The organism is Ciceribacter ferrooxidans (assembly GCF_004137355.1).
Lineage (GTDB): Bacteria > Pseudomonadota > Alphaproteobacteria > Rhizobiales > Rhizobiaceae > Allorhizobium > Allorhizobium ferrooxidans.
Map to the genome: position 1 here is coordinate 111,856 of NZ_SDVB01000253.1, position 53,266 is coordinate 165,121.

The following is a 53,266-nucleotide window of genomic DNA, read 5'->3' on the forward strand; positions in this document are numbered from 1 at the left end:
GGGCCGCAAGAACACCGTTACTACAGAGGTTGCGCTTGCTCCCGAGTTTTACTACGCCGAAGACTACCATCAGCAGTATCTTGCCAAGAACCCCGGGGGCTATTGCGGTCTGAAGGGGACGGGTGTGACCTGTCCCGCTGCGTAGCCGGTGGCGCCACCGCTTTGATCTGGTTTGATTTTCGGCATCGGTGGCGCACGCCGCACGAGCCGCCGACGAATCTTTACCAACTGAAAAAAACCGGATGAATTTTTCCAAAAGCCATGCAAGGATGCTGGCCAGCCGGGACCCATTGGGCGGGTCGGTGGTTCCGCAGTCGTGGGTGTCGAAGCGCTTGCGGGAGGACCCAATACGTTAATTAGAAAGAAAGAATAGGGCTGAACAAATGAAGAAAACCCTTTTGAGTCTGATTGCCTTGGCGGGCATGTCGGCAACAGCGCTCGCAGCAGACGTGAAGCCGGCGCTGGTCTACGGCACGGGCGGCAAGTTCGACAAGTCTTTCAACGAGGCAGCTTATGCCGGCGCGGAAAAGTTCAAGGCCGAAACCGGCATTGACTATCGCGATTTCGAGCCGACCGGTGACACCCAAGGCGAACAGGCGATCCGCAACTTCGCTTCCAAGGGCTACAACCCGGTCGTTGCCGTTTCCTTCGCCTGGACTTCGGCGATCGAAAAGGTCGCTGCCGAGTTTCCCGATACGAAGTTCGTGATCGTCGATTCCGTCGTCGATCTGCCGAACGTCCGCTCGGTGGTCTACAAGGAAGAGGAAGGGTCGTATCTCGTCGGTATTCTGGCGGGTATGGCGTCCAAGACCGGCAAGGTCGGTTTCGTCGGCGGCATGGATATCCCGCTGATCCGCAAGTTCGAGTGCGGCTATGAACAGGGCGCCCGTGCGGCCAACCCGTCCATCGAGGTCCTGCAGAACATGACCGGCACGACCGGTGCTGCATGGAACGATCCGGTGCGTGGCGGCGAACTCACCAAGAACCAGATCGACCAGGGCGCGGACGTCATCTACGCGGCTGCGGGCGCCACGGGTCTCGGCGTGCTGCAAACGGCGGCGGACAACGGTAAGCTGTCGATCGGCGTCGATTCGAACCAGAACTACCTGCATCCGGGTTCGGTCCTCACCTCGATGGTTAAGCGCGTCGACCTCGCCGTCTACAACGCCTACTCCGACGCCAAGGGCGACAAGTTCTCGGCCGGTGTGCAGGCACTCGGTGTGAAGGAAGATGGGGTCGCTTATGCACTTGACGAGCACAACGCCAAGCTTGTTACCGACGAAATGAAGGCTGCAGTCGAGAAGGCGAAGGCCGATATCATCGCCGGAACCATCAAGGTTCACGACTACATGTCGGACAATTCCTGCCCGAAGTGATCTGAACTGCGGGCGCAGGGCGGTCTTTTCGGCCGTGCTGCGCCCTTACTATGTCTAGGGGACCCGGAATGAACGCAACGAGTCAGGTACCTGCGATCGAGCTGATCGGGATCGACAAGAAGTTCGGCGCGGTGCATGCCAACAAGAATATCAACCTGACGGTTGCCAAGGGGGCGATCCACGGCATCATTGGCGAAAATGGCGCTGGCAAATCGACGCTGATGTCGATTCTCTATGGCTTCTATCAGGCCGACAGCGGCGCGATCCACGTCAATGGAAGGCCTGTCGCCATTCATGATAGTCAGTCCGCGATCGCTGCCGGCATCGGCATGGTGCATCAGCACTTCATGCTGGTCGAGAACTTTACCGTCCTCGAGAACGTGATGCTCGGCGCGGAAGGGGGGGCGCTTCTCGGAAAGGGAACGGAGACCGCGCGGGCTGCCTTGAAGAAGCTGGAGGAGGATTACGAGCTCGAGGTAGATCCGGATGCGGTCATCGAGGAGTTGCCGGTCGGGTTGCAGCAGCGCGTGGAAATCCTGAAGGCCATGTACCGCGGTGCCGAGATTCTGATCCTCGATGAGCCGACCGGTGTGCTGACGCCTTCCGAAGCCGACCACCTTTTCAAAATTCTCGGCGTGCTGCGCGATCAGGGCAAGACGGTTGTGCTCATCACGCACAAACTGCGCGAGATCATGGCGATCACCGATACGGTTTCGGTCATGCGACGCGGAGAAATGGTTGCGACCCGCAAGACGTCGGAGACAACGGTGGAAGAGCTTGCCGAACTGATGGTCGGTCGCCGTGTGCTCCTTCATGTCGAAAAAGGTGCCGCCAAGCCTGGCGAGGTCTTCCTCTCGGTACGGAACCTCACCGTCAAGGATAGCCGCGGCGTCACCATGGTTGATGACGTTTCCTTCGACGTCCGCGCCGGCGAGATCGTGGGCATTGCGGGTGTCGCAGGCAACGGACAGAGCGAGCTTCTCGAAGCGATAACCGGAATTCGCAAACCGGCCTCAGGCGAAATACTGATCAACGGCGAGCCGGTCGCCGGCTTCGATCCGGCACGACTGCGCAGTCTCGGGCTAGCCCATATTCCCGAGGATCGCCACCACATGGGCCTCGTGCTTCCGTTCGAGGAGAGCCTGAACGCCATCCTCGGCTACCATCACGACGAGCGCTATGGCAAAGGCCTGTTCCTGGATCCCGACGCTGTGCGCCGTGCCGCTCTCGACGAGATCGAGAAATACGACATCCGTCCGCCGAACCCGCGACTGAAGACCGCCAATTTTTCCGGCGGCAACCAGCAGAAGATTGTCGTTGCTCGTGAGATCGAGCGCGACCCCAAACTGCTGATCGTCGGACAGCCGACGCGCGGCGTCGACATCGGCGCCATCGAGTTCATTCATCGTCGCATCGTCGAAACGCGCGATGCTGGCAAGGCCGTGCTGCTGGTCTCGGTCGAACTCGACGAAATCCGTTCGCTCTCCGACCGTGTCCTGGTGATGTTTGCCGGCAAGATCGTCGGCGAGAAGACGCCGGACACCGGTGAACAGACGCTCGGCCTGATGATGGCCGGTATTGCCGCTTGAGGTTGAAATGAGCACCGCTTCCGTACCCCTTCCGAACTGGATCAACTACGCGCTGCTGCCGCTGATCAATCTCATTCTCGCCTTTCTGGTCTCCGGTCTCGTCGTCTGGATAATCGGCGAAAATCCCTACGACGCACTGGTTCTCATGCTGCAGGGCGCACTCGGACGTGGCGAAGGCATCGGTTTTACCCTGTTTTACGCCACCAACTTCATCTTCACGGGCCTTTCCGTCGCGGTCGCCTATCATGCCGGCCTCTTCAACATCGGGTCGGAAGGTCAGGCCTATGTCGGTGGACTTGGTGCGGCCTTGGTGGCGCTTTCCCTCGACCACTATGTGCCGTGGTATGTGACTATGCCTTTCGCCATCTGCGCCGCGGCGCTGTTCGGGGCTGCCGGGGCGGCGATCCCCGCCTGGCTGCAGGCTAAGCGAAACAGCCACATCGTCATCACCACGATCATGTTCAACTACATCATTTCGTCGCTGATGAACTATGTGCTGGTGCACGTGCTGATCGTTCCGGGCAAAATGGCGCCGGAAACCCGGACGTTCATTGAGGGAGGCAAGCTACCCAAGCTCGACTGGCTGATGTCGATGTTCGGGCTGGACCTCGGCCCCGCGCCGCTCAATGTCTCTTTCCTTGTAGCACTGGTCATGTGCGCGTTGGTCTGGGTTCTGATCTGGCGCACCAAGCTCGGCTACGAGATGCGCACGCTCGGCATCAGTCGTTCAGTCGCCGCCTATGCCGGCATTCCCTACGTGAAGATCGTCATCATCACCATGCTGATTTCCGGCGGCCTTGCCGGCATGATGGCGCTCAATCCGGTCATGGGGGCCTCGGCCCGCCTGCAGGTGGAATTTGTCGGCGGCGCCGGCTTTGTCGGCATCGCCGTTTCGTTGATGGGCCGCAACCATCCCGTCGGCATCGTGCTTGCCGCCATTCTGTTCGGCGTGCTCTATCAGGGCGGCGCCGATCTGTCCTTCGAGATGCCGACGATCACTCGCGACATGATCATGGTGATCCAGGGCTTGGTGATCCTGTTCGCCGGCGCGCTGGAATACATGTTCCGGCCGGCGATCGTGCGCATCTACCAGAAAATGACGAGAGACTGAGGACCGCCCCGCCATGGACTATTTCGATATCCTCGTCAGCATCCTCGGTTCCACGGTTCGCCTGTCGATACCGCTGATCTTCACCGCACTTGCCGGCCTGTTTTCCGAGCGTGCCGGCATCTTCGACATCGGGCTCGAGGGCAAGATGCTCGCTGCCGCCTTCGCCTCCGCGACCGCCGCGTATTTGACCGGCTCGCCATGGGTGGGGTTGGCTTCGGGCATCGGTGTGTCGCTCGCCTTCTCGCTGGTGCACGGCTTCGCGTCGATCACCAATCGAGGTAACCAGATCGTCTCGGGTGTAGCGATCAACTTCGCGGCGGCCGGTTTGACAGCTGTTCTTGGCCATGCCTGGTTCCGCCAGGGTGGTCGAACGCCGGGCTTGGCGGGCGATGCTCGCTTCGGACCGATCATACTGCCGGGTGCGGATGCGCTCCGCGATGTGCCGTTCGTAGGGCCGCTCTATGCGAATGTGATTTCTGGGAACAATCTGCTCACCTATCTCGCTTTCTTGGCGGTTCCGCTCTCGTGGTGGGTGCTCTATCGCACGCGCTTCGGTCTGCGTCTGCGCGCCGTCGGCGAGAATCCCGGCGCCGTGGACACGGCTGGTATCTCGGTGACGTGGCTGCGTTATCGTGCCGTGCTCGTCGCCGGCTTTCTCTGTGGCTTTTCCGGCACCTATCTGGCGATCGCGCAATCGGCGGCCTTCATCAACAACATGTCGGCGGGCAAGGGCTATATCGCCCTTGCTGCGTTGATCTTCGCCAAGTGGCGACCGGTGCCCGTCATGCTCGCCTGCCTCCTGTTCGGTTTCCTCGATGCGTTCGCTAACTTCATGCAGGGCAAGTCGGTCCCGGGAATCGGGGAGGTGCCGGTTCAGATATTCCAGGCATTGCCCTATATCCTGACCTGCGTCCTGCTCGCTGGCCTTATCGGCTCCGCGAACCCGCCAAAGGCCGGTGGCGTGCCCTATGTGAAGGAGCGTTGAGATGCCCAGAGACCTTTTCGAGGCAGCCCGCGATGCGATGAAATATGCCCATGCGCCCTATTCGAAGTTTCCGGTCGGTGCGGCGATCCGCGCCGACGACGGAAAGGTCTACACCGGCGCCAATATCGAGAACCTCTCTTTTCCGCAGGGCTGGTGTGCCGAACCGACGGCGATCGGTTGCATGGTCATGGGGGGCGGCAAGAAGATCGTCGAGATGGCAGTCGTCGCGGAAAAATTGGCGCTCTGCCCTCCGTGCGGCGGTTGCCGCCAGAAGATCGCCGAGTTTGCCGGCCCCGAAACCCGCATCTATCTGTGCGACGACGGCGGTGTACAGAAGACGCTGACCATGGATGAGCTCCTGCCTTTTGCCTTCAAGACGGAGAGCCTCGGATGAGGGATGCCATCGATCTCCTTGTCGAAAAACTGAACGGTCTGGTGCCGCGGTACGGCATCGTTCTCGGTTCCGGCCTTGGCTCGCTGGTGGACGAGGTGGCTGATCCGGTGCGCATTTCGTACCGTGATCTACCGGGTTTTCCCGTCGGTGGCGTCTCAGGCCATGCCGGCGAGCTGGTGGCGGGGTGGCTGGATCGCGTTCCCGTAATTATGCTCGCCGGACGCGTCCATTACTACGAGAAGGGTGACGCCGGCGCGATGCGTTTGCCGATCCAGGTGCTGAAGGGGTTGGGCGTGCAGTCGCTGATTTTGACCAATGCCGCCGGATCACTGCGCGAAGACCTGGCACCGGGTTCGGTGATGCAGATCACCGACCACATCAATTTCTCCGGCCGCAACCCATTGATCGGCGAGGCGAGCGATGAACGGTTCGTCGGAATGACGTCCGCCTATGATGCGGAACTTGCCGCGGCGATGCGCAAAGCGGCGGCCACGGTCGACGTCCCGCTCGCGAGTGGCGTTTACATGTGGTTTTCGGGCCCGAGCTTCGAAACGCCCGCGGAAATCCGCATGGCGCGGATACTCGGCGCCGATGCGGTCGGTATGTCCACCGTGCCCGAAGTGATCCTTGCTCGCTTTTTCGGCTTGCGTGTCGCTGCAGCGTCGGTGATCACCAACTACGGCGCCGGCATGACGGGCGCCGAACTCAGCCATGAAGAAACCAAGGACATGGCGCCGATCGGTGGCAGACGACTGGCGGCGGTTCTCAAGGCAATGATCAGCGGCGAAGGAGCAGATCTTGGAAATCCATGAACTGAGAGCGAATGCGGCCGTCGCGTTGTCCTTGCTGGACCTGACGAACCTCAAGGATGATTGCACGCCGCAGGCGATCGTGGAGCTCTGCGCGAAGGCGCAGACGATATACGGTCATACCGCGGCGATCTGCATCTGGCCGCGCTTCGTCGCGCAGGCGCGCGAGATTCTCGGTGCGGACAGTTCGGTCAGGATCGCGACGGTCGTCAATTTCCCGTCGGGCGAACTTGCGATTGCCGAGGTGGTGGCCGAAACGCTGGGCGCCATCGCCGATGGTGCGAACGAGATCGACCTCGTCATCCCCTATAAGAAACTGATGGCCGGCGACGAGTCGGCGGTGACGGAAATGGTCGAGGCGGTCCGTACTGCCTGTGGCGAGCGCGCGCTTCTCAAGGTGATCCTGGAGACGGGAGAACTGAGGGATGCGGGCCTCATCCGTCGTGCGTCGGAGCTTGCGATTGCCGCAGGCGCCGATTTCATCAAGACCTCGACGGGGAAGGTTGCCACAAACGCCACGCTGGAGGCCGCCGACATCATGTTGCTCGCCATCCGCGACAGCCGCCGCAAGGTCGGGTTCAAGCCGGCCGGTGGCGTATCAAGCGTTGCCGATGCGGCACTCTATCTGCGGCATGCCCGTACCATAATGGGTGACGACTGGGTCATGCCGTCGACTTTCCGCTTCGGCGCTTCGGGGCTCTTGGACGACATCCTCTCCATCCTCGGCGAAGGCAAGTCCCTTGCCGAAAAAGCGGGGTACTGAGTGATGCTCCCTCAGGAGATTATCCGGCGCAAACGCGACGGCGCAGTGCTGACGAGCGGGGAGATATCGGAATTCATCGCCGCTCTCAGCAATGACACCTTGTCCGAGGGACAGATCGCGGCCTTTGCCATGGCGGTCTTTTTCCGCGGCATGACGGCAGAAGAGGTCGTCGCCCTGACGATTGCGATGCGTGACTCGGGCGAGGTCCTCGCGTGGCCCGGGGTGGGGCGACCGATCGCCGACAAGCACTCAACCGGCGGTGTCGGTGACAACGTATCGCTGATGCTTGCGCCGATCGCCGCCGCTTGCGGACTCGCCGTTCCGATGATTTCCGGACGCGGCCTCGGCCATACCGGCGGTACGCTCGACAAGTTGCAGTCGATTCCGGGCTACCAGGTCATGCCGGATGCCGCCACGTTTCACCGTACGGTGGAAGAGGTCGGCTGCGCCATCATCGGTCAGACCGGCGATCTCGCTCCTGCGGACCGGCGGCTTTACGCCATTCGCGACGTCACCGCGACGGTCGAGTCCGTGCCGCTGATTACGGCGTCCATCTTGTCGAAGAAGCTCGCTGCGGGACTGCAGACGCTGGTGCTCGACGTGAAGGTCGGCAACGGCGCCTTCATGACGAGTCTCGCCGAGGCCGAGGAACTTGCCGGTTCTCTCGTGCGTGTCGCAAATGGCGCCGGCCTCAAGACATCGGCCTTGCTGACAGATATGAACGAGCCGCTCGCCGACTGTGCTGGCAACGCGATTGAGGTTCGAAACTGCGTCGATTTTCTGCTGGGACGGAAGGCGGGCACAAGGCTTGAAACGGTGACGCTGGCCTTGGCCGCGGAGATGCTGGTCAACGCAGGCCTGGCACCGGATGCTGCGACGGCGGAGACGAGTTGCCGCGGCGCGCTTTATTCTGGAAGAGCAGCGGAGGTCTTTGGCAGGATGGTCCGCGCACTGGGCGGGCCTGCCGATTTCATCGAGCGGTCGGATGTCCATCTGCCTGCAGCAGCAATCGAAATCCCGGTCTTGGCTGCCCGCGAAGGTTGGATATCGACCTGCAACACCCGCGCAATCGGCCTCGCCGTCGTCGCGCTCGGTGGCGGCCGCACAAAGCCCTCCGATTCGATTGATCCCCGCGTCGGTCTCAGCGGATTGCTGCCGATCGGCACGCGGGTATCGAAGGGAGACATGATCGCGACCGTTCACGCCGCTGATCACGACAGCGGAGAACGCGCTGCCCAGACGGTGCAGGCAGCTTACGCGATAGCGCAGGAGGCCCCGCCCACCCGACCCGTCATCCTGAAAAGGATGGCCTAGGCTTTCGGTGCTTCGACCGGCGGTTCAACGAACCATGGTCAATGATTGACGTTCCGCCTTGTAGCTGCTCAGGCGACTGAGAAAGCTCATGCCGATCAACGTGTCGGAGAGTGCATTGTCGCGAAGCACGAGGGCTTCAACGTCTTCGATCTTGATCGAGCCGACCTCGACACGTTTTAGCCTGACGACCGCGGCTTCGCTGCGGCCGTTGGCCGTGTTCACCGAATACCGGAAATCCAGGGCTGCGGCACCATATCCGAGGTGGCGTGCGGTGCTCTCGTTGATTGCGACGGCAGATGCACCGGTGTCGACCATTCCCTCGACCGGTTTCCCGTTGAGTCTGAACTGGCCGCGATAGTGCCCTGCGGCGTCGGCCTTGAGGACTGATGTACCTGAGGCAAGGGTAGAATTCGCAACGGAGGCTGTCTTCCTTGCCGCGGGTTCGCCGACGGGTGTGTCTTGCCAGCTTTCGAACGAAGATGACATCTGGAGGGCAACGACACCCGAGAGGAACACGAACATCAGACTGCGCATCAGCATCTTGTCACCACTTTCGCGGTTCCACGACGGAACCGGAACGGCCGCAAGTGTTCGTGAAATTGGCTGAAGAAGTGGCTAACGCGCCGACGAAAAGCGGCCGCCGGAAAAGTCCAGGCGGCCGCTTCTTGGTCCGATGGTTAAGTTTTGTCTAATTCTACTTCGTTCCGTACATCCGGTCGCCGGCATCGCCCAACCCCGGCACGATGTAACCCTTTTCGTTGAGGTGGCTGTCGATCGCCGCGGTGAAGACAGGCACGTCCGGGTGCGCCTCACGAAAATTCTTGATCCCTTCCGGCGCTGCGAGCAGGCAGAGGAAGCGGATATTGTGGGCGCCGCGTTCCTTCAGCTTGTCGATCGCGGCGATGGAGGAATTTCCGGTGGCTAGCATGGGGTCGACGACGATGATCAATCGCTCGGCAATGTCCTCCGGCGCCTTGAAATAGTATTCGACCGGCTGCAGCGTCTCGTGATCACGGTAGACGCCGATATGGGAGACACGGGCGGACGGCACGAGCTCGAGCATGCCCTCGAGCAGGCCGTTTCCGGCGCGCAGGATGGAGGCGAACACGAGCTTCTTGCCCTCAAGGATCGGCGACTCCATTTCGGCGAGCGGGGTCTCGATCGTTTCCATCTTCAGTTCAAGGTCGCGCGTGACCTCGTAGCAGAGCAGGGTCGAGATCTCTCGCAGCAGCCGGCGGAAGCTCCCCGTAGACGTTTCCTTGCGGCGCATGATGGTCAGCTTGTGTTGTACGAGCGGGTGATCGATGACTTTGACGCCGTCCATGGTCGTGCCTTCTCTTATTGTCTTGTCTTGCGCATCAGCCTGTTTTCCACGTTCCAGGCATCAGCCGCAAGGGGAGTGCGACGTTTTGGAAGATCATCCCCAACTGCGGTCGGCCTATCGCGCGGAAACGCTGCTGTGGATGCAGCGCGAAGGTTCTCAGGTGCTACGTGTCGACCCGTCGAGGTGGCCTAAAGCTGTGCCAGGAGAATCTTGCGCGTTTCCTCATCGACGAAGGCAGCGTCGATCGCAGTGCGGGTCATGGCGTCGATCTCGCCATCCGTGAAACCCATTATCGTCGATGCGGTCTCGTATTCCCGCGCAAGCGAGGTGTGAAAGAACGGCGGATCATCGGAATTGAGGGTCACACGAACTCCGGCCTCGACGAATTTCCGCAAGGGATGGCTGTCGTAGTCCGGGAAGACCTTGAGCGCGATGTTCGAACCCGGGCAAACCTCTAGGACCGTGCCCAGATCAGCGAGCCTCTTCACGAGATCTGGTTCTTCGATCGCCCGGACGCCGTGGCCGATGCGGGTCGGTCGAACGATATCCAGAGCATCTGCGACACTGAAGGCACCGCAGAGTTCGCCGGCGTGGATGGTGATGCCGAGCCCGGCTTCGCGCACAATATCGAAGGCAGGAGCGTAATCGGCGACCCGACCCATGCGTTCCTCGCCGGCCATGTTGAAGCCCGTGACGAGCGGATGACCGAGCTTCGCGGCGAATTTCGCGCGGCTGAGAACATTCTCAGGGCCGAGGTGGCGCTCGCCGATGATGATCATCCGGCATTCGATGCCGGTCTTCTCCTTGGCGGACCGAATGCCGGCTGCCAGACCTTCGATGTAGTCCAATGCGGGTAGACCGACCGCCTCGCCGTGATCCGGCGAAATGAAGAGTTCGCTGTAGATCGTGTTCGCCGCAGCAAGTTCCAGGAGATAGGCCTCGGCAAGACGCGCATAGTCGTCGGCCGTACGGAAGACAGACGCAACCGCATCGTAACAGGCGATGAAGCTCGTGAAATCGTGCCAGACATAGACGCCGTCGCGGATGAAGCCGTCGGTGTCGATGCCATGCCTTTGAGCCTGTTCGAGAGCAAGCGAAGGGGGAGCCGCGCCTTCGATGTGGCAGTGCAGCTCTGCTTTCTTCAGATGTCTTGTCAAAGAAAACTCCGTCCGTGCCGTCCGGCAGGTAGTCCGAGATGAGCGGCGACCGTCTCTCCGATGTCGCTGTAGGTGCTGCGAACGCCGACCAGACGCGACTTGATGCCCGGGCCGAAAGCCATGATGGGCACGCGCTCGCGGGTGTGGTCGGTTCCCCGCCAGGTGGGGTCGCAGCCGTGGTCGGCGGTCAGCACCACCATGTCGCCGGGGCGCAGCTTTCGGTGAACCTCCGGCAGCCGGCGGTCGAATGCCTCGAGGGCCGCCGCGTATCCGGGTACGTCCCGTCGGTGGCCATACAGCATGTCGAAGTCGACGAAGTTGGTGAAGACGAGATCGCCGTCGTCGGCACGATCCATGGCGTCCAGCGTGGCGTCCATGAGGGCCATATTGCCGTTCGCCTTGGTAAGGTCGCTGATACCCTGATGGGCGAAGATGTCGCCGATCTTGCCGACCGCATGCACCTTTCCGCCTGCGTCCACGATCCGGTCGAGAAGCGTCGGTTCCGGTGGCGGAACCGAAAAGTCCCTGCGGTTGCCGGTGCGCACGAAGGTCGCCGGTGTTTCGCCGACAAAAGGTCGCGCGATCACACGACCGATATTCAGCGGGTCGACGAGCTTGCGGACAATGCGGCAGAGGTTCAGGAGCCGTTCAAGGCCGAAGTGGCTCTCGTGGGCGGCGATCTGGAAGACCGAGTCTGTCGATGTGTAACAGATCGGCTTGCCGGTCCGGATATGTTCCTCCCCGAGGCGTGCAATAATCTCTGTTCCGGACGCGTGACAATTTCCGAGGATGCCGGGGAGTTCGGCCTCCCGGCAGATCGTCTCGACCAGTTCCGGCGGAAAGGCATCGCCGTCGACCGGGAAGTAGCCCCAGTCGAACATCACCGGCGTTCCGGCGATTTCCCAGTGACCCGACGGCGTGTCTTTGCCTCGTGAAACTTCGCTGGCCGCGCCATGCAGCCCGAAGACGCGATCCGGGATGGGCATGGCGGCGGGGGGCCGCCCGCTCGCCAGCTTTGCAATGGTCACCAGCCCCAGCGACGACATATTGGGAAGCGAGAGTGGTCCTGAGCGCAAGCCCTTCCGGTCGCCGGCTCCTGCCGCGCAGAACTCGGCGATATGTCCCAGTGTATTTGCACCGTCATCGCCGTAGTCGCGGGCGTCGGGTGCGCCGCCGATGCCGAAAGAATCGAGTACGAAGAGAAATGCTCGCGCCATTGTCCACCCTAAGTTGCCGCAAACGACAGCCGACATGCAGCAAATAAAGCCCTGTATTCAAGCGCATGCATAGCGCCTGAAGAGCAGCTTGGCAAATTGCCGGCGGCGTTCCGTTCAACAGTCGGAGCAGGTGATTTCGGTTCCGACACGCTGCCGATAATAGAAGTCTTTGCCGAGCGTGATGCTTTTGATCTCGCTGCCGGACATGTTCGGCAGGTACATGAGGAGTTCGTGAGGGATGGTGAGCTCCGCGTGGACGAGAAACGTGTCTGCAGAGAGCATGCTGGAGGGCACGGTGATCGTATTTCCGACCGAGTAGGGTGCCGTTCCGTTGTTCTCCCACGACCAGGCGACGGTCGCCTTGTTGCTGCTGTCGATCTTGATGCCGGTGATCTTGAGATCAAGGCCGCTGGTACCATAGGGCACGAAGATCGCCTGCGCCACGTCGTCCATGGAGGCGAGATAGGTCTTGTCGACCGCTGTCTGGCGCGTCACGAGGTCGGCCACGGCACTTGCAGCGTTGGTCACCTTCTTATTGACGCTGAGCCCGATCGTCAGCTCGAAGGAGACGAGATAGACGAAGATGAGGAGCGGCATCAGGAGAGCGAATTCTACTGCGCCCATTCCACTCTCGTCGGCGGAGAAGCGCCCGAACCCGTGCGACACGCGTGAGAACTCTTTCCGCGCTCGAAGAAGAAGCTCGGATGCGCGCCCGGTGCTGGCTTTGCCGAAAGGTCTCACGGGTAGTCCTCGTTCTGAAAGGCGGTCGTCGCGACGATAAGAAAATAACTTGAACCCTCGGCAGGGCGGACGGTCGTGATGTAAGGACGGACGAGGTCGGTGAGAACGGTCCAGCGATAATAGGCCCGCAGCATGTTGATCGATTTTGGTCCACCGGGGTTATAACCGAAGGAAGAGGGATCGATGTCGGCAAAGGATGCTGTCGAGACGCGCGGAATCGTTGTTGGAATGTCGCTGAACTTGGTGAAGGTTCGGGTATCGAGATAGAGAGAGGACGGGGTCGCGATTTCGGTTGCGGAGCAGGAAATCATAATCGCGATCTCGTCACAGAACGCCTGGCGGAACTCCACTGCGGTCTTGTCTGTCGTGCGACCGAGATTATAGGTGATCTTGCCGGTGCGCAGCTCGCGAGCGAGCGTGTTCACGGCATTGGTGACCAGTTGCTCGGCCGTGAACGCGGCGAAGGTCTCCAGAATGGCGAAGATGATCATGAAGTAGGGGATCGCGAGGATCGCGAATTCGATCGCTGCGGCGCCGTCGCGCGACCGCCGGAGCCGCCGCCACAGTCCGCTCGTGCACGGCTGCTTTGTCGAGCCTTCGCTCATATCATTCGCATTTGTATTCATCGCCTTAGACCAGTGTCCGGATGTCAAGCGAGCATCATCGTCGCGAAACCTTGATTTTTGGTTGCGCGAGCCTCCGGAAATTTAGTGAACTCGTCCGGATGTTACCGGTCGGCGTCTACTGGGCGGCAGAAGAACCGGCGACCTGAGCATGGATCTCGCAGTTCGGGGTGCAGGAGAGAACCGTGCGCTCGGTTGCCTTGAAGACCCGCACGGTATTGCCTTCGTCAATCGAGACGAGGATGCGCTCGTCGACGATCGCGTTTCCGTCGGCATCGAGCAGAACGAGGTTGGTGGTTCCGAAAGCACGGCCGGTCAGAACGATGGTCTTTGCATCGGCGACCGTCGCGTCGGCAACCTCGGCGTTACCGACGATGACCTTGCTGACCGGACGGTCGAGTTTCAGCACCCGTGCCTGATTCATATAGACACGCATCATCTCGTCCGCGGAAAGCGCCGGCGTGGTCAGACCGGCCGCCAGCATGCCGACGACAATCGAAAACGAACCGATACGTGGGATCATACCTGCGGGCCTTCTGTGCACGATGGGTGGCGAAACGCCTTCCTAAGGATGCCCGGGATTGGTGAATGAACGGTTAAACTGGCGCCCGACGGGTGTGGTCACCTGTAACCCCCAAAGATCTTTGGGTATTCCTGACTCGAAAGTCAGGATTGTCCGAAAACGGAACAGGTGTCCAACTGCGCCGATACCGTTCTGCCCAGGGAAGCACCGCGTTGTCGAGGTACTCTTGTCCAGTTCCCGCGGCACTTCCAGCGCACTTTTCGAATGCAACGAAATACGGCAAGGCGTCGTTTACCAAGCTGCCGGGTTCCGGCAATTCAAGCTTTGGTAACGTAGTTTTTTAAGTCGATGGCAATGGGCCGGCGTTAGTTTGCACTCATCCGAGCAACGGCGAACAGTTGCAGGAAGTGCTGAACAACCCTCTGTGGAATTAGGAGAGACCCATGTCCAAGATCTTCGCTCGCTTCATGAAAGACGAATCTGGCGCGACCGCCATCGAATATGGCCTGATCGCCGCCCTCATTTCCGTCGCCCTCATCACCGGTGCCACGACCCTCGGTAACTCGCTGAACAACACCTTCCAGGACATCTCCACGAAGATGAGCACGGCTGAGACGGCGAACTGATATCGCTCTTAGCGAGTGTCACCACTCTCGTGTAGATAAAGCCGCTTCGAAGAGAAGCGGCTTTATCATTTGTGTGGGCGCATAACAGAGAACAGCCATTTTTCTTAACGTTCCCGGGTTAGTGTCTGTTTCGCAGGGCATCAGGGAGGGCAGAATGATTGTAGGAATTGTCTTTTTAGTTTTTCCACTCTGTCTCGTTCTGGCGGCACTTACAGATATCTTTGAGATGACGATTCCGAATCGTATCCCGGCGGTTCTTCTCGGAGCGTTCCTTCTGGTTGCTCCCTTCTCCGGCCTCGGCTGGTCCGGGTTTGGTATGCACATGGCTGCAGCCGCCCTCGTCTTCTCCGGGGGATTCGCTCTCTTCGCCCTGAATGTCATGGGCGGCGGCGATGCCAAGCTTCTCACAGCGGCCGCGGTCTGGTTCGGCCTTACGAAGTCGCTCCTCGTCTTCCTGATTTATGTAGGATATGCGGGCGGTGTCCTCACGCTGCTGATCCTGCTGTTGCGTGCCCGTGCCAATCTGGTGATCGCCATGGGGCTTCCGGTTCCGCATTCCATTCTCTCGGCCAAGAAGATTCCCTACGGCATCGCGATTGCCATCGGGGGACTGGCCTCCTACGCGCAGTCGCCGCTCGTGACGCAGGCTTTGGAAAGCCTTCATTAACCATCCCTGTAAGCCAGCCGTTAACTATAATTACACCAATTCCTGATCATTCTCAGGGGGAAATATTCTGAGTCCCTCAAGGATCGATCATGAAGCCCGCCCGTGTCATCATTCTCTCTGTCGCCGTCGTGGCCGCCGGCGCTGCCGGCATGCTTGCCATGCGCATGTCAGGACCGAAGACGGTCATCATGCAGCAGACCGAGGCCGTGATGACCAAGGAGGAGACGGTCAACGTTCTGGTGTCCGCGGCCAATCTTCCGGTCGGCTCCCGGCTGGACGAAAAGTCGATGCACTGGATGGCCTGGCCGACATCGGGTGTCGTTGAAGGCTTCATTACGGAGACCAACCGCCCGCAAGCATTGACCGAGCTTGCCGGTGTGATTGTGCGCATGCCGCTCTTCGAAGGCGAGCCCATCCGCCGCGAGAAGATCGCCGACTCCTCCGCCCGCGTCATGTCGTCGCTTCTGCCTTCCGGCAAGCGAGCCGTTTCGACCGAGATCTCGGTCGCCACCGGCGCCGGCGGTTTCATCCTCCCGAACGATCGCGTCGACGTGATCATGGTCCGTTCGGACAAGAGCGGCAACGGCAGCGGCAACTACCTGACTGAGACGGTGCTTTCCAACGTGCGTGTGCTCGCCATCGACCAGCAGGTTGAGGAGAAGGACGACGGCTCGAAATCGGTGATCGGCACCACGGCGACGCTCGAGCTGACCCCCGATCAGGCCAAGGTCATGACGGTCGCCCAACAGATGGCCGATCGCCTGTCGCTGGCGCTGCGCTCCGTCGCCGACGCACAGGAAGAAGATACGTCCGCCGCCGACTATCTGTTGAGCGGCAGTTCCGGAATGCCGGCGATCCAGGTGATCAAGAACGGCAATGTCGTGAAGGACGCCGAGGTAAAGATGCAATGAACGGGGGCGCCAAGGTGACAGATTTCAAACAAAAGATCCGGACCTCGCTCGCCGGCGGCATCGCTTTCTCCATGGCGTTCTCCGGCATGCCCGGTAACCTCGCCTCAGGCGTCTTCGACTTGCCGGCAGCTTTCGCCGCGTCGGACAGCGTCATATCGATCTCCAAGGTCGGTCCCGGCGCTCGTCGCACAGTCAAGCTCGGCCTCAACAAGGCGCTGGTCGTCGATCTGCCGACCGATGCTCACGACATTCTGGTCGCCGACCCGTCGATGGCCGACGCCGTGACCCGCACGTCGCGGCGCATCTATCTGTTCGGCAAGGCCGTTGGACAGACGAACATCTTCATCTTCGGACCGAATGGTGAGGAAATCATCAGTCTCGACATTGAAATCGAACGGGACATCGCCGGCCTCGAAACCAACCTTCGCCGTTTCATTCCTGAATCCGACATCAAGGTGGAGATCGTATCCGACAACATCGTGCTGACGGGCACCGTCCGCACTCCGCAGGATGCGGAGCGGGCAGAGGGTCTGGCTCGCGCGTTTCTGAAAGGCGGCGAGGCGACGACGCGCAACGAGACCGCGACAAGCGACAGTGGCGGCGACGGAGCCGTTGCGATCTTCGCGGAAGATCGGCAGGTCTCGCAGATTGTAAACCTGCTGACCATCGAAGGTGAAGACCAGGTAACGCTCAAGGTCACCGTTGCTGAGGTCAGTCGTCAGGTGCTGAAACAGCTCGGCTTCAACGGAAGTGTTTCCGACGGCAGCAGCGGAATATCTTTTCAGAACCCGGCCAACCTCGGCAACGCAGTCAACGTGTCCAACGCGATTGGAGGGGTTCTGCCGACCGCGTTCGGTTCAATTGGTGGCTATACCATCAGCAGCTATCTAAATGCCATGGAGCAGGCGGGCGTGATGCGGACGCTTGCCGAGCCGAGCCTGACGGCCATTTCGGGCGAGCGCGCCAAGTTCTACGTCGGCGGCGAATTCCGCCTTCCAGCAGAACAAGAAGTGTCCACGGATGCCGACACGGGCCAAACCACAGTTTCCCGCACGACCGACACAGTGAACTACGGCATTGAGCTAAACTTCCGCCCGGTTGTCCTGGCGCCCGGCCGCATCAGCCTGCAGATCGAGACGAACGTTTCGGAACCGACATACGAAGCCTCGGTCGTGACCGGAAACACCTCCCGCGGTATCCCTGGTTCGACCTACCTGTCGATCCGTCGGCGCGAGGCTTCGACCTCTGTCGAACTGCCGTCCGGCGGCTCGATCGTGATCGCCGGCCTCGTTCAGGACAATATCCGCCAGGCGATGTCCGGCCTTCCGGGGCTATCAAAGGTGCCGATCCTCGGCACTCTCTTCCGCAGCAAGGATTTCCAGCGCAACGAAACGGAGCTGGTCATCATCGCCACGCCCTATCTCGTGCGGCCGGTTGCCCGTAACCAGCTCGCTCGCCCCGACGACAACTTCAACCCGGAAAACGACGGCGCGACCTTCTTCCTGAACCGTGTCAACAAGGTCTACGGCCGCAAGGAAGCAGACGTGACCGGCCGATATCACGGCACCGTCGGCTTCATCTACAAGTGATCGGAGACGCAGATGTTCGACAACAGCGTTTCTCATCCTTCGACAGAAAGACACAAGACCATGCGCGCATCGACGTCAGCAAGGATCGCTCCCCGTCTCGGTAAGGCCGCATTCGCTGCGGTAGTAGTCGGTGCCACGATTGTTCTCTCCGGCTGCGGCGCCAATCGCGACGGTATGACCACCGGCTCGATTCCGGATGATTACCGGACCCGTCATCCGATCACCGTGACCGAGGTGGAGCATACGCTCGACCTGCCGATTGCCTCCGGCGACCGCAATCTAAACATCAACACGCAGGACACGATTGCGGGCTTTGCACAGGACTATCGAAGCATGTCCAGCGGAACGATCCAGATCATGGTCCCGCAAGGTTCGCCGAACGCGGCGGCCGCGTCGATCATGCGCAAGCAGATACGTGCCGAACTCGTCAGCCAGGGAATCCCGGCACCACGCATCATCGAGACGACCTACCAGGCGGCGGCCTCCGGCGATGCCGCACCGGTCCGCCTGAGTTTCGTCGCATCGACCGCCGTGACCGATCAGTGCGGTCAATGGCCGGAGGATCTCTCGGACAATACGGTCATGAACCGCAACTGGCACAATTTCGGCTGCGCCACCCAGAACAATCTGGCCGCGCAAGTCGCCAATCCCATGGATCTCATTGCACCGCGCGGCATGGCTCCGATCGACGCGGCCCGTCGCTCAAAGGTGATCGGCCTCTATCGAGAAGGCAAGGATACGGCGTCCAAGTGAGCGGTGTGCCGGATACGGGGCAGGGGAAGAATATGAGCGCGATTGAATACGATATCGAGACAGGCTCTCGTGGGAACCAAGACGCAGAGACGGCCGTGATCGCCGGTGATCTGGAGCTCCTGCGTCCACTGCCGCGCATCTCGGTTCACGCCTTCTGCGTTGCGGAGAGCACGCGCGGCGTCATGGAAAAGTGCGGGCAGGATCGCCGCATGGCCAAGGTGAGCCTCAGGATCACCAGCGGCAATATTGCCGCCGCCGCTGCGATGTTCGCCTCCACCCCGACGCCGAACTTGATCATTCTGGAGACGGACTCGCCGTCGTCCACGCTGCTCGCGGAGCTTGCCCCGCTCGCCGAGGTCTGCGATCCGACCACGCGGGTCGTCATCATCGGCCGCTACAACGATATCCCGCTCTATCGGGAACTGATGCGCAACGGCATCTCCGAATACATCGTCGGACCCGTCTCGATGGCCGAGATCATCTCATCGATCGCGGCGATCTTCGTCGATCCCGATGCAGAGCCGCTCGGACGGACGGTTGCCTTCATTGGGGCCAAGGGTGGCGTGGGCTCCTCGACCATCGCGCACAACTGCGCCTTCGGGATTTCGCACCTTTTCTCCACCGAGACCGTCTTGGCCGACCTTGATTTACCCTACGGTACAGCGAACATCGACTTCGACCAGGACCCCGCGCAAGGCATTGCCGAGGCTGTCTTTGCTCCCGAGCGTCTCGATGAGGTGTTTCTGGACCGCCTGCTCACGACGTGTTCGCAGCATCTTTCGTTGCTTGCCGCACCGTCTCTCCTCGACAGAGCCTACGACTATTCGCGCGACGCCTTCCAGCCGTTGCTGGAACTCCTGCAGCGGAGCGCTCCCGTCACGGTGCTCGATCTTCCGCACGTATGGTCGGACTGGACCCGCGCGGTCCTTTCCGAGGCCGATGAGGTGGTCATCACCTGCGCCCCGGACCTTGCCAATCTGCGCAACGCCAAGAACATGTTCGATGCCTTGAAAAAGCTGCGTCCCAACGACAAGTCGCCGCATTTCATACTGAACCAGGTCGGAATGCCGAAGCGGCCGGAGATCGCGCCGAACGACTTTTTCGAACCGCTGGAGATCGACCCGATCGCGATTATTCCTTTCGACGCGCAGCTCTTCGGCAATGCGGCCAACAGCGGACGGATGATCTCGGAGACGGACGCGAAGTCACCGACGGCCGAGACATTCTCACAGATCGCACACCTGGTGACGGGACGCGCGACGATAAAGAGACCGAAGAAGGCGGGACTGGGAAAAGTCCTGGGACTTCTCGGCAGGAAATGAGTTCAAGCGTGGGGATGATGTAAGGTGGCTATGTTCGGCAGACGCGGCGATGGTTTCGGAAAGGCCGGCCCAGGCGCGGGAGCACTGGCGGCGCCGGTCGCGCCTGCCGTAGCTCCTGCAAGCACACCTTCGGCCGGCGCCGTCATTGCCGAAACTCTGGTCGCCCCTCAGGATCCGACACGCCGCCAGCAGGTAACGCCACCGCCGATGCAGGCGCCTGCCGCCAGCCGGAAGCGTCCGGCGCGCACCCAGGACTATTACGACACGAAGAGCCAGGTCTTCTCCGCCCTGATCGACACCATTGACCTGTCGCAGCTGGCAAAACTCGACGGCGAAAGCGCGCGAGAGGAAATTCGCGACATCGTCAACGACATCATCACGATCAAGAATTTCGCGATGTCGATCTCCGAGCAGGAGGAGCTGCTCGAGGATATCTGCAACGACGTCCTCGGTTACGGTCCGCTCGAACCGTTGCTTGCGCGGGACGACATCGCCGACATCATGGTGAACGGCGCCGGACAAACCTTCATCGAAGTCGGCGGCAAGACCATCGAGTCGGACATCCGGTTCCGGGACAATGCGCAGCTTCTGTCGATCTGCCAGCGCATTGTCAGCCAGGTCGGCCGGCGCGTGGACGAGTCGAGCCCGATCTGCGATGCGCGTCTGCCCGACGGATCCCGCGTCAACGTGATTGCGCCGCCGCTCGCCATCGACGGCCCTGCGCTCACGATCCGCAAGTTCAAGAAGGACAAGCTCAATCTCGACCAGTTGGTGAAATTCGGTGCGATCACGCCCGAAGGCGCGGAAGTGTTGCAGATCATCGGACGTGTTCGCTGCAATGTCGTCATTTCCGGAGGTACCGGCTCCGGCAAGACTACACTTCTCAACTGTCTCACCGGTTATATCGACACCGACGAGCGTGTGATCACCTGCGAGGATACCGCCGAACTGCAGCTCCAGCAGCCGCATGTCGTGCGTCTTGAAACCCGTCCGCCGAACATCGAGGGCGAGGGTGAGATCACCATGCGTGACCTCGTCAAGAACTGCCTGCGCATGCGCCCCGAGCGCATCATCGTCGGCGAAGTGCGCGGACCGGAAGTGTTCGACTTGCTTCAGGCGATGAACACCGGCCACGACGGCTCCATGGGTACGATCCACGCGAATACGCCGCGCGAGTGCCTGAGCCGAATGGAGTCGATGATCGCGATGGGTGGCTTCAGCCTGCCGGCGAAGACCGTGCGCGAGATCATTGCCGGCTCCATCGACGTAATCATACAGGCAGCACGCTTGCGCGATGGCTCGCGCCGCATCACCCACATCACCGAGGTGATCGGCATGGAAGGCGATGTCATCGTCACTCAGGATCTCGTCCGCTACGAAATCGAGGGCGAAGACGCGAACGGCCGGATCGTCGGTCGTCACGTGTCGACGGGCATTGGCAAGCCTCATTTCTGGGATCGAGCCCGCTACTATAACGAAGAGCGCAGGCTGGCAGCCGCTCTCGACGCCATGGAACAGAAGAGCAAGGGGGTCTGACGCTCATGTTCGGACTCGAGCCTACCATTTTGCTCATCATAGCCCTGGTAGCGGTCGCTGCCGGTGCACTTGCCTATGGCGTGCTTTATTCGCGGATCGAGGTCGAGAAGAAGACGGAAAGCCGTATCAGCCGGGTCAAGTCGGCTGAAACCGATCTGTCGAAGATCAAGGCGGCGCGTGACCGTGTGCAGGAAATCTCCAAACGCCGCAAGTCGGTTCAGGACTCTTTGAAGGATCTCGAACGCAAGCAGCAGGAGCAGAACAAAAAGATGGCGAGGGCCGACATAAAGTCGCGCCTTGTGCAGGCCGGGTTGTCCATTTCAGTCACGCAGTTCTATCTGCTGAGTGTGGCCCTCGGTCTCGCCGTTCTTGCGCTCGCGTTCCTGTCCGGTACGCCGCTGCTTGTTACCTTCGGCTCCGCATTTGTCGCTGCGCTGGGCCTGCCGCGCTGGGTGGTCGGCTTCCTAGTTCGCCGCCGCCAGAAAAAGTTTCTGGAGGAGTTCCCCAATTCCCTGGACGTGATGGTTCGCTCTATCCGCTCCGGCCTGCCCCTGAACGATGCGCTGAGGTTGATTGCCTCCGACGGGCAGGAGCCGGTGAAGGGCGAATTCCGCCGCGTGGTCGAGTCCCAGCAGGTCGGTCTGAGCATCCCGGAAGCCTGTCAGCGCATGATCATGACCATGCCGCTGCAGGAGATAAACTTCTTCTCGATCGTCATCGCCATCCAGTCGCAGGCTGGCGGCAACCTCTCCGAGGCCCTCGCCAACCTTTCGCGCGTGTTGCGCGACCGCAAGAAGATGAAGGCCAAGGTGAACGCGCTTTCCATGGAAGCGAAGGCCTCCGCCGTCATCATCGGCGCACTGCCGTTCATTGTCGCACTGCTCGTCTACCTGACCTCACCCCATTACATCACGATTCTCTTCACAGACCCCCGCGGCCACATGATTCTCGGCATTTCCGCTGTCTGGATGACGATCGGCATCCTGGTAATGCGCAACATGATCAATTTCGACATCTAGGACGCCCGAAATGACGCAGGATCTCGCCGCCCGACTGACCGACCCTGCACTGGTTATCGCCGTTCTGGTCGCCATCGCCGTCTTTGCGACGCTTTATACGATTGCCATTCCGTATCTCGAGCGCGGCGATCTCGAAAAGCGCATGAAGGCGGTATCGACGGAACGGGAGCAGATTCGCGCCCGCGAGCGCGCCCGAATGAACGCCGACGGCGGGCGCGGGAAGACGAGCTTGCGTGCCTCGCATAACCATTCGGTCCGCCAGATCGTCGAGAAGTTCAATCTGCGTCAGGCGCTGGTCGATGACGCCACGATGGACAAGCTGAAGGCCGCGGGCTTCCGCTCGCAGAACGCTCTCAACATCTTTCTCGTTGCTCGGTTTCTTCTGCCTTTCCTGACATTGACGCTGACGGCCATCTGGATCTTCGTGCTCGGCAATCTCGCGGAACGGCCGTTTGCCATTCGCATGCTGGTGACGGTGGTCGGCGGCTATATCGGCTTCTATCTTCCCAACATCTATGTCTCCAACCGGATGAGCAAGCGACAGCTGTCGATCAAGCGCGCCTGGCCGGATGCCCTCGACCTCATGCTGATCTGCGTCGAGTCGGGCATCTCGATCGAGGCCGCGATGCGCCGTGTCTCTGATGAGATGGCCACACAGTCGCCGGAGCTCGCCGAGGAAATGGTCTTGACGACGGCCGAGCTTTCGTTCCTGCAGGATCGCCGGACTGCATTGGAGAACCTCGGCAACCGCACCCAGCTCGACGGCGTGAAGAGCGTCACTCAAGCCCTGATCCAGGCCGAGCGCTACGGGACGCCCGTTGCGCAGGCCCTTCGCGTTCTCGCGCAGGAGGGCCGCGACGAACGCATGAACGAGGCGGAGAAAAAGGCCGCAGCCCTGCCGCCCAAACTGACCGTGCCGATGATCCTCTTCTTCCTGCCGGTGCTCGTTGCCGTCATCCTCGGGCCGGCTGGCATACAAGTCTCCGATCGCTTCTGACGCTGCATATTGCGGCGGGTGACGAAAGCCGTTACCTATTGTCGCCCGCGCAACTGGCGACAGAGATGGGTAACCATCGGGGAGCGCGGGCGAAACGGACGCCGCTCGCCTGGGCACGAACATCCAACATCTGGAGTTGCCCCATGTCGTCTCAAGTGATTTTCGTCAGTATACTCGGTGCGATCCTGATCGGTGCAATGAGTCCCGGGCCGAATTTCATTCTGGTGAGCCGTACAGCGATCGCGCAGGGGCGATCGGCCGGTGTTGCAGCGGCGCTCGGCATGGGGCTTGGGGGCGCCTGCCTCGGAGGACTCGCGCTTCTTGGACTGAGCGCTCTCCTTCTGCGCGCCGAAACCGTCTTCGTACTCGTGAAGATTCTCGGTGGCCTCTATCTCGTTTATGTAGGCTTTCGCATCTTCAGGCATGCGTCCACGCCGCTTGCATTCGAAAGCAATGGACCGGAGCGTGCGAGGTCACTCGGCAGCAATCTTGTCACGGGGCTTTTCATCCAGCTCAGCAACCCGAAGACGGTCATCGTCTACGGAAGCATATTTGCCGCACTTCTCCCCGCCGAGCCGGAGCGCTGGTTGATGCTCGCACTGGTGCCGATGCTCTTCGGCATCGAGGCCGGATGGTATATGGTGGTCGCGCTTGTCTTTTCCGCACGTGCCCCGCGCCGCGCCTATGTCCGCGCAAAGGCCTGGATCGATCGAACGGCCGGCGCGGTCATGGCTGGCCTCGGCGCGCGCCTTGCAGCAGAGGGAATCTCCTCGCGGGTCTGGTGAGCTCCGCGACGATCCTGTGGTTCCCGCATCAGTTGGTCTGCGTATCTGCGTCCTTGGCCGCAAGCTGCTTCCACGAATTCTGTTGCGCCAGCATCGAACGCAGATAGGCGACGTTTGCTTCGGCCTGCTGCGGATCGAGCTCTTGGCGTGCGATGCGCTCGGCTTCGTCGAAGCGCCCCTGGAGACCTATCACCAAGGCGAGATTTTGACGCACGCGGCTGTCGGACGTCGGTTGTTGCGAGGCTGACTTGAGATAGGTTTCCGCAGTCCTGAGGTCGCCGGACAGGACGTAGGACATGCCGAGATTGGAAAGCACGGATGGTTCGTTCGGCTTCAGATCGAGGGCCATGCGATAGCGGTTACGGGCCTCCGAGGAGCGGCCGAGCTGATCGAGCACCGCTCCTTCGGCCGAATAAAGCCGCCAGTCCGGGCGGTCGGGCGTCTGTGCTCTCGATATGGTGGACAAGGCCTGCTCCATCTGGCCCGCCGCCGCCTGCGCCTTACCGTAGGCTGCGAGTACATCGCGATCAGCTGGGTTGGCGATTGCGACCTGCTGCATCACGGCCAGAGCTTGAGTGTCGCGGCCGGTCATCATCAGAATGCTTGCGTAGGTCAGGCCCGTTTGCTTGTCCTTGGGATTACGATCATAGGCCGAGCCAATCCGCTCAGCGGCCGCGGCAAGTTCGCTCGTCGTCATCGCCTCGACTGGTTTCGTGAGCTTGGGGATCGACCCGGTGACGGTTGGGTCCTTCTTGGCGGTGGTGGCGCAACCGGCCGTGATTGTCGCGAGCGCAAACATAAAGACTCTGACGGCCATCATCGTGCGATGTGACGTGGTTTTCCTGGCCCCCATGATTCACTTCCCCCTGATGCGGCACTTCCGGCGTCGGCGGAACCTGCAGGTGGCATCCGACGCAACCTTGTGACCAGCAATAATCTGTTAACCCTAACGGAGCGTTAATGTCGGCGACCGCGACTGATTCCGCAGAAAGAGCATCCATGGCGCCCTACCAATATATCGATCGAAAAAGCCCCTTCAGCACGAAGAGCGGGAAGACCCTCCCGATCTTCGCTGTGACACCCGCCCACATCGAGACCGGCACAATCGACCCGATCGCGCTCGATTGGGCGCGCAAGGCGGGCTTCACCGCAGAGGCGGGGGCGTTGCTTCTCGTCCCGACGGCCGATGGCCACCTCGGGGGCGCACTCTTCGGTCTCGGCACCAATCCCTCGGCGACGCCCTTTCTCGCCGGCAGACTTGCCCGCCAGCTTCCTGCCGGTGACTGGCATGTCGAGACCGCGCCACTCACCGCCAATCGCCTCGCGCTCGGTTACGGTCTGGGCAGCTACAGCTACGATCGGTATCGCAAGGAGAACCAGGCTGGGCCGAAGCTGTTAATTCCGCAGGACGCTGATGCGGCCGACATCAAGCGCCAGCTCGCCGGCGTCTTTCTTGCGCGAGACCTCATCAACACGCCGACAAACGACATGGGCCCAGGGGAGCTTGAACGCGTGTTCCGGTCGGTTGCGGAACACTACAAGGCAGAGGTTTCCGTTATCGTCGGCGACGATCTTCTGCAGGCCAACTTCCCATTGGTTCACGCGGTCGGTCGGGCGAGTGCAGAGGCGCCGCGTCTTCTCGAGATGCGGTGGGGCAAGGACGGCCATCGCCGGGTCACTCTGGTCGGCAAGGGCGTATGTTTCGACACCGGAGGCTTGGACATCAAGCCTGCTTCCTCGATGCTGCTAATGAAAAAGGACATGGGCGGCGCAGCCAATGTCCTGGGTTTGGCGCTGATGATCATGGATGCAAAGCTCAAGGTCGATCTGCGTGTCATCATCCCTGTCGTCGAGAATTCGATCGGAGGGAATGCCTTCCGGCCCGGTGATGTCTATCGCAGTCGTAAGGGGCTGACCGTACAGATCGACAACACGGACGCCGAGGGGCGGCTGATACTCGCTGATGCGCTCGCCTATGCGGACGAAGAGGAAACCGATCTTCTCATCGACATGGCAACTTTGACCGGCGCGGCGCGCGTCGCGCTCGGCCCGGACCTGCCGCCCGTCTTCACCGACGATGAGGAACTTGCCGCAGAGCTCATCGATGCGAGCATCGAAACGGACGATCCATTTTGGCGGATGCCGCTCTACATGGGGTATGACAAGAGTCTGAAGGGGCAGATTGCTGACCTCACCAACGCGCCGGCCGGCGGTATGGCTGGTGCGATCACGGCAGCGCTGTTTCTCAAACGGTTCGTAAGCCGCGCCAGAAGCTGGGCCCATTTCGACATCTTTGGCTGGGCGCCCTCGGAACGTCCGCACTCACCAGTCGGCGGCGAGGCTCAGGCGATCCGTGCGCTCTACCGCTATCTGCGCTCCAGTGTTCGCTGACGGCGCGGGGTGCTTGCCGCCGTGAGTCTTGCAAACGGCGGGCGATTGCCGGAAAAGAGGTTCGTCGTGAAGCCGGATGACGTCGGATGAGTGTGGAACTGACTGCGACCGAGGCATTGTGCCTCTGGCACAGGGTGACGGTGCAACAGGTTCTGCAGGACAATCGCGATTTGACGCTTCGGCAGATGGCGATTCTCCTGCAGATCTATCTCGTGCCACCGCCACACACCGTGCGCGGGCTCGCGGCGACGCTCGGGGTGACCAAGCCGGTGATTACCCGTGCACTGGATACGATGGGGGAAATGGGCCTCGTCGAGCGCGTCAGGGACGACCGCGACCGTCGCAACGTGATTATCAAGCGCACTGTTGGCGGCGCGCTCTACCTCGAGCGTTTCGGTGACCTCGTCATCGAAAAGGGCCGAGCTTTGGGGATCTGAGAGGGTCTTATGGCACTGGACAGACGATTGAATGCCTATCGTGAAGACCTCGCCGACAAGTCGCTGGAGGGGCAGGTGGCCGCCCGCCGCTTCGTTGTTGGCGAACCGGCGCGGATCGGCTTGCCGGTTGCGGCCCTTCGTCCAAAACCTGACCTCGCGTCCGGCATGGACACGGAGGTTCTCCTGGGAGAAGAGGTGACGGTCTTCGATCGCGCAGATGGCTGGGCGTGGGTGAAGGCGGCGAACGACGGCTATGTCGGCTACCTGCCGGACGCAGCGTTAGGGTCGCCCGGTGCCGTGCCGACCCATCATGTAATCGTCCCCCGTACCTTTCTGTATCCCGGTGCGGATCTGCGCTTCCCCGCCTCTGCTGCCCTTTCGATGGGGAGCCGCCTCGCGGTCGTCGGCGAGGCCGAGACCCGAGGCACTCGCTATCTCCTGCTCGCGGACGGCCGGGCGATCGTTGCAGGGCACTGTCTGCCGATCGGCACCTATGCGAGTGACGACTACGTGGCCGTTGCAGCCCGCTTTCTGGAAACGCCCTACCTGTGGGGCGGACGTTCCGGCTTTGGTATTGATTGCTCCGGTCTCGTCCAGCTCTCGCTGATGATGACGGGCCGCTCGGCGCCCCGCGACACCGACATGCAGGCCGTCGGACTCGGCACCGAGATCGGACGTGACGATCTGAGGCGCGGTGATCTCGTCTTCTGGAAAGGCCATGTCGCGATCATGGAAGACGACAAGACGCTGCTTCACGCCAACGGGCATACGATGACCGTCGCGCGTGAGGATTTCGAGGCCGCGGTGAAGCGTATCGGCTGGCTCTATGACTTGCCGACCGGTTATCGCAGGCCCGTCCGATGATCGTGCGCCGGATGGCGGTCTTACGCTTCCCGGCTCCCGCACCTATATGATGCCTGGCGGTCAGCTTTCGGATCAACCGCCGGCGGGGAACCAGAAGGGCAAGTCCATGAAGATTGTTTCGGCATTGCTGAGCTTGTTCTTGGGCATGTCCGCCGTAATGCTCCCGGCTCAATCGGGCGAAACGCGGTTGATCGACCCTTCCGGCTACTTCAAGGATTTGCCCGGCGTCACCGCCCCGGACGCGTCGCGCAAGGAGCCGGAGTACAGGTGCACGACGGCTACCCGCCGCTTCCGCAACCGGGACGACGTCGGTTTTTCCGACACCCTGCCTGCGCTCGTCTACCGCTGCACCCGTGACGGCGTCACCTTCGAGAGCCGCAATCCTCCATTGACCGGCTCCTGGTATCCCGGCGTCAATCCACGCGATATCGAGAAATAGCGCCTTCATTCGGCCTACGAGCCTTGCGAGGAGAGCAGGGGTGCCTTTCCCGGACGGCCTTTCCTCTGCCGAGACAACAGTCTAGGCTGTGGGGATGTTCAAATTCTCGTCGCTTTCGAGGGTCCTCGCCTGGAGCCTCCTTTTCACGATCTTCCTCGTCACCATCAGCCCGATAGGTCTCAGGCCCCACACGCTGACGACGGTCAATCTCGATCGTGGTGCCGCCTTTGCGGCAATTTCCATGCTCTTCGTGCTGGGCTATCCCGATCGCTGGAAGCGGATAGGCCTGCTCCTGGTCGCAGGCGCCGCTCTCTTCGAGATCATGCAGGTCATTTCGCCGACTCGACACGCTCACGTCGAGGATGCGCTTGTGAAGTCGTTGGGCGTTCTGGTCGGGGTGGCTGCCGGCTATGCCGCATCATATCTCTCGGCCTCAGTGCGCCCGTCACTCGTCCCTCGTTCGGCGTCCGTTCGGAAGGACTGACACGAATTTCTAAGCTCACCGTGAACGAAGATGCCAGTGTGCAGGCGCCGGGGTGATCGCGCCGGTGCCCGAAACGATAAAAGCCCGGACGAACCGGGCTTTTATCGTGTTTTCAACGCCGTATCTACGGCTTGAAACGGGAACTTGGTGCCCAGAAGAGGACTCGAACCTCCACGCCTCGCGGCACAGGTACCTGAAACCTGCGCGTCTACCAATTCCGCCATCTGGGCGACGGTCACGCATGTAAGGGGGTCGCCTCCTGCTGTCAACAGGCATTTTGAAGTTTTCGTGTCGGCAGTCGAGAAAGCGGTGTGGCGCCTTGCGACGGTCCCGGATATCGGCGGAACAACAGGCGACTTGCGACCGCGGAAAGGCGTGGAGCAGGACCCCGAGTCGTCTTCGAAAAGCCATGATCGCACCCAAGATTCGGACGGGTGGAGAACAGATCGTTCGGGTCGATCTGTCTTGTGATCCTCCAGACCGGGTGGCATCGCGGATAGGCGGACGACGGGGAGACACTCAATGCATAAGATCCGGAATTTTCTGCTTGGCGGGCTGTTGGCTGTGGCAAGTGCACTGCCGATGCCGGCCAGCGCCACCATGCCTTCAATGCCCGGGGAGCGCGAAGCGGCATCTACCAATGTCGTACAGGCGGTCGTCGTCTGCGACCGCTACGGCTGCTACGACACTTGGCGCCGACCACCTCCGCCACCACGTTGGCTGCCACCACCGCCTCCACCACCGGTCTATCGGCCGGGTCCGCCCTATTACCGTCCGGTTCCACCGCCGCCGCCCTATTGGCGTTATCATCGCCCGCCACCGCCGATCTACCGTGTGCCACGCTCCTGGGACAATCACGTGCGATGGTGCCTCGAGCGCTATCGTTCCTACAATCCGCGGACGAACCGCTATGTCGGCTACGACGGCTACTTCCACGTCTGCCGCTCGCCTTATCGGTGAGCTGAACCGTACGCCAAAGAAGGCCGGATCTACACTCGGCCTTCTTCAGCCTGCATTGTCCGGGCTCGGCCCGGGCCGGTCGACATGGCCGAGATCACGGTCCGGTTCGATCACGTCGCGTATCCGCTGCTTTAGCTCCTTCGGGCCTGGAAAGCCGCCGTCCCGCTTGCGCTCCCAGACCAGGGTTCCGTCGACCCGGACTTCGAAATTGCCGCCGGTGCCGGGAATGAGGGCTACCTCGGCGAGGCTGTCGGGGAATGTCTGCAACAGCTCCTGCGCCATCCAGCCGGCGCGCAGCAGCCAGTTGCACTGGGTGCAGTAGAGAATGGTGATGCGGGGTTTGGTTGGCATGTTCCTCTCCGTTCGCAACGATGATATCGGTCCGGCCATGGGTGGTCCACCGGACCAGGTTCAGGGCTCTTGAATCCGCCGTGCGGTCATGGTCATCTGCCACCGGATCTACGGGAATCGGAGCAGATCGCAAGCATGCGTGTGGCTATCGTCGAAAACATGCCTTCTACCCAGCATGGGCTGGTCGGCGTAGCGCTCCGGGAGGCGGGGGCGGCGATCGAAGTTATCCGGGCCTTTGCCGGCGAACCTTTGCCGGCCGACATCCATGACCACGACGCCCTGGTGGTCTTTGGCGGCGAACAGAACGCCCGCGCCGATCACATCCATCCATATCTGCCGGCGCTCGCCGGTGTGATGAAGGACTTCGGCGAAGCCGGCAAGGCTGTTCTCGGCATTTGCCTCGGCAGCCAGGTGCTGGCGCGCGCCTATGGCGGCGAGAACCTCATCGGCGCGGCGCCCGAATTCGGATGGCGGGATATCATGCTCGCCGACGGCGCGAGGAGCGATCCGGTCCTGGGCCATCTGGGCCGGCAGTTCGTTTCGTTCCAGTGGCACGACGACACGTTCACACTCCCGCAGGGCGCCACCCGTCTTGCCGAGAATGACATTGCCCAGAACCAGGGATTTCGCATCGGCAGGGCAGCCTACGGTATGCAGTTTCACTTCGAGGCGGACCAGCCGGTCGTCGAGGAATGGATTCGTCTTTTTCCTGCGCATGTCGAGCGCAAGGCGCCGGGATGGCTTGCCCGCCATCCGGAACACGCCGCGAGGAACGCGGCGAAAGCGGACGCTTCCGGCCTTGAGATTGCCCGCGCCTGGGTCCGTCAGATCTGACGTCGTCGTGACTTGATCCGTATCAAGTCAGGCGACAGCTCCGTCGCTACCATGCATGCATACCGACGGAGTTCTGATATGAGTCTTGCCGCTTTCGCGACCGCCCTCTTGCTGCTGCTGCTTACGCCGGGGCCGACGAACACGCTCCTTGCCGTGGCAGGAGCCAGCCGGGGCGTCCGGCGGTCGTTGCCGTTGATGGCTGCCGAGATCGCAGGGTATTTCACGACCGTGCTGCCGCTCGTAATCTTTGCCGGGCCTTTCATCGCCGACGCTCCGCTCTTTGCGACTGCCGTGAAGCTCTGCTCATCCGCCTGGGTTCTGTCGCTCGCGGTGCGGCTCTGGACTAACTCTCCCGCGGACCGCGAGGTCTGTATTCGCATGCAGTGCGTCTACTGGACGACTGTCACGAACCCGAAGGCCCTGATCATCGGCTTGGCGCTTATACCGGCCGGAACGCCGCAGATTGCAGCCTATCTGGCTGTTCTTGCGGCCACGATCCTCGTCGTCGCGGCGCTGTGGCTTTCCTTCGGTGCAGCGGTTATCGGCGCGATCCACCGCCGCCATCCGGCGCTGATCGGCCGGCTCGCTGCAACCTGCCTTCTCCTCTTTGCCGCCGGTCTCGCCGGCCGGGCGGTCGGTCTCGTCTAGGAAAGGTGGGGCGAAACGTGCCTTAACGTTGGCGCGCCTTGCGCAGTTGGCGGGCGTGATCATCGCGAACGATCGCCCCGCGGCGGCGATCCGGCGAAGCGCCACCGGCCGCAAGCTCGTCAGTACGCATCGTGGTGCGGCCTGCCGGCGGGTCGCCGATGTTAGAGGCGCTGGATACGGTCATGGCACCGCCATCCTGTCGATAGGTGTAGCTGTCAGCCCGGCGCCAGGTCTCGATACGGTCGGCGCAATCGATCGGATCCAGGTCCTTGAGCAAGGCATCTGCGCGCGTCAGTTCGGTGACTGTTTCGGACAGATGCGGATAGAGGCACTTGAGCACGAAGACGGTTTCATCCGCTGGCATGGCCACGCCCGTAAGGGTCACGGCGAGCTGGCGACCGGAAATGTCGAGCATGATGCGTTCGGCAAGCCAGCGGCTTGCGGAAAGCACCTCCGACAGCGTCGAACAAAAGTGATCCGCCTCGCCAGTACGGGCGAAACGTACCAGCAGCGCTTCCTGCATCGGCGTTATCGTGCGCATGCCCAGTCGGTCGGAAGCGGGGGCGCTGAGATGACTGGCTAGCCGTTTGATGCGCTGGCGCAGTTCTTCGCTGTGATCCTGCCGAGCTTTTTCCGTGGAGGTGACATTGTCGGAGCGTTCATCGGCGCCGGACCGCACAGGCCCCATGCTGTGACGAAGGCCGACAAGCGCATCGATGACTGTGGGCGACAGCGACGGCCGGCGCACGATGGCGCGGGCATGCGCCGCACCTTGCGTTCGGGCAATCATGATGAGGAGATCATCGGAAAGGCACGGAGACGAGGCGAGAAACGGGGCCGCGACCGCGATCGGCTGCGATGCGATGAAAAGAGCGACGGCTGGCGGGACGTTCGGATTCTGCGAAAGAGCTGCGACCGCCTGACGCCGGGCGTCTTCAGAGGAAGCCTGGAAGAGGGGTGCGAAGAGTTCCGCGAATTGCCTCAACTCACTCTTTCGCGGATGTCGAACGTTCTCGAAGCTGGTGACGGTCGCCATCAGAACAACGTCCTTCTTCCGCAACCCCTGGGGTTTTTCCAGTTCCCGAAAGCGATCGACCACGACAAGACCTTAACCTTACGCAAGACAGATATGAGCCAAACTAGAACAAATTTGTTAGCAAGCTGTTAACTAAGCTGTGCGTGAATTGGGATGTAGTCGTGGAACTGCACGCCGATTCGCTTGCAGGCACACGTTGTTAGGCGTGCCCCGTCTGGTGGGCCGTGAGTATCGCCCCACCGTCGGTTCGCGCTGGAGAAAGGCGCAGATGATCCGGCCGTGATCCAAGAGGGAAGCTTTGCCGGGCTGTGCCGGCCCTTCAAGACGGAGGGCAGGGTGAAATCGATTTCTTCATCCTTCTCGGCCAAGAAACGGAGACGAGCATGGCGGAGATCGTGAGATTGGAAGAACGGCTGGCGCGCCAGCCGAAACGGCGGGCGGAGCACCACGAGGCGGTGATCCTGCTCTTCACGGGGGTTCGGTACGAGTACCGCGACGGTCACCTCGTCCGCACAAGCGATGTGTTCGACGGGCCGTGCGTGCCTCAACCGAGGGGCAAAGATCCCCTGCCCCACTGATCGCTTCGGACTTGCAGCGGCAGAACCGCCGCTAGTAGTCGGAGAACGGCGCACACACGGCGTCCGCGAGAAACTCTCTCGCGCTTTCCTCGAAACTCGCCTGCGGGGCCATGGTTCGCAGGACCGCATAGCCGAGTGGGTCCTGGAGTTCGACGGTAATCGTCCGCGACAGGGAGTCCGGCAGCGTCTTTCGGATACGGCCGAGTTGGATGGTCGAAGCTGCGAGCACATCGACGCTCCCATCGACAGAGGTTCGGTCGTTTATGCTGAAGACTTCGTCGGAACGGCTGTTGTAGACCGCGAGCGACCAGAAGCCGGGACCTTTGCCGGCAAGAAGCCTCACCGGTTGGCTCGTGACATCAAAATGGCAGACCGCGACCTTCACATAGGGATCGAGATTGGCAAGCCTCTGCCCCTCGCTCACGTCCGGCAGGCTGTAGAAGGCGTTTTCCGGACCTTCGGCCTGCACGCGCGTATACGCGTCTTGTCCGGTAAAGCTCGGAAGTGCCAGGATAATGAGGATGTGCAGCAGCGCCGCTCCAACGATCCCCGTCACGGCTGCAAAGATAAGCTTCCTAACCATTCCCGCACCCGATGCGTTCCAGTTCCGGCATGTCGAGGCCGATCAGGCCGGAACTCCCCGCCGCCGGGGTGTCGAGAAGCGTCAGTACCAGCGAAAACGACCCCGTTTGTGGCAGCGCCAGCCAATTGCCGGGCCGGGGACCGGTTGCGATCACGATATCGAAACTGCCGTCCTGATGGCGCAGCACCGTTCGAGCGTTGAAGGAGGAGGGCAGCGATTCTGCTGCCGGTAGTGGCCGGCCTGCCGCGTTCGCGGCGTAAAGAGTCCAGGTGCGCGCGGTCGGTGTGCGACCATGCAACCGGTAAGCACAATTCGCGTTCAGCCGTCGTCCTTGCTCGTCCTCTGTTGCAGTAAAGACCAGCCCCTCTGCCGATCCGTAGAGAAGTCGCCCTGCCTTGGCCCGATGCGACCGGGCGTAGGGATCGGCCGACGCAGTCTGCGCCTCGGGAAACGCTTGCCACGCGCCGCGCCTTATCGCTCCGAAGCCGGCCGATGCTTGCAGCGCCCACATTGCGGAGAGAATGCCGCCGCCGAAAGCGATGGTGAGCGCGACGGCAATGAGGAAAGGAACCCGGAACACCTTGTCGACCAATTCCATGTTGTCCGGCTGCAAGCGGTATCATTCAAACCATTGAAGTTCAAACGCAACCGAAGTCCGCTGGACTGTTTTCTGTCGCCTATCCGGGATCGCGGGCGGGCGCGGAAGCGACCTTGCGGGGGGTGGCGACGGGCTTGGCCTCTTTCAACATGCGCCCGATCTCGTGAATCAGCCGGGTCGAATCCGCGGACAGTGATCGGGGCCGCATGAGCGGCGGCAGCCCCGACGGTTCGCCTCCGGTCGGCGCCGCCGCAACCTTTGGGGTCGCGGCTTCCGGCACCGGATTTTCGACGCCGGGAATGGCGCGAAGCTCGATGCCCTGGTGGGCATAATCCATCAGCTTTTTGAAAGTCATCGCGGGGACCGAACCACCGGTCATGTTGTTGGTCGAGGTGTAATCGTCATTGCCGAACCAGACGGCGGCCGTGTAGTTCCCCGTGAAGCCACAGAACCATGCGTCTCGATAGGCCTGCGTCGTGCCGGTCTTGCCGCCGGTCAGTACGCCGTCCACCGCAGCTCGGCGCCCCGTTCCGACATAGGGGACACGCGTCAGCATCTGGTTCATGTAGGCGGCGGCGGTCTCGGAGAGCACCCGCTGCGGCGGCGGTTCATCCCGCGAGAAATCGTAAAGCACGTCGCCGTCATAGTTCATGATCTGTGCGATGCCGTGACGGCGAGACTGGTAACCGCCAGCGGGAAACACCGCGTAAGCCGTGGCCTGGTCGAGCACTGTGACTTCGGAGGTTCCGATCGGAATCGTCACGTCTTTGCGGATGGGCGTCTCGATGCCGAACTTCTTCGCTTCGGCCATGATCTTGTCGATCGCGTTTGGTCCCAGCTTCTCCTTGGCGAGACGGACCGGAATGGTGTTGATCGACTTGGCGAGAGCAGTCTTGATGTCGATCCTTCCGGCATAGCTGTTCCCGTAATTGTGCGGGCTCCAGTTGCCCCAGGAGATCGGGGCATCGACGATCGGCGAGTCGGGAGTCAGACCCGATTCCATCGCCAGCGAATAGGTGTAGACCTTGAAGGAAGAGCCGGGCTGACGCAGCGCCTTCGTCGCGCGGTTGAACTGGCTTTCGCCGTAGTCGCGGCCACCCACCATCGCGCGAACAGCGCCACCGTTCTCGACTAGGGCCAGCGCCGCCTGTTTTGCGTTATAGCTTTCGCCGTATTCGCGCAGGCTGGAGGCGACCGCCGCCTCCGCGGCTTTCTGAAGACCCATGTCGATGGTTGTTCGCACGACCAGAGAGTGCTGAGGAAGACGTGCCGCGAGCCGTTGCACCTCGTCGAATGCCCAATCGAGGAAATAGTCAGGCGCCTCGGCGTCATCGCGGTCGACGACCGTGGCCGGGTTGCGGCGTGCACCAATGACCTGTCCTTCAGTCATGATTCCGCTCTGCACCATGTTGGACAGAACCTCGTTGGCACGTGCCCTCGCCGCCGGAAGGTTGACGTGCGGCGCATACTTCGCCGGCGCCTTGAAGAGACCCGCGAGCATGGCGGATTCGGCGAGACTGACCTCCGTGATGTTCTTTCCGAAGTAGAACTGCGCCGCCGCTGCGGCACCGAATGTCCCGCCGCCCATGTAGGCGCGGTCGAGATAGAGGGACAGGATTTCTTTCTTTGTGAGATTGGCCTCCAGCCACAGGGCCAGAAATGCCTCCTTGATCTTGCGTTCGAGCGAGCGCTCGTTGGTCAGAAAGAGGTTCTTCGCGAGTTGCTGGGTAAGCGTCGATCCGCCCTGCACAACGCTTCCGGCACGCGCGTTCTCGTTCATGGCGCGGATAAGGCCCAGGAAATCGATGCCGAAGTGGTCAAAGAAGCGGCGATCCTCGGTCGCCAGGACCGCTTTGATCAGGTGGTCCGGTAGGGCGTCAATCGGCACCGAGTTTTCGTGGATGATGCCGCGGTGGCCGATCTGGTTGCCGTAGCGGTCGAGGAAGGTGACGGCGAAATTGCCGCGGTTGCGCCAGTCCTTCTTGGTTTCTTCGAAGGCCGGCATCGCAAGCGCCAGCAGCAGCACGCTGCCCGCGACGCCGAGGGTCATGGCTTCGCCAAGCACCTCGAAAACTGCTCGCTTCCATCCATGCACGCGGAAACGGCGGAAGAAGATGGTGATCTCCTCCCAGGCTTCTCCGGCGGCGAACCCCGCATTCCACACGGTCGAGTCGATCCAGGAATCGATCCGCAGAAGAATGTGGCTCTTCCTGCGCGATCTCCTTTTCGGCGGTTCGGGCTCCTGCACCTTAGAACTTTCCCCGTTGGCGCGTTGAAAGCTTGACGAGGCCGCCGCCGCACGCCACAGGAGGGCGTCGAGGCATGGAGCCGTCGGCATAGACTTGATACATGGTCCATTCGGGCCCAAAGAACAAGAAGAAAGCGGCGTCACGTAGCCGCTCCCGCAAGGTGTGATGATGAACGAGATTCCTTACTGGAAACGCAAGACACTCGCTGAAATGACGGCGGAGGAATGGGAAGGCCTCTGCGACGGCTGCGGGATTTGCTGTCTCAACAAGCTCGAGGACTGGGATACCGGGGAGGTCGCGTTCACGTCGGTGGCTTGCCGGTTGCTCGACGCCCACAGCTGCCGGTGCAAGGACTACGAGAACCGTCAGGCCACGGTGCCCGACTGCATTCGTCTGACGCTGGATGAGGTGGAGACGATTTCGTGGCTGCCGCCGACCTGCGCCTACCGGCTGATCTCCGAGGGCGAGGATCTCTATTGGTGGCACTATCTGGTATCCGGCGACCGGGAAACGGTTCACCAGGCCGGCGTTTCCGTGCGCGGCCGTACGGTGAGCGAGGAGGTCGTGCCGGTGGAGGACTTCGAGGACTACATTGTCGACTGGCCCCTCAGGGTTGGCGAATCGTGAGCCGGCACCGCGCCAATGCGTGACGTACTGTAGGTGGATGCCACACCGCTACGGCGTCTTTCACCACGCTCGGCGTTTCGGATATTCGAGAAAATTCGCTTTTGCCTCTTGACCCTCCCATGATGGGAAGGTCCATCTAGGGTGGCAGAGGTGAAAATCATGAACGAACTGCCGACAAGACTGAACCAGATGTCATCGCGCGCCGCCGCCATCGAGGTGCCTATCGAGGGCATGACTTGTGCATCCTGCGTCAAACGCGTCGAGAAGGCGGCCGCGGCTGTGCCCGGCGTCGCCGAAAGCGCCGTGAATTTTGCGAGTGAGACTCTGACGGTAAGGCCGCAAGAGGGCTTCACTGCGGAGAAGCTCCTGGCGGCGATCCATGCCGCCGGCTACGAGGCGAAGCCGGAGACGATCGAACTCGAAATCGAGGACATGACCTGCGCCTCTTGCGTCGGTCGGGTCGAGAAGGCCCTAAAGGCTGTGCCGGCCGTCGAACGCGCCACGGTCAACCTGGCGACGGGGCAGGCGATCGTCTCCGTGCTTGGAGGCAAGACCCAGGTGCCGGCCTTGCTCGACGCGGTCCGCAAGGCTGGCTATGGCGCTAAGTTGGTGGCCGACACGGACAAGGGAGATGCCGCGCAGGCAGCGCGCGCCCGCGAGATCGGCACGTTGACCCGCGATTTCGTCATCGCGTTCATTCTGACCCTGCCGCTTATCGTCACAGAGATGGGTAGCCATCTCTATCCGCCGCTGCACCACACGCTGATGGAGATCTTTCCTGGAAATCTCCTGAACTACATCCAGTTCGCCCTGGCGACGGCCGTTCTGCTCGGACCGGGTCTCCGCTTCTATCTTAAAGGGTTTCCTGCGCTCCTGCGGGGCGGACCGGACATGAATTCACTCGTGGCCATCGGAACGTCGGCAGCCTACGGCTATTCTCTCGTGACGACGTTCGCGCCCGAATTGTTGCCTTACGAAGCGCGCAACATCTACTACGAGGCGGCAACGGTGATCGTCACGCTCATTCTGCTCGGGCGATTGCTCGAAGCGCGAGCCAAGGGACGTACCGGTGAGGCGATCCGCAAACTCGCAGGCCTGCAGGCGAAGACGGCTCGTGTCGAAAGAGACGGCGTCACGGTCGATGTCGCGACGGAGGCAGTCATCGTCGGCGATGTCGTGGTGATCCGCCCCGGTGAGCGTATTCCAGTTGACGGCACCGTGATCGACGGCGGCTCCTATGTTGACGAGTCCATGATTTCCGGCGAACCCGTACCTGTCGAGAAAGGCGCGGGCGCGACCGTCATCGGCGGCACGATCAACACGAGTGGGAGCTTCCGCTTCCGGGCGGAAAAGGTCGGCGCCGATACCATGCTTTCCCAGATCATTCGTATGGTCGGGGAGGCACAAGGAGCGAAACTGCCGATCCAGATGTTGGTCGACCAGGTGACGGGCTGGTTCGTACCGGTGGTCATGGTGATCGCGGCACTTACCTTTGTCGCCTGGGTGCTCGTCGGGCCCGAGCCCGCCTATACCTACGGCCTCGTCGCCGCGGTCGCGGTGCTGATCATCGCCTGCCCTTGTGCGATGGGGCTTGCCACTCCGACGTCGATCATGGTCGGCACGGGACGTGCGGCGGAGTTGGGTGTGCTGTTCCGTAAGGGCGAGGCCCTGCAAAAACTGCGCGAGGTCGGCGTCGTCGTCATGGACAAGACCGGAACGATCACGAAGGGCCGGCCGGAGCTTACCGACCTCATTGTGGCGGACGGATTTTCCGAGGACGAGGTACTGATGCTCGCCGCCAGCCTGGAGGTGCGTTCGGAGCATCCGCTGGCAGAGGCAATCGTCAACGCGGCGGAAGTCCGCAAGATTGCCCTGGCCACTGTCGAGAAGGCCGACGCGATGCCGGGCTTCGGCATTACGGGCATCGTGGCCGGTCGTGCCGTGGCGGCCGGCGCCGACCGACTGATGGCAAAGCTCGGACTTTCGGTTGCGCTCTTCACCGACGTCGCTCGCAAGCTGGCAGCCGAGGGAAAGACACCTCTTTACGTGGCTATCGATGGCGTTCTCGCCGGAGCGGTCGCCGTTGCCGATCCCTTGAAGGAGGCGAGCCCCGCTGCGGTTTCGGCGCTGAAAGCGATGGGCCTGAAAGTGGTTATGGTGACCGGCGACAACCGCGGAACTGCGGAAGCGATCGCCCGCGCTGCCGACATCGACGAGGTGATCGCTGAAGTGTTGCCGGCGGGTAAGGTGGACGTGATCCGGGAATTGAAATCGAAGGGGTCGACGGTCGCCTTCGTCGGCGACGGCATCAACGATGCCCCGGCACTGGCGAGCGCGGATACCGGCCTCGCCATCGGAACCGGCACTGATGTGGCCATCGAAAGCGCTGACGTCGTGCTCGTCGGCGGCGATCTCGGCTCGGTCGTTCATGCAATCGAACTGAGCCGCGCGGTGATGCGGAACATACAGCAAAACCTGTTCTGGGCCTTCGGCTACAATGTTCTCCTCATCCCGGTGGCGGCGGGGGTGCTCTATCCCGCCTTTGGTCTTCTGCTGTCGCCGATGATCGGCGCCGGTGCGATGGGCTTGTCGAGCGTCTTCGTTGTCACCAATGCGCTACGTTTGAAGCGGGCGCAGGTGACTCGGCTTTCCTGACTAGGAGGAAGAGACATGAATATTGGTGATGCTTCCGAGGCATCCGGCGTTTCGGCCAAGATGATCCGGTACTACGAGGAAATCGGCCTCGTGCGGCCGGCGAGCCGCACCGCTTCGAACTATCGCCTTTATGGCGAAGAGGAAGTGCATCGCTTGCGGTTCATTCGCCGCGCCCGTTCCCTCGGCTTCTCGCTCGAGGAGACGGAGCGGCTGCTGAAGCTCTGGGACGACAAGAGCCGTGCGAGCGCGGAGGTGAAGAAGGTGGCGCTTGCCCACATCGTCGACCTCGAGGAGAAGATCGCAGCCATGAAGTCGATGGTGGCCACGCTGACGGAGCTCGCCGATTGCTGCCAGGGCGACCACCGGCCGAACTGCCCGATCCTTGCCGATCTCGCCGGTCCGGACGCGCGACGCAGGGGCCACTAGGCCATGGCAAGGGCGGAAAGCGTTGTTATACCGCCCAGGAATTTCCGCTTGGCCTTCCCCATGAGGGAAGGTGCATCACTGATGGTATCCGTGCCGAGAGGCATAAGAGAAAAGGACAGTAACATGAGCGAACTCAATCTCTTCCGTGTAGAAGACATGACCTGCGGCCACTGCGCCAAGTCCGTGAAGGCTGCACTCGCCGACGCGTTGCCCGGGGCGGAGGTCTCCGTCGACCTCGTCTCTCATGAGGTGCGCGTCACCGGAGATGCCACGAAAGCCGAAGCGGCGATTCGCGAGGCCGGCTACACTCCGGAACGGCTCGGAGCCTGACGGGCTCCTGGCTTCTGCAATCTCGCCGGGATTTGATCTTCATCAAGGTTGGGCCGTTGACCTCCGGTTAAGCCATATGCATATCGCTATGTGTTAACAGGAAAGGTTCCCCCGATGGTCACGAAATACTATCCCGACATCACCAAGGACATCTCCGCCCAGACCAAGACGCTGCGGAAGGACATTCCCGATGTCATGGCAGGCTTTTCCGCCATGGCGTCGGCTGCGACTCGCGACGGAGCGCTCGACAAGAAGACAAAGGAGTTCGTGGCGCTGGCGATCGCGATTGCCACACGCTGCGACGGTTGCATCGGCTTTCACACCGACGCATTGGTGAAGCTCGGCGCGACCAAAGCAGAGTTCGAGGAGACGCTCGGCATGGCCGTCTATATGGGGGGCGGCCCGTCGCTGATGTATGCGGCACACGCCATGAGCGCCTGGGAGCAGTTCGGCGGCGCGGCGGAGTAACGCGTCCCGGGGCACGGTCGTTCGCGCCGGTCAGCGGAGCAGAGTTCTCCAGTGATAGCGCGCGATCGGCGGGGTGGCCGACATCCGTTTGGAACCATCCGGCCGGATCTGCATTTCCTTCCGAGACCGAGAGGAGGAAGTGCCATGACTTATGATCCCAACCTCAATCGCGATCCGCGAGACGTCAAGACTCCGCCGCCGCGTGCATCTCGCAGCGGCACATGGACTTGGGCGGCCATCGGAGCCGTGATCGTCCTTGGGCTGGTCGTCTGGTCGCTGATGAGCGGCGGCCCCGGCGTCGACCAATCGACAACGTCCTCGACGACGGCGCCCGCGACCGACACCGCGCCCGCGATTCAGCCGACGACACCCGCGGCTCCGGCAACCCCGCCGGCCAACGATGCCGCCCCGGCGAACCCGCCTGCAGGCGACTCGCAGCCCTAAGCCGGGTAGACAGAAACAGAAAGCCGCCCGCCTCGAAAGAGGCGGACGGTACAGGCGTGTCAGCCTTTCGGCGGATGCGGATCATTGCCGTAGGAGTTCCGTTCGCGGATGCGACCGTTCTCCCCGTGGATCAACGTTTCCGTTTTCTGGTTCTGGGCGATACGGCGGGCGATGCCGATGGCTTCTCGCTGTGTTTCGACCACCTTGTGGCTCGCCGAAGTCCTCGCCCTCGATGGAGACTACGAGGTCGAGGCGCAAGAACGCTTTCACGATATCACCGGGTGGGACGACGGTACGACTACATGGGTGATGAGCGCATCCAGCAGCTGTCGGCCAGCAGGATCACCGCTGCCAATCGACGTCGGTGACGGCATAGTGCTGCATCTCCGCGATCTCGCTGACAAAGGGTCGGATGGCGGCGAGGAAGGGCGGGAAATGTGCTCCCTTGCGAAAACCCCGGAGGTGGTCCTCGGTGGACGTCCACAGAATGCGCAGGGTGAGGCTCGACGGGTCCTCGACGCAATGCGAGAGTTCGACGCCGTGGCATTCCGGTGCGGCCTTGAGGCTTTCTTGTGCCTTGCGATAAGCGGCAACGAGCTCTTCGGGCGTATGCTGCTTGAGTTGATAGCGAATATATTCGACGATCATGGCGGTGCGCTCCCGTGTTTCGGCGGCATTTTTGCAGAATATCGAAACGAGACAAGCACTTACCTCAAGGTAATCAATATGGCGCCGCAGGCGGGCTATGGTGGCGCCAGTCATGTGGCGGGTGGAAAGCGGCGATGGAGGCATGGGTGGACGTCGACAAGATGCATGATTGCCCGGTCCTGGCGACCATTCAGGTCATCGGCGGAAAATGGAAGCCGCGAATTCTGTGGCGGCTGCGCGACGGGGCGGCAACCTTCGGAGAACTGAGGCGTATTGTCGGGGTGTCCGAGAAGGTGCTGCAGGAAAACCTGCTGGCGCTGCGCCGCGACGGCGTGATCTCCCGAACGCCGGTGAAGGACGGGGATATAGTCTATGTCGAGTATCGATACACCGACTACGGCCTATCGCTGGTGCCGGTGCTGGACGCTATGGGGAATTGGGGTATGGCGCATGCCGCAAAGGAGAGAGACGGCGAGCCATCGGCAGCCCGCGCACCCCGCCGCCGAGCCTGAGCATCGCTCAGGAGGCCGCGACCATCAATGCGGCCTTCGCCGATCTATTCGTCGTTCATCTTCAGCGCGGCGATGAACGCTTCCTGCGGGATTTCGACCTTGCCGAACTGCCGCATGCGCTTTTTGCCTTCCTTCTGCTTGTCGAGCAGCTTGCGCTTGCGGGTGGCGTCGCCGCCGTAGCACTTCGCCGTCACATCCTTGCGCAGTGCGCGCACCGTTTCGCGGGCAATCACCTTGCCGCCGATCGCGGCCTGGATCGGGATCTGGAACATGTGCGGCGGGATGAGTTCCTTGAGCTTCTCGCACATGCCGCGGCCGCGGCGGTCCGCGGCGGAGCGGTGGACGAGCATCGAGAGCGCATCGACCGGATCGCCGTTGACCAGGATCGACATCTTCACCAGGTCGCCCTCGCGGTAATCGAGGATGTGGTAGTCGAAGGAGGCATAGCCCTTGGAGATCGACTTCAGCCGGTCGTAGAAGTCGAAGACCACTTCGTTGAGCGGCAGCTCGTAGGTGATCATCGCGCGGTTGCCGACATAGGTGAGCTCTGTCTGGATGCCGCGTCGGTCCTGGCAGAGCTTCAGGATGCCGCCGAGATACTCGTCCGGCGTCATGATCGTCGCCTTGATCCACGGCTCGCGGATTTCCTCGATCTTTACGACGTCCGGCATGTCGGCCGGGTTGTGCAGTTCCTTTTCCGTCCCGTCCGTCAGCTTCATCTGGTAGACGACCGAAGGGGCGGTGGCCACGAGGTCGAGGTTGAACTCGCGCTCCAGACGTTCCTGGATGATTTCGAGGTGCAGCAGGCCGAGGAAGCCGCAGCGGAAGCCGAAGCCGAGGGCGGCCGAGGATTCCATCTCGAAGGAGAAGGACGCATCGTTGAGGCGCAGCTTGCCCATGGCGGCACGCAGGTCTTCGAAATCGGCGGCATCGACCGGGAACAGGCCGCAGAACACGACCGGCTGGGCCGGCTTGAAACCCGGCAGGGCCGAGGCCGTAGGCCGACGGTCGTCGGTGATTGTATCGCCGACGCGGGTGTCGGCCACTTCCTTGATTGAGGCGGTGATGAAGCCGATCTCGCCGGGGCCGAGACTGTCGACATTGACCATCTTCGGCGTCAGCACGCCGACACGCTCGACCGTGTACTTGGCGCCCGTCCCCATCATCCGGATCTGCTGGCCCTTCACAAGCACGCCGTCGATGATGCGCACGAGGACCATGACGCCGAGATAGGTGTCGTACCAGCTGTCGACCAGCAGCGCCTTCAGCGGAGCGGTCTCGCCACCGGGGCTCTTCGGCGCCGGCAGGCGGTGAACGATGGCTTCCAGGACTTCCGGGATGCCGAGCCCCGTCTTCGCCGAGATCAGCACGGCATCCGAGGCGTCGATCCCGATCACTTCCTCGATCTGTTCCTTGATCCGCTCCGGTTCGGCGGCCGGCAGGTCGATCTTGTTGAGCACCGTCACCAGTTCGTGATTGTTGTCGATCGCCTGGTAAACATTGGCGAGCGTCTGCGCTTCCACGCCCTGGGAGGCGTCGACGACGAGCAGGGATCCCTCGCAGGCCGAGAGCGAGCGCGACACCTCGTAGGCAAAGTCGACGTGACCGGGCGTGTCGATGAGGTTCAGCACATAGGTTTCGCCATCGTTCGCCTTGTAGTGCAGGCGCACGGTCTGGGCCTTGATGGTGATGCCACGCTCGCGCTCGATATCCATCGAATCGAGAACCTGCTCCGACATCTCGCGCTCGGCGAGGCCACCACAAGTCTGGATCAGCCGGTCGGCCAGTGTCGACTTTCCGTGGTCGATGTGAGCGACGATGGAGAAGTTGCGGATGTGGTCAAGAGGCGTGCGGTTCGGATTTGTGCTCATGGGCAGCGCATATAGCAGCGCGCAATCCGCGGGCAAAGCGGAATATAGGGATTTCGGCGGCATTCGCGGCATAGCAGCAAGATTTCCGGGACGGTACCACGTGCCCCTGCAACGGCGGTTGAATTTTTTCTCGTGGCGGTGTCGATTCTGTGGTTGGCGGCGCGTCTCTTCGGTGACGGCGCCGATGGCCGGGCCGGAAAAGCCTCAAGGAGGGGCCGATACCATGCAGTACATGCTTCTGATCTATGAGAGCGAGGAAATCTTCGGCGGTCCGGAAAAGACGGGCTCCCTGATGGCCGAAGTCGGGCCGAAGCATTTCGCCTTCATCGGCGAGATGGGCGCTGCAAGGCTAGGTGGCGGAGGTCTCAAGGGCACCGCATTCGCAACGACGGTCCGCAGTGAGAACGGTAAACAGACGATCCACGACGGTCCGTTTGCTGAAACCAAAGAGCAACTCGGCGGCTATTACCTGATCGATGTGCCGGATCTCGATGCCGCGATCGCGCTCGCTCGGCGTGTGCCGCTGGGGCGTGACGGGGCCATCGAGATTCGCCCGCTCATTCCGCTGCCGCCCGGGGTGACGCGGTGAGCACACCGGTCGGCGAGAAGGCGCTCGACGATGCCTTTCGGACGGTCGGCGGGCGTATCCGCGCGGCACTGGCCGGCCGCTATCGAGACCTCGATCTCGCGGAAGAAGCGTTTGCGGAGAGTTGCCTGAAGGCGGCCAAGGCCTGGAAAGACGACGGTCCGCCGCGAGATCCGGCGGCATGGCTCTATCGGGTGGCAGAATGTGCGGCGCTCGACATTCTGCGTCGCCGTCGGACACGCGCGGAAAACCGTCCCGAGGAGCCGGCGTCCGAACCGACCGCCGAAGATCGGCTGGCAAGTGACGACGCCGTAATTCCCGACGAGCGGTTGAAGCTGATCTTCGTCTGCTGCCATCCCGCCATTGGCGGCGAAAGCCGCGCGGCGCTCACGTTGAAGCTCGTCTGCGGCCTGACGACAAGCGAGGTCGCACGTGCCTTTCTGGTGTCCGAAGCCACACTTGCGCAGCGATTGGTGCGAGCCAAGCGCAAGATTGCGGAGGCCGGCGTCGGCTTTGAGGTTCCGGAGCCCGAACACTGGACCGGACGCCTGTCTGCAGTGCTGTCGACGATCGAGATCGCCTATGCCAAGGCACATGAGGACGCGGCGGGCTCAAGTCGGCATGCAGGCTTTGCCCGCGAAATGCTCGACCTGACGGCATTGCTGTCGGAAATGCTGCCCAAGGAGGCCGAGGTTCTGGCGCTGGCCGCGACTGTACGCTTCGCCGAGGCGCGCCGTCCGGCGCGTGTCGATGCGACTGGAGCGATGATTCCGCTCGCCGCGCAGGATCCGGCACTCTGGTCGCAGCCGATGATTGCGGCGGCTCGAGGATACTGCGCAAGAGCGCTCGGGATGTCAGGGCCGGGACCTCGCATCATGCAGATGATGATCCATGCGCTCTGGTGTGGCAGAAGGAGTGTCGCCGATCCGCCGCCATGGAAGGCCGTGCTCGCGGCTTACGACATCCTGCTCGGCCTCCGCGACGATCCGGTGATCCGCATCAACCGCGCGGTGGCGCTTGCGGAGGTGCAAGGGGAAGAGGCAGCGTTGACCGAGCTGGACCGATTGGATGCCTATGTGCTGAACGACTTTTTGCCGTTCTTCGTCGCCCGGGCCGACGTTCTGTCGCGGCTCGGGCGCCACGACGAAGCGCGGATTTCCCTCGATAGGGCACTTGCGCTTGGACCGGGAGAGGCGGAACGCCGGTTCCTGGAACGGCGCCGGGCCGATCTCGTCGGGAAATAGGGTTCAGACCGTAAATTGTTCCGGCCAGTCGCGTCGCGTGGCGACCTGACCCTCGCTGCGCAACCGCAGCACGTCCGCAAGATCGATCTCCGTGATCAGCCACCCGCTTTCATCGGCATCGTCGCTCTCGCTCTCGGCGAACACGCCCGATGGGGGCATGCCATAGTCCGGCGGCACATAAAGAGCCGCGCGCCCCCTGTTCTCGTCGACCGCGGGAGACCACGGTGCATTGCCGGCCGTCGGCGAGACCAGCACAGCAATCTGATTTTCCAGTGCGCGTGCCTGTGCGCCGATCCTTACCCGATAGGCGCCGGCCAGCGTGTCGGTGCAGCTCGGCGCGAGAATGAGCTCGACACCCAGGTCTGCGAGCTTGCGGCCAAGCATCGGAAACTCGTTGTCGTAGCAGATGAGGATGCCGAGTGTGCCGAGAGGCGTTTCGAAACTACGGAGGCCGTCCTCGCCCGCCGCAATACCCCACTGCTCTCGCTCGAAGCGGGTCATGATGACCTTGTCCTGGTGACCGATCAGGCCGTCGGGACCGAAGAGCCAGGCACGATTGCGGTAGTTGCCATCGGGGTCGCGCATCGGTGCCGTGCCGGGCTGGAAGACGATGCCGTGGGTCCGGGCGATATCTTCGCAGAGATCGAGCCAGGCCGGGATCATCGGCTGGATACCGGCAATCGACCCGTGCAGGTCAGAGCGAACCTGTGGGGCGAGCTGGCCGGCGAGCACGAGGCCCGAATATTCGGGCAGCAGCAGAAGCTTTGCGCCCTTGTCGACGGCTGCACGCACCAGATCGGTGAGATGGAGGACGTAATCCTCCCAGGTCTCGATCAGGTCGATCTTGTACTGGCAGCTGGCAAGCGTGATCTTGGTCATGAACGGAGGTCCCGTATCCAGAAAGAGAGGGGCTTCGGACTTTCCTCGGCCTCGTCGAGGTCGCGCCAGGAGAAGGTCGTTCGAAGCTCGGGATGATGGCTGTAGCCGCGCTTGGTCCAGAAAGAATCGAGAGGCACGTAGTCGGTGGGCCTGCGCGGATGGTCTGCAGCGCGCTCGACGGCGCAGAAGGTGGCATAGCGCAGGCCGTGCTTTTTCGCCTGGGCCTCGCGGCCTTCGAAGAATTTCACGCCGATGCCTCGGCCGCGATAGGCAGGTAACAGCACGCTTTCGCCGAAATAGAAGTAGTCGGCCGGATCGCGGCCGGCGGCGATGAACGGCGCCTGCACCTCGTCCGTCTCGGCAAGCATGGGGGTCCCGGTCGAGGCGCCGACGATGGTGTCGTCGTCGATTGCGAGCACGAAGATCGAGCCCTCGGAGCGCGCATAGATCTCCACGTACTGGCGCTCATAGTCGCTGTCGCCGTGATAGAGATAGGGAAAGTCATGGAAGACGGCGATCCGCAGCCGCGCAAGGTCGTCGACGAAGGCGGCCACGTCGCGGCCGGAAAAGGATTGGATCGTGAGGGTCATGAAAGGTTTTCAGTCCGTTTGGGAGCGGTTATACCGTTCCGGAACCTTCGATCCAAGTCCTGCCTGCCACGAGGAATGCCATGAACGCTGCCGATACGATCCGCGCCTACTACGAGGCCTTCAACGCTGGCGACATGGAAACTTTCCTGGCACTGTTGACCGACGACGTCATTCACGACATCAATCAGGGTGAGCGTCAGGTTGGCAAGACCGCTTTCGCGCGCTTCATGGAACACATGAACCGCTGCTACAGGGAAGAGTTGACCGACATGGTGGTCATGACCAGTGAGGATGACCGGCGCGGCGCCGCCGAGTTCGTCGTCAATGGCGAATACCTGGTGACGGACGAGGGGCTGCCCGAAGCCAAGGGCCAGAAATACGTTCTTCCGGCCGGCGCTTTCTTCGAACTGCGGGACGGCAAGGTCGCGCGTATATCCAACTACTACAACCTTCCGGAATGGATCCGTCAGGTCGGGGGATGAGGGATGGACTCCTCAGCGAAGGAGTGGCAGTGCTGCGCGGATGGCCGGCATGCGTAGCCACAGTCCGCCCCACATGAAGGCGGCGATGTAGAAGCTGAAGAGCACGTGGGTGAAGAGCGGGCTTTGGGCGCGCAACTGTGTCGCGATCGCGCCTCCGAGAAGGCCGGTCATCAGCACGGCGCCGAGCAGGCTGGTGCGTGGGAACAGGTAGAGCACCACGCAGGTCAGTTCGATGATGCCGATCATCTTCGCATAACCGGGTGGCCAGCCGAGTGCCGCAAGCGTCTCCTCCGCAACGGGCATGCCGAGTAACTTGGGGGCGACGGAAGCCCCGAGCATGAACAGGACGAAGACGAGCGACAGGCCTCGCCCCGCCCAAATGGCGATCATTTCCTCTTTCATCAGTCGTTCTCCTCTCTCGGTTCCAGGTCCGAAGTGCCTTCGCGGTGTATCTTTCTCTTGAGAAGAGCCGCGCACCGCTTTATCTTTCTGGAAAGATAACGAGGAAATATCTTTATGGCAAGACAAATTGCTTCGGAGCGGGATCTGCAGGATGATCACGTTGGCGTGCGCAGGCGCCAGTGGTCAAAGGAGCTCCCGGACGTGGACACGGTCGGCATGGCCATTCTCGGTCGCGCGCGGTGGATAACGCTGAAGGTTCGGCCGCCCATCGAGGCGGTGTTTGCCGAGCATGGCCTCGATACAGGTGAGTTCGACGTGCTCGCCACGCTGCTGCGATCCGGTCCTCCTTATCGTCTTCGTCCGACAGAGCTTTTTCAGCAATTGATGATCACCTCGGGTGGCCTGACCCCGAGGCTTGCGCGTCTCGAGAAGGCCGGTCTTATCGAGCGCCCGCCAAGCGAGAGCGATGGACGCAGCCTCCCCGTGCAGTTGACGACGCTCGGCCGCGAACGGGCCGAGGCAGCCTTCCGCGCAGACATGACAGTCGAGACAGACCTGTTGAGGTGCCTGAATGACCAAGAGAAGGAAGACCTCGGGCGCTTGCTCGCCAAGCTGGCGATTGCGCTCGACACTTGAACTGCTCTTGACTCCACTATGTGATGCTGCAATTCTCACATAATGGAATACGAAGAGAACGAGCTCGCCCGGTCGATTGGGGAGCGCGTGAAAGCGCTGCGCAGTGAACGCGGATTGACGCTCGACCAGCTCGCGGAAGTCTCCGGTGTGAGTCGGGCGATGATCTCGCGGATCGAGCGCGCGGAGACGAGTGCGACGGCCGTGCTACTGGCGAGGCTCTGCTCCGCGCTTGGCCTTTCGCTGTCGGTGTTCTTCGATACCGCCGCCGATGCGGCCGAGCCTTTGGCGCGCCGTGTCGACCAGCCGGTCTGGCGAGATCCGGAAAGCGGGTATGTGCGCAGGACCGTGGCGCCGGCAGGGACGGGCGCGCGGGTCGACGTCGTCGAGGTCGAGTTCCCACCCGGCGCGGAAGTCCGCTTCGGCAGTCAGCCGGCAAGCCGCACCCAGTGGCAGCATGTCTGGTTGTTCGATGGTGAGATGGAGCTGACGGTCGGAGAGCGGATTTACCACCTCACGGCTGGCGACTGCCTCCACATGAATGTCGGTGAGGTGCATGCCTTTCGAAATCCGACCGACAAACCCTCCCGCTATGCCGTGGTCATCGACCTCGGCTCACGTTGACGTAGAAACCTGACTCGGAGTCTCTCATGTCCGCCCTCATTCGCCTGCTGAACGAAGACGACGCGCTCACGTGTTTGCCCGATCTTTGCGAGGTGCTCTGCGACTGCGTCGACGGCGGCGCCTCGGTCGGATTCATGTCACCGTTGGCGGATGCCGACGCGGCAGCGTACTGGCAGGAGGTTGTCTCCGCGGTGGGGCGGGATGAGGTACTGCTCTTCGTTGCCGAGGACGATGCGGGTCGGGTCGTCGGTACTGTGCAGATAGGTTTTGCGCTAAAGCCGAACCAGCCCCACCGAGCAGACCTGATGAAGCTCCTCGTCCATCGTGCCGCCCGCGGTCGCGGTCTGTCGCGAAAGCTTATGACGACCGCCGAGCGGGAGGCGAGGGCGCGCGGACGTTGGCTGCTCGTCCTCGACACCGCGACCGGCGAACCCGCGGAGGCGATCTACGAACGCCTCGGTTGGGTACGTTCCGGTGTCATTCCGGACTACGCGCTGTTCCCGGACGGTCGCTATTGCGCGACCACGGTCTTCTACAAGCACCTCGCCCCGGCCGCGGACGCCTGATCGTCGACACGCTTCCGTCTTGGAGGTTACACACCAGAGTCACAGGTTGTGCCAAAAAAGGGCGCACTCCGGGCCGCTTCGCCTCTCCCGTAGGGCCGGATCGTCATGCTAGCGATTCGCTGGCATAGACATTCGGGAACCGGGGGATCTCTCATGACGCTTTTCGTTTCGGTAATACGCAGGCCTGCGGGTCTTCTTCTGATGACATGTGCGGCCGTCGCCGCGGCTCTGCCCGCGCTTGCCGCGGACGTCACGTTCGTTATGCGCAACGAACATCCGAACGCGGTGGAAGTCGAACTCTACAGCCAGGACCGCGATTACGTCTGGCCGGGGAACAATCAGGTCTTCTATCTCGACGACGGCGAGACGAAGCAGATTCCGCTTTCCTGCAACGAGGGGGAATCGATCTGCTACGGCGCCTGGGTTTCCGGTGACCGCGGCACCTACTGGGGAACCGGACCGGACAACGCCGAGACCTGCAGCGACTGCTGCTATGTCTGCACAGGCGGCGAGACCGAGGAAATTAACCTCGTCGAGTAAGTCGGCGGGAGACGGGAATTTCGTGATCGAATCGGGTATGGGTTGCTCGACGTTCTCTCGAGCGGTCCTGGTCCGGTGCGGCAGCGTCTCGGCTCCTTCCGTCCCTTGCCAAGTCCGCGACCGCAAGGCTAGCCTGCGTCCCACATCGACGGAGGGGTGACGGCAATGCGGGTTTTCTATTCGGAGAAGCATAAGCTGCGGGATGCCAAGACGGAGCTGCACGGCGGCCTGCTGGTCAAGCCTTTCGAGGGACCGTTCCGCGCCGAGTGGATTCTCGCCGCCGTTCGGGACGCGGGATTTGTCGATGTCACCGCGCCTGAAGAACACGGACTGGAGACCGCGCTCAAGGTTCACGATACCGGCTACCTCGAATTTCTGCGCACCTGCTGGGAACGATGGCAGGCTCAGGGTTTCGAGGGTGAGGCAATAGCGACGTCCTTCCCCTGCCGCCGCAGCCAGACCGGTCGGGTGCCGAAGAACATAGACGGTGCCGTCGGCTATTACGCCAATTCGGCAGAGACGGCGATTTCCGGCGGCACTTACGAGGCGGCGATCGCTTCGATGGATGTGGCGATTTCCGGCGCTGAATGGCTTGCAGAAGGCAATCGGTTCTCCTTCTCACTCTGCCGCCCGCCGGGTCATCATGCCGGCATCGATCTCTTCGGCGGCTACTGCTTCATCAACAATGCCACCGTTGCCGCACAACGGTTGATTGATCGGGGAGCAGGAAGGGTCGCGATCCTCGACGTTGATTTTCACCACGGCAACGGCACCCAGGACATTACCTACCGCCGTGACGACATCTTCTTCGCCTCGCTCCACGGGGAGCCGGAAGACGCCTTCCCGTTCTTCATGGGATATGCCGATGAAACCGGAGAGGGCCCCGGCGACGGACTGAACGCCAACTATCCGATGCCCTCAGGCACGACGTGGGACGTCTGGTCGTCCGCTCTTGCGGATGCGCTCGGGCGTATTCGGACTTGCGGTGCCGAGGCCATCGTTCTCTCCCTCGGCGTCGACACGTTCGAGGAGGATCCGATCAGCTTCTTCAGGCTCAAGAGCGAGGACTATCTCCGTATGGGCGAGATGGTGGCCGCATCCGGCCTGCCGGTCTTGACGGTCATGGAGGGAGGTTACGGTGTCCCGCAGATCGGACTCAACGTTGCGAACGTTCTGAAGGGTCTAGAGGCCTGAGAACAGCCGCAGACTGCATGAGAATAAAAGTTTCTAAAAAGACTCCACTTTTATTTCGGAAGCTGGCAAAAGGAGGCTCGCTGGTCAAGTAGCCGACAGATCCGGAGTCCTGCCATGTCATCCCTCGAAGCATGCGCCGTCATAGAAGGCGACGCCGCCAGCGCCGCGATCGAGCGATTGCTGAACGACGACGAGGCAGAGAGCGTCGTTCGGACGGGTGGTGACCACGCGGTGCTGCATTCGCCTTATGGTATGGTCACGCTGGCGCTCGAAGCGGAGCGCCTCCTCATCAAGGCGACTGCCAGTGACGAGACGAACCTTGCCTACCTGAAGATGGGGCTTGCCGGCCGGCTCGTTTCGGCCCCCGGAACCGGCGCCGTTCTTCGCTGGACGGGAAACGGGAGCGGTGACGTAGTCCCCGTCTTCTTTCGCGAGCTCAGAGTGATATCCTCGGTCCGGGTCGGTCCGCACATCCAAAGGCTGCGTTTTGCCAGTGAACGGCTGGAGCGCTTCGCGACCGGCGGCCTGCACGTCCGGCTGCTGATCCCGCGAGAGGGACGCAAGCCAGTCTGGCCGTGGGTCGGCGAGGACGGACTGCTTGTCTGGCCGCGGGGTGAGGATGCCTTGACGGTCCGGGTCTACACGATCCGTGCGATCGATGTGGAAGCCGGCTGGGTCGAGGTCGATTTTGTGTTGCATCCGGGATTCGACACCCCTGCGGCACGTTTTGCGGAGCATGCGAGACCGGGTGACGTCATCGGTATGATCGGGCCAGGCGGCGGCGACGTTCCGGAGACGGCGAACATGCTTCTTCTCGGTGACGATACGGCAGTGCCTGCAATTGCGCGTATCCTGAAAGAACTTCGCCCCGGCACAAGAGCCGATGTCGTGATCGAGGTCGACGGTCCGGAAGACGTCCAGCCGCTTGCGGTGGCGGAAGGATCGGTCCGCTGGCTGTTTCG

Annotated in this window: 64 protein-coding genes, 1 tRNA gene and 1 riboswitch (2 of these 66 running past the window's edge); of the genes, 45 read left to right on the top strand and 20 right to left on the bottom strand. The window is 61.8% G+C overall.

The window, feature by feature from the left end; translation table 11 throughout:
• The 9 genes from msrA to deoA form a co-directional block, all read left to right on the top strand.
• Positions 1 to 145, top strand: partial view of a peptide-methionine (S)-S-oxide reductase MsrA gene (gene msrA / locus EUU22_RS16815; RefSeq protein WP_129333157.1) — the end only. The gene continues 506 nt to the left of window position 1, outside the view; 145 of the gene's 651 nt are visible here — the last part of the coding sequence; its start codon lies beyond the left edge, outside the window; the stop codon is at positions 143 to 145.
• Between the two features lie 238 nt (positions 146 to 383).
• Positions 384 to 1,376: a BMP family lipoprotein gene (locus EUU22_RS16820; protein ID WP_129333158.1), complete on the top strand. Its 993-nt coding sequence runs from the start codon at positions 384 to 386 to the stop codon at positions 1,374 to 1,376.
• A gap of 68 nt (positions 1,377 to 1,444) precedes the next feature.
• Complete coding sequence (locus EUU22_RS16825) at positions 1,445 to 2,965, top strand: ABC transporter ATP-binding protein (RefSeq protein ID WP_129333159.1); 1,521 nt, start codon at positions 1,445 to 1,447, stop codon at positions 2,963 to 2,965.
• Between the two features lie 7 nt (positions 2,966 to 2,972).
• On the top strand, positions 2,973 to 4,076 hold the full coding sequence (locus EUU22_RS16830) for an ABC transporter permease (protein WP_129333160.1): 1,104 nt from the start codon (positions 2,973 to 2,975) through the stop codon (positions 4,074 to 4,076).
• 13 nt (positions 4,077 to 4,089) lie between these two features.
• Positions 4,090 to 5,061 (top strand): ABC transporter permease, encoded by a 972-nt coding sequence (locus EUU22_RS16835; RefSeq protein WP_129333161.1) that lies wholly within the window; start codon positions 4,090 to 4,092, stop codon positions 5,059 to 5,061.
• A gap of 1 nt (position 5,062) precedes the next feature.
• The gene (locus EUU22_RS16840) at positions 5,063 to 5,455 is read left to right on the top strand and encodes a cytidine deaminase (protein ID WP_129333162.1); all 393 of its coding nucleotides are present in this window, start codon (positions 5,063 to 5,065) and stop codon (positions 5,453 to 5,455) included.
• Positions 5,452 to 6,267: a purine-nucleoside phosphorylase gene (locus EUU22_RS16845; protein ID WP_129333163.1), complete on the top strand. Its 816-nt coding sequence runs from the start codon at positions 5,452 to 5,454 to the stop codon at positions 6,265 to 6,267. Before EUU22_RS16840 ends, EUU22_RS16845 begins: the two co-directional genes overlap by 4 nt.
• Positions 6,254 to 7,027, top strand: a complete 774-nt coding sequence (deoC, locus tag EUU22_RS16850; RefSeq protein ID WP_129333164.1) for a deoxyribose-phosphate aldolase — start codon at positions 6,254 to 6,256, stop codon at positions 7,025 to 7,027. The genes EUU22_RS16845 and deoC overlap by 14 nt, the downstream gene beginning before the upstream one ends.
• A gap of 3 nt (positions 7,028 to 7,030) precedes the next feature.
• The gene (deoA, locus tag EUU22_RS16855) at positions 7,031 to 8,341 is read left to right on the top strand and encodes a thymidine phosphorylase (RefSeq protein ID WP_129333165.1); all 1,311 of its coding nucleotides are present in this window, start codon (positions 7,031 to 7,033) and stop codon (positions 8,339 to 8,341) included.
• Positions 8,342 to 8,365: 24 nt separating this feature from the next.
• On the opposite strand, the gene EUU22_RS16860 is transcribed toward deoA, so the two are convergent.
• From EUU22_RS16860 to EUU22_RS16890, 7 genes are all read right to left on the bottom strand, one after another.
• Positions 8,366 to 8,881 carry a retropepsin-like aspartic protease family protein gene (locus EUU22_RS16860; RefSeq protein WP_129333166.1) on the bottom strand — a complete coding sequence of 172 codons (516 nt, stop codon included), beginning with the start codon at positions 8,879 to 8,881 and terminating at the stop codon, positions 8,366 to 8,368.
• A 154-nt stretch (positions 8,882 to 9,035) separates the two neighbouring features.
• Positions 9,036 to 9,665, bottom strand: coding sequence for a uracil phosphoribosyltransferase (gene upp / locus EUU22_RS16865; RefSeq protein ID WP_112686250.1), 630 nt, complete (start codon positions 9,663 to 9,665; stop codon positions 9,036 to 9,038).
• 188 nt (positions 9,666 to 9,853) lie between these two features.
• Positions 9,854 to 10,822: an adenosine deaminase gene (locus EUU22_RS16870; protein ID WP_129333167.1), complete on the bottom strand. Its 969-nt coding sequence runs from the start codon at positions 10,820 to 10,822 to the stop codon at positions 9,854 to 9,856.
• Positions 10,819 to 12,039 (bottom strand): phosphopentomutase, encoded by a 1,221-nt coding sequence (locus EUU22_RS16875; RefSeq protein WP_129333168.1) that lies wholly within the window; start codon positions 12,037 to 12,039, stop codon positions 10,819 to 10,821. Before EUU22_RS16875 ends, EUU22_RS16870 begins: the two co-directional genes overlap by 4 nt.
• A 114-nt stretch (positions 12,040 to 12,153) precedes the next feature.
• Positions 12,154 to 12,663, bottom strand: coding sequence for a TadE/TadG family type IV pilus assembly protein (locus EUU22_RS16880; protein ID WP_129333169.1), 510 nt, complete (start codon positions 12,661 to 12,663; stop codon positions 12,154 to 12,156).
• Positions 12,664 to 12,776: 113 nt separating this feature from the next.
• On the bottom strand, positions 12,777 to 13,385 hold the full coding sequence (locus EUU22_RS16885) for a TadE/TadG family type IV pilus assembly protein (RefSeq protein WP_245485100.1): 609 nt from the start codon (positions 13,383 to 13,385) through the stop codon (positions 12,777 to 12,779).
• A gap of 136 nt (positions 13,386 to 13,521) precedes the next feature.
• On the bottom strand, positions 13,522 to 13,887 hold the full coding sequence (locus EUU22_RS16890) for a pilus assembly protein N-terminal domain-containing protein (protein ID WP_245485148.1): 366 nt from the start codon (positions 13,885 to 13,887) through the stop codon (positions 13,522 to 13,524).
• A 482-nt stretch (positions 13,888 to 14,369) separates the two neighbouring features.
• On the opposite strand from EUU22_RS16890, the gene EUU22_RS16895 reads away from it, so the two are divergent.
• The 10 genes from EUU22_RS16895 to EUU22_RS16940 all read left to right on the top strand — a co-directional run bounded on the left by EUU22_RS16895 (position 14,370) and on the right by EUU22_RS16940 (position 24,131).
• Positions 14,370 to 14,552: a Flp family type IVb pilin gene (locus tag EUU22_RS16895; protein ID WP_129333172.1), complete on the top strand. Its 183-nt coding sequence runs from the start codon at positions 14,370 to 14,372 to the stop codon at positions 14,550 to 14,552.
• Positions 14,553 to 14,706: 154 nt separating this feature from the next.
• A complete protein-coding gene (locus EUU22_RS16900) occupies positions 14,707 to 15,219 on the top strand; it encodes an A24 family peptidase (RefSeq protein WP_129333173.1) in 513 nt (170 codons plus the stop codon).
• An 89-nt stretch (positions 15,220 to 15,308) separates the two neighbouring features.
• The gene (gene cpaB, locus EUU22_RS16905) at positions 15,309 to 16,130 is read left to right on the top strand and encodes a Flp pilus assembly protein CpaB (RefSeq protein ID WP_129333174.1); all 822 of its coding nucleotides are present in this window, start codon (positions 15,309 to 15,311) and stop codon (positions 16,128 to 16,130) included.
• A complete protein-coding gene (locus EUU22_RS16910) occupies positions 16,127 to 17,719 on the top strand; it encodes a type II and III secretion system protein family protein (protein ID WP_129333175.1) in 1,593 nt (530 codons plus the stop codon). The genes cpaB and EUU22_RS16910 overlap by 4 nt, the downstream gene beginning before the upstream one ends.
• A 60-nt stretch (positions 17,720 to 17,779) precedes the next feature.
• A complete protein-coding gene (locus EUU22_RS16915) occupies positions 17,780 to 18,472 on the top strand; it encodes a CpaD family pilus assembly protein (protein ID WP_129333176.1) in 693 nt (230 codons plus the stop codon).
• A 32-nt stretch (positions 18,473 to 18,504) separates the two neighbouring features.
• The gene (locus EUU22_RS16920) at positions 18,505 to 19,794 is read left to right on the top strand and encodes a CpaE/TadZ family protein (RefSeq protein WP_129333177.1); all 1,290 of its coding nucleotides are present in this window, start codon (positions 18,505 to 18,507) and stop codon (positions 19,792 to 19,794) included.
• 30 nt (positions 19,795 to 19,824) lie between these two features.
• The gene (locus EUU22_RS16925; RefSeq protein WP_129333178.1) at positions 19,825 to 21,330 is read left to right on the top strand and encodes a TadA family conjugal transfer-associated ATPase; all 1,506 of its coding nucleotides are present in this window, start codon (positions 19,825 to 19,827) and stop codon (positions 21,328 to 21,330) included.
• 5 nt (positions 21,331 to 21,335) lie between these two features.
• Entirely contained in the window at positions 21,336 to 22,349 is a 1,014-nt protein-coding gene (locus tag EUU22_RS16930; RefSeq protein WP_129333179.1) for a type II secretion system F family protein, read from the top strand.
• 10 nt (positions 22,350 to 22,359) lie between these two features.
• Complete coding sequence (locus EUU22_RS16935) at positions 22,360 to 23,346, top strand: type II secretion system F family protein (RefSeq protein WP_129333180.1); 987 nt, start codon at positions 22,360 to 22,362, stop codon at positions 23,344 to 23,346.
• A gap of 39 nt (positions 23,347 to 23,385) precedes the next feature.
• Positions 23,386 to 23,468: riboswitch (ZMP/ZTP riboswitch) on the top strand.
• Between the two features lie 21 nt (positions 23,469 to 23,489).
• Positions 23,490 to 24,131, top strand: a complete 642-nt coding sequence (locus EUU22_RS16940) for a LysE family translocator (protein WP_129333181.1) — start codon at positions 23,490 to 23,492, stop codon at positions 24,129 to 24,131.
• Between the two features lie 28 nt (positions 24,132 to 24,159).
• Here the strand turns inward: EUU22_RS16940 and EUU22_RS16945 are convergent, their stop codons facing one another.
• The gene (locus EUU22_RS16945; RefSeq protein ID WP_129333182.1) at positions 24,160 to 24,984 is read right to left on the bottom strand and encodes a tetratricopeptide repeat protein; all 825 of its coding nucleotides are present in this window, start codon (positions 24,982 to 24,984) and stop codon (positions 24,160 to 24,162) included.
• A 146-nt stretch (positions 24,985 to 25,130) separates the two neighbouring features.
• On the opposite strand from EUU22_RS16945, the gene EUU22_RS16950 reads away from it, so the two are divergent.
• The 5 genes from EUU22_RS16950 (at position 25,131) to EUU22_RS16970 (ending at position 28,746) form a co-directional block, all read left to right on the top strand.
• Positions 25,131 to 26,522 (top strand): leucyl aminopeptidase family protein, encoded by a 1,392-nt coding sequence (locus EUU22_RS16950; protein WP_129333183.1) that lies wholly within the window; start codon positions 25,131 to 25,133, stop codon positions 26,520 to 26,522.
• Between the two features lie 86 nt (positions 26,523 to 26,608).
• The gene (locus tag EUU22_RS16955) at positions 26,609 to 26,959 is read left to right on the top strand and encodes a MarR family transcriptional regulator (protein ID WP_129333184.1); all 351 of its coding nucleotides are present in this window, start codon (positions 26,609 to 26,611) and stop codon (positions 26,957 to 26,959) included.
• 9 nt (positions 26,960 to 26,968) lie between these two features.
• Complete coding sequence (locus EUU22_RS16960) at positions 26,969 to 27,823, top strand: C40 family peptidase (RefSeq protein WP_129333185.1); 855 nt, start codon at positions 26,969 to 26,971, stop codon at positions 27,821 to 27,823.
• Positions 27,824 to 27,929: 106 nt separating this feature from the next.
• Entirely contained in the window at positions 27,930 to 28,262 is a 333-nt protein-coding gene (locus EUU22_RS16965) for a hypothetical protein (RefSeq protein WP_165351201.1), read from the top strand.
• 94 nt (positions 28,263 to 28,356) lie between these two features.
• The gene (locus tag EUU22_RS16970) at positions 28,357 to 28,746 is read left to right on the top strand and encodes a VanZ family protein (RefSeq protein WP_129333187.1); all 390 of its coding nucleotides are present in this window, start codon (positions 28,357 to 28,359) and stop codon (positions 28,744 to 28,746) included.
• A gap of 145 nt (positions 28,747 to 28,891) precedes the next feature.
• Here the strand turns inward: EUU22_RS16970 and EUU22_RS16975 are convergent.
• Positions 28,892 to 28,976, bottom strand: a tRNA-Leu gene (locus EUU22_RS16975).
• 292 nt (positions 28,977 to 29,268) lie between these two features.
• On the opposite strand from EUU22_RS16975, the gene EUU22_RS16980 reads away from it, so the two are divergent.
• Positions 29,269 to 29,706, top strand: a complete 438-nt coding sequence (locus EUU22_RS16980) for a BA14K family protein (RefSeq protein WP_129333188.1) — start codon at positions 29,269 to 29,271, stop codon at positions 29,704 to 29,706.
• A gap of 45 nt (positions 29,707 to 29,751) precedes the next feature.
• Here EUU22_RS16980 and EUU22_RS16985 read toward each other — a convergent pair whose 3' ends face one another.
• The gene (locus EUU22_RS16985) at positions 29,752 to 30,057 is read right to left on the bottom strand and encodes an Rdx family protein (protein WP_129333189.1); all 306 of its coding nucleotides are present in this window, start codon (positions 30,055 to 30,057) and stop codon (positions 29,752 to 29,754) included.
• 135 nt (positions 30,058 to 30,192) lie between these two features.
• On the opposite strand from EUU22_RS16985, the gene EUU22_RS16990 reads away from it, so the two are divergent.
• Positions 30,193 to 30,891, top strand: a complete 699-nt coding sequence (locus tag EUU22_RS16990) for a type 1 glutamine amidotransferase (protein WP_129333190.1) — start codon at positions 30,193 to 30,195, stop codon at positions 30,889 to 30,891.
• A 78-nt stretch (positions 30,892 to 30,969) separates the two neighbouring features.
• Positions 30,970 to 31,539, top strand: coding sequence for a LysE family translocator (locus EUU22_RS16995; RefSeq protein WP_129333191.1), 570 nt, complete (start codon positions 30,970 to 30,972; stop codon positions 31,537 to 31,539).
• Between the two features lie 22 nt (positions 31,540 to 31,561).
• On the opposite strand, the gene EUU22_RS17000 is transcribed toward EUU22_RS16995, so the two are convergent.
• A complete protein-coding gene (locus EUU22_RS17000) occupies positions 31,562 to 32,329 on the bottom strand; it encodes a hypothetical protein (protein ID WP_439329159.1) in 768 nt (255 codons plus the stop codon).
• Between EUU22_RS17000 and EUU22_RS26285 the strand changes: the two genes are divergently transcribed.
• A complete protein-coding gene (locus tag EUU22_RS26285; protein WP_439329160.1) occupies positions 32,300 to 32,707 on the top strand; it encodes a hypothetical protein in 408 nt (135 codons plus the stop codon). The genes EUU22_RS17000 and EUU22_RS26285 overlap by 30 nt on opposite strands.
• Before the next feature lie 251 nt (positions 32,708 to 32,958).
• Positions 32,959 to 33,153: a hypothetical protein gene (locus EUU22_RS17005; protein WP_129333193.1), complete on the top strand. Its 195-nt coding sequence runs from the start codon at positions 32,959 to 32,961 to the stop codon at positions 33,151 to 33,153.
• A 31-nt stretch (positions 33,154 to 33,184) separates the two neighbouring features.
• Here EUU22_RS17005 and EUU22_RS17010 read toward each other — a convergent pair whose 3' ends face one another.
• The 3 genes from EUU22_RS17010 to EUU22_RS17020 all read right to left on the bottom strand — a co-directional run bounded on the left by EUU22_RS17010 (position 33,185) and on the right by EUU22_RS17020 (position 36,672).
• Positions 33,185 to 33,736: a DUF1254 domain-containing protein gene (locus EUU22_RS17010; RefSeq protein WP_129333194.1), complete on the bottom strand. Its 552-nt coding sequence runs from the start codon at positions 33,734 to 33,736 to the stop codon at positions 33,185 to 33,187.
• A complete protein-coding gene (locus EUU22_RS17015) occupies positions 33,729 to 34,316 on the bottom strand; it encodes a DUF1214 domain-containing protein (RefSeq protein WP_129333735.1) in 588 nt (195 codons plus the stop codon). The genes EUU22_RS17010 and EUU22_RS17015 overlap by 8 nt, the downstream gene beginning before the upstream one ends.
• Positions 34,317 to 34,413: 97 nt before the next feature.
• Positions 34,414 to 36,672, bottom strand: coding sequence for a transglycosylase domain-containing protein (locus tag EUU22_RS17020; RefSeq protein WP_129333195.1), 2,259 nt, complete (start codon positions 36,670 to 36,672; stop codon positions 34,414 to 34,416).
• A gap of 79 nt (positions 36,673 to 36,751) precedes the next feature.
• Between EUU22_RS17020 and EUU22_RS17025 the strand changes: the two genes are divergently transcribed.
• From EUU22_RS17025 to EUU22_RS17050, 6 genes are all read left to right on the top strand, one after another.
• Positions 36,752 to 37,210 carry a YcgN family cysteine cluster protein gene (locus EUU22_RS17025; protein WP_129333196.1) on the top strand — a complete coding sequence of 153 codons (459 nt, stop codon included), beginning with the start codon at positions 36,752 to 36,754 and terminating at the stop codon, positions 37,208 to 37,210.
• 159 nt (positions 37,211 to 37,369) lie between these two features.
• A complete protein-coding gene (locus EUU22_RS17030; protein ID WP_205687913.1) occupies positions 37,370 to 39,865 on the top strand; it encodes a heavy metal translocating P-type ATPase in 2,496 nt (831 codons plus the stop codon).
• A 15-nt stretch (positions 39,866 to 39,880) separates the two neighbouring features.
• Entirely contained in the window at positions 39,881 to 40,291 is a 411-nt protein-coding gene (cueR, locus tag EUU22_RS17035; protein WP_129333197.1) for a Cu(I)-responsive transcriptional regulator, read from the top strand.
• Between the two features lie 123 nt (positions 40,292 to 40,414).
• Entirely contained in the window at positions 40,415 to 40,621 is a 207-nt protein-coding gene (locus tag EUU22_RS17040) for a heavy-metal-associated domain-containing protein (RefSeq protein ID WP_112685920.1), read from the top strand.
• A 114-nt stretch (positions 40,622 to 40,735) separates the two neighbouring features.
• The gene (locus EUU22_RS17045) at positions 40,736 to 41,089 is read left to right on the top strand and encodes a carboxymuconolactone decarboxylase family protein (protein ID WP_129333198.1); all 354 of its coding nucleotides are present in this window, start codon (positions 40,736 to 40,738) and stop codon (positions 41,087 to 41,089) included.
• Positions 41,090 to 41,233: 144 nt separating this feature from the next.
• Entirely contained in the window at positions 41,234 to 41,533 is a 300-nt protein-coding gene (locus tag EUU22_RS17050) for a hypothetical protein (protein WP_129333199.1), read from the top strand.
• A 59-nt stretch (positions 41,534 to 41,592) separates the two neighbouring features.
• On the opposite strand, the gene EUU22_RS17055 is transcribed toward EUU22_RS17050, so the two are convergent.
• Both EUU22_RS17055 and EUU22_RS17060 read right to left on the bottom strand, forming a co-directional pair.
• On the bottom strand, positions 41,593 to 41,736 hold the full coding sequence (locus EUU22_RS17055; RefSeq protein ID WP_129333200.1) for a DUF2188 domain-containing protein: 144 nt from the start codon (positions 41,734 to 41,736) through the stop codon (positions 41,593 to 41,595).
• 139 nt (positions 41,737 to 41,875) lie between these two features.
• On the bottom strand, positions 41,876 to 42,295 hold the full coding sequence (locus EUU22_RS17060; RefSeq protein ID WP_205687914.1) for a putative quinol monooxygenase: 420 nt from the start codon (positions 42,293 to 42,295) through the stop codon (positions 41,876 to 41,878).
• A 32-nt stretch (positions 42,296 to 42,327) separates the two neighbouring features.
• On the opposite strand from EUU22_RS17060, the gene EUU22_RS17065 reads away from it, so the two are divergent.
• A complete protein-coding gene (locus EUU22_RS17065) occupies positions 42,328 to 42,693 on the top strand; it encodes a winged helix-turn-helix transcriptional regulator (protein WP_205687915.1) in 366 nt (121 codons plus the stop codon).
• A 44-nt stretch (positions 42,694 to 42,737) separates the two neighbouring features.
• On the opposite strand, the gene lepA is transcribed toward EUU22_RS17065, so the two are convergent.
• Positions 42,738 to 44,564 (bottom strand): translation elongation factor 4, encoded by a 1,827-nt coding sequence (gene lepA / locus EUU22_RS17070; RefSeq protein WP_129333202.1) that lies wholly within the window; start codon positions 44,562 to 44,564, stop codon positions 42,738 to 42,740.
• 223 nt (positions 44,565 to 44,787) lie between these two features.
• Here lepA and EUU22_RS17075 point away from each other — a divergent pair, with 223 nt between their 5' ends.
• Entirely contained in the window at positions 44,788 to 45,153 is a 366-nt protein-coding gene (locus tag EUU22_RS17075) for a YciI family protein (RefSeq protein ID WP_129333203.1), read from the top strand.
• Positions 45,150 to 46,394, top strand: coding sequence for an RNA polymerase sigma factor (locus EUU22_RS17080; protein ID WP_129333204.1), 1,245 nt, complete (start codon positions 45,150 to 45,152; stop codon positions 46,392 to 46,394). Before EUU22_RS17075 ends, EUU22_RS17080 begins: the two co-directional genes overlap by 4 nt.
• 3 nt (positions 46,395 to 46,397) lie before the next feature.
• Here EUU22_RS17080 and EUU22_RS17085 read toward each other — a convergent pair whose 3' ends face one another.
• Together EUU22_RS17085 and EUU22_RS17090 are read right to left on the bottom strand one after the other, a co-directional pair.
• Positions 46,398 to 47,273, bottom strand: a complete 876-nt coding sequence (locus EUU22_RS17085) for a carbon-nitrogen hydrolase family protein (RefSeq protein WP_129333205.1) — start codon at positions 47,271 to 47,273, stop codon at positions 46,398 to 46,400.
• Positions 47,270 to 47,863, bottom strand: coding sequence for a GNAT family N-acetyltransferase (locus EUU22_RS17090; protein ID WP_129333206.1), 594 nt, complete (start codon positions 47,861 to 47,863; stop codon positions 47,270 to 47,272). Before EUU22_RS17090 ends, EUU22_RS17085 begins: the two co-directional genes overlap by 4 nt.
• Positions 47,864 to 47,943: 80 nt before the next feature.
• Between EUU22_RS17090 and EUU22_RS17095 the strand changes: the two genes are divergently transcribed.
• Complete coding sequence (locus EUU22_RS17095) at positions 47,944 to 48,345, top strand: ketosteroid isomerase-related protein (protein WP_129333207.1); 402 nt, start codon at positions 47,944 to 47,946, stop codon at positions 48,343 to 48,345.
• Positions 48,346 to 48,357: 12 nt separating this feature from the next.
• Here the strand turns inward: EUU22_RS17095 and EUU22_RS17100 are convergent, their stop codons facing one another.
• Positions 48,358 to 48,747: a DoxX family protein gene (locus tag EUU22_RS17100; RefSeq protein ID WP_129333208.1), complete on the bottom strand. Its 390-nt coding sequence runs from the start codon at positions 48,745 to 48,747 to the stop codon at positions 48,358 to 48,360.
• A 114-nt stretch (positions 48,748 to 48,861) separates the two neighbouring features.
• Here EUU22_RS17100 and EUU22_RS17105 point away from each other — a divergent pair, with 114 nt between their 5' ends.
• From EUU22_RS17105 to EUU22_RS17130, 6 genes are all read left to right on the top strand, one after another.
• A complete protein-coding gene (locus EUU22_RS17105; RefSeq protein ID WP_129333209.1) occupies positions 48,862 to 49,383 on the top strand; it encodes a MarR family winged helix-turn-helix transcriptional regulator in 522 nt (173 codons plus the stop codon).
• Between the two features lie 42 nt (positions 49,384 to 49,425).
• Positions 49,426 to 50,004, top strand: coding sequence for a helix-turn-helix domain-containing protein (locus EUU22_RS17110; protein WP_129333210.1), 579 nt, complete (start codon positions 49,426 to 49,428; stop codon positions 50,002 to 50,004).
• A 26-nt stretch (positions 50,005 to 50,030) separates the two neighbouring features.
• On the top strand, positions 50,031 to 50,570 hold the full coding sequence (locus EUU22_RS17115) for a GNAT family N-acetyltransferase (RefSeq protein WP_129333211.1): 540 nt from the start codon (positions 50,031 to 50,033) through the stop codon (positions 50,568 to 50,570).
• A gap of 201 nt (positions 50,571 to 50,771) precedes the next feature.
• Positions 50,772 to 51,110 (top strand): hypothetical protein, encoded by a 339-nt coding sequence (locus tag EUU22_RS17120; protein WP_129333738.1) that lies wholly within the window; start codon positions 50,772 to 50,774, stop codon positions 51,108 to 51,110.
• A gap of 165 nt (positions 51,111 to 51,275) precedes the next feature.
• On the top strand, positions 51,276 to 52,304 hold the full coding sequence (locus EUU22_RS17125) for a histone deacetylase family protein (RefSeq protein ID WP_129333212.1): 1,029 nt from the start codon (positions 51,276 to 51,278) through the stop codon (positions 52,302 to 52,304).
• A 114-nt stretch (positions 52,305 to 52,418) separates the two neighbouring features.
• Positions 52,419 to 53,266 carry the 5' portion of a siderophore-interacting protein gene (locus tag EUU22_RS17130; RefSeq protein ID WP_129333213.1) on the top strand. 232 nt of this gene lie beyond the right edge of the window, so 848 of the gene's 1,080 nt are visible here — the first part of the coding sequence; its start codon is at positions 52,419 to 52,421; its stop codon lies beyond the right edge, outside the window.

Bases quoted from the DNA above. Each gene is read 5' to 3' on its own strand.
- EUU22_RS16820 (WP_129333158.1), top strand. From the start codon at position 384: ATGAAGAAAACCCTTTTGAGTCTGATTGCCTTGGCGGGCATGTCGGCA.
- EUU22_RS16825 (WP_129333159.1), top strand. From the start codon at position 1,445: ATGAACGCAACGAGTCAGGTACCTGCGATCGAGCTGATCGGGATCGAC.
- EUU22_RS16830 (WP_129333160.1), top strand. From the start codon at position 2,973: ATGAGCACCGCTTCCGTACCCCTTCCGAACTGGATCAACTACGCGCTG.
- EUU22_RS16835 (WP_129333161.1), top strand. From the start codon at position 4,090: ATGGACTATTTCGATATCCTCGTCAGCATCCTCGGTTCCACGGTTCGC.
- EUU22_RS16840 (WP_129333162.1), top strand. From the start codon at position 5,063: ATGCCCAGAGACCTTTTCGAGGCAGCCCGCGATGCGATGAAATATGCC.
- EUU22_RS16845 (WP_129333163.1), top strand. From the start codon at position 5,452: ATGAGGGATGCCATCGATCTCCTTGTCGAAAAACTGAACGGTCTGGTG.
- deoA (WP_129333165.1), top strand. From the start codon at position 7,031: ATGCTCCCTCAGGAGATTATCCGGCGCAAACGCGACGGCGCAGTGCTG.
- EUU22_RS16860 (WP_129333166.1), bottom strand. From the start codon at position 8,881: ATGCTGATGCGCAGTCTGATGTTCGTGTTCCTCTCGGGTGTCGTTGCC.
- upp (WP_112686250.1), bottom strand. From the start codon at position 9,665: ATGGACGGCGTCAAAGTCATCGATCACCCGCTCGTACAACACAAGCTG.
- EUU22_RS16875 (WP_129333168.1), bottom strand. From the start codon at position 12,039: ATGGCGCGAGCATTTCTCTTCGTACTCGATTCTTTCGGCATCGGCGGC.
- EUU22_RS16880 (WP_129333169.1), bottom strand. From the start codon at position 12,663: ATGGGCGCAGTAGAATTCGCTCTCCTGATGCCGCTCCTCATCTTCGTC.
- EUU22_RS16885 (WP_245485100.1), bottom strand. From the start codon at position 13,385: ATGAGCGAAGGCTCGACAAAGCAGCCGTGCACGAGCGGACTGTGGCGG.
- EUU22_RS16890 (WP_245485148.1), bottom strand. From the start codon at position 13,887: ATGCTGGCGGCCGGTCTGACCACGCCGGCGCTTTCCGCGGACGAGATG.
- EUU22_RS16895 (WP_129333172.1), top strand. From the start codon at position 14,370: ATGTCCAAGATCTTCGCTCGCTTCATGAAAGACGAATCTGGCGCGACC.
- EUU22_RS16900 (WP_129333173.1), top strand. From the start codon at position 14,707: ATGATTGTAGGAATTGTCTTTTTAGTTTTTCCACTCTGTCTCGTTCTG.
- cpaB (WP_129333174.1), top strand. From the start codon at position 15,309: ATGAAGCCCGCCCGTGTCATCATTCTCTCTGTCGCCGTCGTGGCCGCC.
- EUU22_RS16910 (WP_129333175.1), top strand. From the start codon at position 16,127: ATGAACGGGGGCGCCAAGGTGACAGATTTCAAACAAAAGATCCGGACC.
- EUU22_RS16915 (WP_129333176.1), top strand. From the start codon at position 17,780: ATGCGCGCATCGACGTCAGCAAGGATCGCTCCCCGTCTCGGTAAGGCC.
- EUU22_RS16920 (WP_129333177.1), top strand. From the start codon at position 18,505: ATGAGCGCGATTGAATACGATATCGAGACAGGCTCTCGTGGGAACCAA.
- EUU22_RS16925 (WP_129333178.1), top strand. From the start codon at position 19,825: ATGTTCGGCAGACGCGGCGATGGTTTCGGAAAGGCCGGCCCAGGCGCG.
- EUU22_RS16930 (WP_129333179.1), top strand. From the start codon at position 21,336: ATGTTCGGACTCGAGCCTACCATTTTGCTCATCATAGCCCTGGTAGCG.
- EUU22_RS16935 (WP_129333180.1), top strand. From the start codon at position 22,360: ATGACGCAGGATCTCGCCGCCCGACTGACCGACCCTGCACTGGTTATC.
- EUU22_RS16940 (WP_129333181.1), top strand. From the start codon at position 23,490: ATGTCGTCTCAAGTGATTTTCGTCAGTATACTCGGTGCGATCCTGATC.
- EUU22_RS16945 (WP_129333182.1), bottom strand. From the start codon at position 24,984: ATGGGGGCCAGGAAAACCACGTCACATCGCACGATGATGGCCGTCAGA.
- EUU22_RS16950 (WP_129333183.1), top strand. From the start codon at position 25,131: ATGGCGCCCTACCAATATATCGATCGAAAAAGCCCCTTCAGCACGAAG.
- EUU22_RS16955 (WP_129333184.1), top strand. From the start codon at position 26,609: ATGAGTGTGGAACTGACTGCGACCGAGGCATTGTGCCTCTGGCACAGG.
- EUU22_RS16960 (WP_129333185.1), top strand. From the start codon at position 26,969: ATGGCACTGGACAGACGATTGAATGCCTATCGTGAAGACCTCGCCGAC.
- EUU22_RS16965 (WP_165351201.1), top strand. From the start codon at position 27,930: ATGAAGATTGTTTCGGCATTGCTGAGCTTGTTCTTGGGCATGTCCGCC.
- EUU22_RS16970 (WP_129333187.1), top strand. From the start codon at position 28,357: ATGTTCAAATTCTCGTCGCTTTCGAGGGTCCTCGCCTGGAGCCTCCTT.
- EUU22_RS16980 (WP_129333188.1), top strand. From the start codon at position 29,269: ATGCATAAGATCCGGAATTTTCTGCTTGGCGGGCTGTTGGCTGTGGCA.
- EUU22_RS16985 (WP_129333189.1), bottom strand. From the start codon at position 30,057: ATGCCAACCAAACCCCGCATCACCATTCTCTACTGCACCCAGTGCAAC.
- EUU22_RS16990 (WP_129333190.1), top strand. From the start codon at position 30,193: ATGCGTGTGGCTATCGTCGAAAACATGCCTTCTACCCAGCATGGGCTG.
- EUU22_RS16995 (WP_129333191.1), top strand. From the start codon at position 30,970: ATGAGTCTTGCCGCTTTCGCGACCGCCCTCTTGCTGCTGCTGCTTACG.
- EUU22_RS26285 (WP_439329160.1), top strand. From the start codon at position 32,300: ATGCGCCGCACCTTGCGTTCGGGCAATCATGATGAGGAGATCATCGGA.
- EUU22_RS17000 (WP_439329159.1), bottom strand. From the start codon at position 32,329: ATGATTGCCCGAACGCAAGGTGCGGCGCATGCCCGCGCCATCGTGCGC.
- EUU22_RS17005 (WP_129333193.1), top strand. From the start codon at position 32,959: ATGGCGGAGATCGTGAGATTGGAAGAACGGCTGGCGCGCCAGCCGAAA.
- EUU22_RS17010 (WP_129333194.1), bottom strand. From the start codon at position 33,736: ATGGTTAGGAAGCTTATCTTTGCAGCCGTGACGGGGATCGTTGGAGCG.
- EUU22_RS17020 (WP_129333195.1), bottom strand. From the start codon at position 36,672: ATGCCGACGGCTCCATGCCTCGACGCCCTCCTGTGGCGTGCGGCGGCG.
- EUU22_RS17025 (WP_129333196.1), top strand. From the start codon at position 36,752: ATGAACGAGATTCCTTACTGGAAACGCAAGACACTCGCTGAAATGACG.
- EUU22_RS17030 (WP_205687913.1), top strand. From the start codon at position 37,370: ATGAACGAACTGCCGACAAGACTGAACCAGATGTCATCGCGCGCCGCC.
- cueR (WP_129333197.1), top strand. From the start codon at position 39,881: ATGAATATTGGTGATGCTTCCGAGGCATCCGGCGTTTCGGCCAAGATG.
- EUU22_RS17040 (WP_112685920.1), top strand. From the start codon at position 40,415: ATGAGCGAACTCAATCTCTTCCGTGTAGAAGACATGACCTGCGGCCAC.
- EUU22_RS17045 (WP_129333198.1), top strand. From the start codon at position 40,736: ATGGTCACGAAATACTATCCCGACATCACCAAGGACATCTCCGCCCAG.
- EUU22_RS17050 (WP_129333199.1), top strand. From the start codon at position 41,234: ATGACTTATGATCCCAACCTCAATCGCGATCCGCGAGACGTCAAGACT.
- EUU22_RS17060 (WP_205687914.1), bottom strand. From the start codon at position 42,295: ATGACTGGCGCCACCATAGCCCGCCTGCGGCGCCATATTGATTACCTT.
- lepA (WP_129333202.1), bottom strand. From the start codon at position 44,564: ATGAGCACAAATCCGAACCGCACGCCTCTTGACCACATCCGCAACTTC.
- EUU22_RS17075 (WP_129333203.1), top strand. From the start codon at position 44,788: ATGCAGTACATGCTTCTGATCTATGAGAGCGAGGAAATCTTCGGCGGT.
- EUU22_RS17085 (WP_129333205.1), bottom strand. From the start codon at position 47,273: ATGACCAAGATCACGCTTGCCAGCTGCCAGTACAAGATCGACCTGATC.
- EUU22_RS17090 (WP_129333206.1), bottom strand. From the start codon at position 47,863: ATGACCCTCACGATCCAATCCTTTTCCGGCCGCGACGTGGCCGCCTTC.
- EUU22_RS17095 (WP_129333207.1), top strand. From the start codon at position 47,944: ATGAACGCTGCCGATACGATCCGCGCCTACTACGAGGCCTTCAACGCT.
- EUU22_RS17100 (WP_129333208.1), bottom strand. From the start codon at position 48,747: ATGAAAGAGGAAATGATCGCCATTTGGGCGGGGCGAGGCCTGTCGCTC.
- EUU22_RS17105 (WP_129333209.1), top strand. From the start codon at position 48,862: ATGGCAAGACAAATTGCTTCGGAGCGGGATCTGCAGGATGATCACGTT.
- EUU22_RS17110 (WP_129333210.1), top strand. From the start codon at position 49,426: ATGGAATACGAAGAGAACGAGCTCGCCCGGTCGATTGGGGAGCGCGTG.
- EUU22_RS17115 (WP_129333211.1), top strand. From the start codon at position 50,031: ATGTCCGCCCTCATTCGCCTGCTGAACGAAGACGACGCGCTCACGTGT.
- EUU22_RS17120 (WP_129333738.1), top strand. From the start codon at position 50,772: ATGACATGTGCGGCCGTCGCCGCGGCTCTGCCCGCGCTTGCCGCGGAC.
- EUU22_RS17125 (WP_129333212.1), top strand. From the start codon at position 51,276: ATGCGGGTTTTCTATTCGGAGAAGCATAAGCTGCGGGATGCCAAGACG.